The 51,939-nt window shown below is 66.0% G+C and carries 51 protein-coding genes, 2 tRNA genes and 1 pseudogene (2 of these 54 running past the window's edge); 28 read left to right on the forward strand and 26 right to left on the reverse strand.

Annotated features, from left to right (window positions below):
• The 4 genes from exbB to H1S04_RS18195 form a co-directional block, all read left to right on the forward strand.
• Window positions 1-461, forward strand: partial view of a tonB-system energizer ExbB gene (gene exbB, locus H1S04_RS18180; protein ID WP_181746900.1) — the 3' portion only. Its footprint begins 469 nt before the window's first position; 461 of the gene's 930 nt are visible here — the last part of the coding sequence; the start codon falls outside the window, past its left edge; its stop codon occupies window positions 459-461.
• A gap of 1 nt (window position 462) precedes the next feature.
• On the forward strand, window positions 463-930 hold the full coding sequence (gene exbD / locus H1S04_RS18185) for a TonB system transport protein ExbD (protein ID WP_181746901.1): 468 nt from the start codon (window positions 463-465) through the stop codon (window positions 928-930).
• Window positions 927-1,814 carry an energy transducer TonB gene (locus H1S04_RS18190; RefSeq protein WP_181746902.1) on the forward strand — a complete coding sequence of 296 codons (888 nt, stop codon included), beginning with the start codon at window positions 927-929 and terminating at the stop codon, window positions 1,812-1,814. Before exbD ends, H1S04_RS18190 begins: the two co-directional genes overlap by 4 nt.
• Before the next feature lie 83 nt (window positions 1,815-1,897).
• Complete coding sequence (locus H1S04_RS18195) at window positions 1,898-2,911, forward strand: siderophore-interacting protein (RefSeq protein ID WP_181746903.1); 1,014 nt, start codon at window positions 1,898-1,900, stop codon at window positions 2,909-2,911.
• A 378-nt stretch (window positions 2,912-3,289) separates the two neighbouring features.
• Here the strand turns inward: H1S04_RS18195 and H1S04_RS18200 are convergent, their stop codons facing one another.
• The 3 genes from H1S04_RS18200 to H1S04_RS18210 all read right to left on the reverse strand — a co-directional run bounded on the left by H1S04_RS18200 (window position 3,290) and on the right by H1S04_RS18210 (window position 8,961).
• Window positions 3,290-6,640, reverse strand: a complete 3,351-nt coding sequence (locus H1S04_RS18200) for an error-prone DNA polymerase (protein ID WP_181746904.1) — start codon at window positions 6,638-6,640, stop codon at window positions 3,290-3,292.
• A 205-nt stretch (window positions 6,641-6,845) separates the two neighbouring features.
• Window positions 6,846-8,345, reverse strand: a complete 1,500-nt coding sequence (locus H1S04_RS18205) for a DNA polymerase Y family protein (RefSeq protein ID WP_181746905.1) — start codon at window positions 8,343-8,345, stop codon at window positions 6,846-6,848.
• The gene (locus H1S04_RS18210) at window positions 8,275-8,961 is read right to left on the reverse strand and encodes a hypothetical protein (protein WP_181746906.1); all 687 of its coding nucleotides are present in this window, start codon (window positions 8,959-8,961) and stop codon (window positions 8,275-8,277) included. Before H1S04_RS18210 ends, H1S04_RS18205 begins: the two co-directional genes overlap by 71 nt.
• A 1,053-nt stretch (window positions 8,962-10,014) precedes the next feature.
• On the opposite strand from H1S04_RS18210, the gene H1S04_RS18215 reads away from it, so the two are divergent.
• Window positions 10,015-11,181, forward strand: coding sequence for a LysR family transcriptional regulator (locus tag H1S04_RS18215; RefSeq protein WP_181746907.1), 1,167 nt, complete (start codon window positions 10,015-10,017; stop codon window positions 11,179-11,181).
• 96 nt (window positions 11,182-11,277) lie between these two features.
• Here H1S04_RS18215 and H1S04_RS18220 read toward each other — a convergent pair.
• Both H1S04_RS18220 and H1S04_RS18225 read right to left on the reverse strand, forming a co-directional pair.
• Window positions 11,278-11,351 (reverse strand) — tRNA-Gly (locus tag H1S04_RS18220).
• Window positions 11,352-11,393: 42 nt separating this feature from the next.
• A complete protein-coding gene (locus H1S04_RS18225; protein ID WP_181746908.1) occupies window positions 11,394-11,816 on the reverse strand; it encodes a DUF1489 family protein in 423 nt (140 codons plus the stop codon).
• A 44-nt stretch (window positions 11,817-11,860) separates the two neighbouring features.
• Between H1S04_RS18225 and H1S04_RS18230 the strand changes: the two genes are divergently transcribed.
• The 4 genes from H1S04_RS18230 to H1S04_RS18245 all read left to right on the forward strand — a co-directional run bounded on the left by H1S04_RS18230 (window position 11,861) and on the right by H1S04_RS18245 (window position 17,563).
• The gene (locus tag H1S04_RS18230) at window positions 11,861-13,021 is read left to right on the forward strand and encodes an AI-2E family transporter (protein WP_181746909.1); all 1,161 of its coding nucleotides are present in this window, start codon (window positions 11,861-11,863) and stop codon (window positions 13,019-13,021) included.
• A gap of 3 nt (window positions 13,022-13,024) precedes the next feature.
• The gene (locus H1S04_RS18235) at window positions 13,025-13,756 is read left to right on the forward strand and encodes a DnaA/Hda family protein (protein WP_181746910.1); all 732 of its coding nucleotides are present in this window, start codon (window positions 13,025-13,027) and stop codon (window positions 13,754-13,756) included.
• A gap of 64 nt (window positions 13,757-13,820) precedes the next feature.
• Window positions 13,821-15,986, forward strand: a complete 2,166-nt coding sequence (locus tag H1S04_RS18240) for an RNA degradosome polyphosphate kinase (protein ID WP_181746911.1) — start codon at window positions 13,821-13,823, stop codon at window positions 15,984-15,986.
• 50 nt (window positions 15,987-16,036) lie between these two features.
• Window positions 16,037-17,563, forward strand: a complete 1,527-nt coding sequence (locus H1S04_RS18245; protein ID WP_181746959.1) for a Ppx/GppA family phosphatase — start codon at window positions 16,037-16,039, stop codon at window positions 17,561-17,563.
• A gap of 3 nt (window positions 17,564-17,566) precedes the next feature.
• Here the strand turns inward: H1S04_RS18245 and H1S04_RS18250 are convergent, their stop codons facing one another.
• The 4 genes from H1S04_RS18250 to H1S04_RS18265 form a co-directional block, all read right to left on the reverse strand.
• Window positions 17,567-18,436, reverse strand: a complete 870-nt coding sequence (locus tag H1S04_RS18250) for an HNH endonuclease (protein ID WP_181746912.1) — start codon at window positions 18,434-18,436, stop codon at window positions 17,567-17,569.
• A gap of 138 nt (window positions 18,437-18,574) precedes the next feature.
• Window positions 18,575-19,531 (reverse strand): cation transporter, encoded by a 957-nt coding sequence (locus H1S04_RS18255; protein ID WP_181746913.1) that lies wholly within the window; start codon window positions 19,529-19,531, stop codon window positions 18,575-18,577.
• 136 nt (window positions 19,532-19,667) lie between these two features.
• Window positions 19,668-21,311: a chaperonin GroEL gene (gene groL, locus H1S04_RS18260; RefSeq protein ID WP_181746914.1), complete on the reverse strand. Its 1,644-nt coding sequence runs from the start codon at window positions 21,309-21,311 to the stop codon at window positions 19,668-19,670.
• A 54-nt stretch (window positions 21,312-21,365) separates the two neighbouring features.
• Window positions 21,366-21,653 (reverse strand): co-chaperone GroES, encoded by a 288-nt coding sequence (locus H1S04_RS18265; RefSeq protein WP_181746915.1) that lies wholly within the window; start codon window positions 21,651-21,653, stop codon window positions 21,366-21,368.
• A gap of 184 nt (window positions 21,654-21,837) precedes the next feature.
• On the opposite strand from H1S04_RS18265, the gene H1S04_RS18270 reads away from it, so the two are divergent.
• The 9 genes and pseudogenes from H1S04_RS18270 to H1S04_RS18305 all read left to right on the forward strand — a co-directional run bounded on the left by H1S04_RS18270 (window position 21,838) and on the right by H1S04_RS18305 (window position 28,770).
• Window positions 21,838-22,848: a TraB/GumN family protein gene (locus H1S04_RS18270; RefSeq protein WP_181746916.1), complete on the forward strand. Its 1,011-nt coding sequence runs from the start codon at window positions 21,838-21,840 to the stop codon at window positions 22,846-22,848.
• Window positions 22,848-23,177 carry a nuclear transport factor 2 family protein gene (locus tag H1S04_RS18275; RefSeq protein ID WP_181746917.1) on the forward strand — a complete coding sequence of 110 codons (330 nt, stop codon included), beginning with the start codon at window positions 22,848-22,850 and terminating at the stop codon, window positions 23,175-23,177. Before H1S04_RS18270 ends, H1S04_RS18275 begins: the two co-directional genes overlap by 1 nt.
• A gap of 2 nt (window positions 23,178-23,179) precedes the next feature.
• Window positions 23,180-23,818 carry a DUF1345 domain-containing protein gene (locus H1S04_RS18280; protein WP_181746918.1) on the forward strand — a complete coding sequence of 213 codons (639 nt, stop codon included), beginning with the start codon at window positions 23,180-23,182 and terminating at the stop codon, window positions 23,816-23,818.
• A gap of 89 nt (window positions 23,819-23,907) precedes the next feature.
• Window positions 23,908-24,825 carry a manganese-dependent inorganic pyrophosphatase gene (locus tag H1S04_RS18285; protein ID WP_181746919.1) on the forward strand — a complete coding sequence of 306 codons (918 nt, stop codon included), beginning with the start codon at window positions 23,908-23,910 and terminating at the stop codon, window positions 24,823-24,825.
• Window positions 24,826-24,905: 80 nt separating this feature from the next.
• Complete coding sequence (locus H1S04_RS18290; RefSeq protein ID WP_181746920.1) at window positions 24,906-25,772, forward strand: TIGR01459 family HAD-type hydrolase; 867 nt, start codon at window positions 24,906-24,908, stop codon at window positions 25,770-25,772.
• Window positions 25,773-26,168: pseudogene (locus H1S04_RS18860) on the forward strand (gamma-glutamylcyclotransferase family protein); the annotation flags it as partial.
• 192 nt (window positions 26,169-26,360) lie between these two features.
• Window positions 26,361-27,290 (forward strand): bifunctional riboflavin kinase/FAD synthetase, encoded by a 930-nt coding sequence (locus H1S04_RS18865; protein WP_255435700.1) that lies wholly within the window; start codon window positions 26,361-26,363, stop codon window positions 27,288-27,290.
• On the forward strand, window positions 27,290-27,730 hold the full coding sequence (locus tag H1S04_RS18300) for a YcgN family cysteine cluster protein (RefSeq protein ID WP_181746922.1): 441 nt from the start codon (window positions 27,290-27,292) through the stop codon (window positions 27,728-27,730). The genes H1S04_RS18865 and H1S04_RS18300 overlap by 1 nt, the downstream gene beginning before the upstream one ends.
• Complete coding sequence (locus H1S04_RS18305; RefSeq protein WP_181746923.1) at window positions 27,727-28,770, forward strand: low specificity L-threonine aldolase; 1,044 nt, start codon at window positions 27,727-27,729, stop codon at window positions 28,768-28,770. Before H1S04_RS18300 ends, H1S04_RS18305 begins: the two co-directional genes overlap by 4 nt.
• 10 nt (window positions 28,771-28,780) lie before the next feature.
• Here the strand turns inward: H1S04_RS18305 and H1S04_RS18310 are convergent, their stop codons facing one another.
• Window positions 28,781-29,557: an alpha/beta fold hydrolase gene (locus tag H1S04_RS18310; protein WP_181746924.1), complete on the reverse strand. Its 777-nt coding sequence runs from the start codon at window positions 29,555-29,557 to the stop codon at window positions 28,781-28,783.
• Window positions 29,554-30,153, reverse strand: coding sequence for a 2-hydroxychromene-2-carboxylate isomerase (locus tag H1S04_RS18315; protein WP_181746925.1), 600 nt, complete (start codon window positions 30,151-30,153; stop codon window positions 29,554-29,556). The genes H1S04_RS18310 and H1S04_RS18315 overlap by 4 nt, the downstream gene beginning before the upstream one ends.
• Before the next feature lie 107 nt (window positions 30,154-30,260).
• Between H1S04_RS18315 and H1S04_RS18320 the strand changes: the two genes are divergently transcribed.
• Window positions 30,261-31,280, forward strand: coding sequence for a ribose-phosphate pyrophosphokinase (locus H1S04_RS18320; protein ID WP_298948172.1), 1,020 nt, complete (start codon window positions 30,261-30,263; stop codon window positions 31,278-31,280).
• Window positions 31,281-31,346: 66 nt separating this feature from the next.
• Here the strand turns inward: H1S04_RS18320 and trpB are convergent, their stop codons facing one another.
• From trpB to rpmH, 11 genes are all read right to left on the reverse strand, one after another.
• A complete protein-coding gene (gene trpB, locus H1S04_RS18325) occupies window positions 31,347-32,552 on the reverse strand; it encodes a tryptophan synthase subunit beta (protein ID WP_181746926.1) in 1,206 nt (401 codons plus the stop codon).
• A 72-nt stretch (window positions 32,553-32,624) separates the two neighbouring features.
• Window positions 32,625-33,140 carry a histidine phosphatase family protein gene (locus H1S04_RS18330; RefSeq protein ID WP_181746927.1) on the reverse strand — a complete coding sequence of 172 codons (516 nt, stop codon included), beginning with the start codon at window positions 33,138-33,140 and terminating at the stop codon, window positions 32,625-32,627.
• Window positions 33,141-33,283: 143 nt separating this feature from the next.
• Window positions 33,284-34,183 carry an acetylglutamate kinase gene (gene argB / locus H1S04_RS18335; RefSeq protein WP_181746961.1) on the reverse strand — a complete coding sequence of 300 codons (900 nt, stop codon included), beginning with the start codon at window positions 34,181-34,183 and terminating at the stop codon, window positions 33,284-33,286.
• A gap of 53 nt (window positions 34,184-34,236) precedes the next feature.
• Complete coding sequence (yihA, locus tag H1S04_RS18340; RefSeq protein ID WP_181746928.1) at window positions 34,237-34,887, reverse strand: ribosome biogenesis GTP-binding protein YihA/YsxC; 651 nt, start codon at window positions 34,885-34,887, stop codon at window positions 34,237-34,239.
• On the reverse strand, window positions 34,884-35,681 hold the full coding sequence (locus tag H1S04_RS18345) for an MOSC domain-containing protein (RefSeq protein ID WP_181746929.1): 798 nt from the start codon (window positions 35,679-35,681) through the stop codon (window positions 34,884-34,886). The genes yihA and H1S04_RS18345 overlap by 4 nt, the downstream gene beginning before the upstream one ends.
• Complete coding sequence (yidC, locus tag H1S04_RS18350) at window positions 35,678-37,549, reverse strand: membrane protein insertase YidC (RefSeq protein ID WP_181746930.1); 1,872 nt, start codon at window positions 37,547-37,549, stop codon at window positions 35,678-35,680. The genes H1S04_RS18345 and yidC overlap by 4 nt, the downstream gene beginning before the upstream one ends.
• A gap of 444 nt (window positions 37,550-37,993) precedes the next feature.
• On the reverse strand, window positions 37,994-38,683 hold the full coding sequence (locus tag H1S04_RS18355) for an EAL domain-containing protein (protein ID WP_220185292.1): 690 nt from the start codon (window positions 38,681-38,683) through the stop codon (window positions 37,994-37,996).
• Window positions 38,684-38,873: 190 nt separating this feature from the next.
• A complete protein-coding gene (ttcA, locus tag H1S04_RS18360; protein ID WP_181746932.1) occupies window positions 38,874-39,779 on the reverse strand; it encodes a tRNA 2-thiocytidine(32) synthetase TtcA in 906 nt (301 codons plus the stop codon).
• Between the two features lie 36 nt (window positions 39,780-39,815).
• Window positions 39,816-40,055: a membrane protein insertion efficiency factor YidD gene (gene yidD, locus H1S04_RS18365; protein WP_181746933.1), complete on the reverse strand. Its 240-nt coding sequence runs from the start codon at window positions 40,053-40,055 to the stop codon at window positions 39,816-39,818.
• A complete protein-coding gene (gene rnpA / locus H1S04_RS18370; protein WP_370470497.1) occupies window positions 40,052-40,528 on the reverse strand; it encodes a ribonuclease P protein component in 477 nt (158 codons plus the stop codon). The genes yidD and rnpA overlap by 4 nt, the downstream gene beginning before the upstream one ends.
• 44 nt (window positions 40,529-40,572) lie before the next feature.
• Window positions 40,573-40,710 (reverse strand): 50S ribosomal protein L34, encoded by a 138-nt coding sequence (gene rpmH, locus H1S04_RS18375; RefSeq protein ID WP_181746935.1) that lies wholly within the window; start codon window positions 40,708-40,710, stop codon window positions 40,573-40,575.
• Window positions 40,711-40,962: 252 nt separating this feature from the next.
• Here rpmH and H1S04_RS18380 point away from each other — a divergent pair, with 252 nt between their 5' ends.
• The 4 genes from H1S04_RS18380 to H1S04_RS18870 all read left to right on the forward strand — a co-directional run bounded on the left by H1S04_RS18380 (window position 40,963) and on the right by H1S04_RS18870 (window position 44,697).
• Window positions 40,963-42,390 carry a HAMP domain-containing sensor histidine kinase gene (locus tag H1S04_RS18380; RefSeq protein ID WP_181746936.1) on the forward strand — a complete coding sequence of 476 codons (1,428 nt, stop codon included), beginning with the start codon at window positions 40,963-40,965 and terminating at the stop codon, window positions 42,388-42,390.
• Between the two features lie 62 nt (window positions 42,391-42,452).
• Window positions 42,453-42,529, forward strand: a tRNA-Arg gene (locus H1S04_RS18385).
• 187 nt (window positions 42,530-42,716) lie between these two features.
• Window positions 42,717-44,456, forward strand: a complete 1,740-nt coding sequence (gene ggt, locus H1S04_RS18390) for a gamma-glutamyltransferase (protein ID WP_255435695.1) — start codon at window positions 42,717-42,719, stop codon at window positions 44,454-44,456.
• Window positions 44,457-44,568: 112 nt separating this feature from the next.
• Complete coding sequence (locus tag H1S04_RS18870; RefSeq protein WP_255435696.1) at window positions 44,569-44,697, forward strand: hypothetical protein; 129 nt, start codon at window positions 44,569-44,571, stop codon at window positions 44,695-44,697.
• A 210-nt stretch (window positions 44,698-44,907) separates the two neighbouring features.
• Here the strand turns inward: H1S04_RS18870 and trpS are convergent, their stop codons facing one another.
• Window positions 44,908-45,927 carry a tryptophan--tRNA ligase gene (gene trpS, locus H1S04_RS18395; protein ID WP_181746937.1) on the reverse strand — a complete coding sequence of 340 codons (1,020 nt, stop codon included), beginning with the start codon at window positions 45,925-45,927 and terminating at the stop codon, window positions 44,908-44,910.
• An 83-nt stretch (window positions 45,928-46,010) separates the two neighbouring features.
• Here trpS and H1S04_RS18400 point away from each other — a divergent pair, with 83 nt between their 5' ends.
• Window positions 46,011-46,712 carry a rhomboid family intramembrane serine protease gene (locus H1S04_RS18400; RefSeq protein WP_181746938.1) on the forward strand — a complete coding sequence of 234 codons (702 nt, stop codon included), beginning with the start codon at window positions 46,011-46,013 and terminating at the stop codon, window positions 46,710-46,712.
• Between the two features lie 2 nt (window positions 46,713-46,714).
• On the opposite strand, the gene H1S04_RS18405 is transcribed toward H1S04_RS18400, so the two are convergent.
• Entirely contained in the window at window positions 46,715-47,533 is an 819-nt protein-coding gene (locus H1S04_RS18405) for an enoyl-CoA hydratase (protein WP_181746939.1), read from the reverse strand.
• 58 nt (window positions 47,534-47,591) lie between these two features.
• Here H1S04_RS18405 and H1S04_RS18410 point away from each other — a divergent pair, with 58 nt between their 5' ends.
• Entirely contained in the window at window positions 47,592-48,017 is a 426-nt protein-coding gene (locus tag H1S04_RS18410) for a PaaI family thioesterase (RefSeq protein WP_181746940.1), read from the forward strand.
• 109 nt (window positions 48,018-48,126) lie between these two features.
• Window positions 48,127-49,509 carry a glucose/sorbosone family PQQ-dependent dehydrogenase gene (locus tag H1S04_RS18415; protein ID WP_181746941.1) on the forward strand — a complete coding sequence of 461 codons (1,383 nt, stop codon included), beginning with the start codon at window positions 48,127-48,129 and terminating at the stop codon, window positions 49,507-49,509.
• 43 nt (window positions 49,510-49,552) lie between these two features.
• Here the strand turns inward: H1S04_RS18415 and H1S04_RS18420 are convergent, their stop codons facing one another.
• The gene (locus H1S04_RS18420) at window positions 49,553-50,221 is read right to left on the reverse strand and encodes a hypothetical protein (protein ID WP_181746942.1); all 669 of its coding nucleotides are present in this window, start codon (window positions 50,219-50,221) and stop codon (window positions 49,553-49,555) included.
• A 245-nt stretch (window positions 50,222-50,466) separates the two neighbouring features.
• Between H1S04_RS18420 and rplM the strand changes: the two genes are divergently transcribed.
• Window positions 50,467-50,931, forward strand: coding sequence for a 50S ribosomal protein L13 (gene rplM / locus H1S04_RS18425; RefSeq protein WP_181746943.1), 465 nt, complete (start codon window positions 50,467-50,469; stop codon window positions 50,929-50,931).
• A 2-nt stretch (window positions 50,932-50,933) separates the two neighbouring features.
• On the forward strand, window positions 50,934-51,422 hold the full coding sequence (gene rpsI / locus H1S04_RS18430; protein ID WP_181746944.1) for a 30S ribosomal protein S9: 489 nt from the start codon (window positions 50,934-50,936) through the stop codon (window positions 51,420-51,422).
• A gap of 72 nt (window positions 51,423-51,494) precedes the next feature.
• Here the strand turns inward: rpsI and H1S04_RS18435 are convergent, their stop codons facing one another.
• Window positions 51,495-51,939: the 3' end of a DMT family transporter gene (locus H1S04_RS18435; protein ID WP_220185293.1), read on the reverse strand. It continues 455 nt past the right edge of the window; 445 of the gene's 900 nt are visible here — the last part of the coding sequence; its start codon lies off the right edge, out of view; it ends in the stop codon at window positions 51,495-51,497.

Genomic DNA, 51,939 nt, shown 5'->3' on the forward strand with positions numbered 1-51,939 from the left:
CGGCCAGCCGGATGCTGCGCGCCGCCGCCGAGGAGGTCGACCGATCGGCCCCGGCCATCGAAGCGGCCGGCACCGCCGGATTGAAGGAGCGGGTCGCCTCCTACCTGTCGGGCATCGTGTCGATGGCGGGCCGCAAGGCGGGCGTGGGCACCGGGCTGCTGGCCACCATCGGGTCCACCGCGCCTTTCGTGGGGCTGTTCGGCACCGTTTGGGGGATCATGAACAGCTTCATCGGCATCTCGGAAGCGCAGACCACCAACCTCGCCGTGGTGGCGCCGGGCATCGCCGAGGCGTTGCTGGCCACCGCGCTGGGGCTGGTCGCGGCCATTCCCGCCGTGGTCATCTATAACTTCTTCGCCCGCCAGATCACCGGCTATCGCCTGCGACTGTCGGAGGCGGCGGCTGGTGTCGAACGCCTTGTCAGCCGTGATCTGGACTTCCGCCCCCGGGGGAGGGATTGAGATGGCGGGTCGACTGCAGGATGACGATTCCCTGACCGAAAACCACGAAATCAACGTCACGCCCTTCATCGACGTGATGCTGGTGCTGCTGATCATCTTCATGGTCGCGGCGCCGCTGGCGACGGTGGACATCAATGTCGATCTGCCGGCCTCGCGCGGAGCGGCGTCGCAACGGCCCGCGCAGCCGGTCTGGCTGACCATCGCGGCGGATCGCTCGCTGGCGCTGGGGCAGGTTCCGGTCACGCAACAGGCGCTTGCGGCGCAACTGGACGCGGAAACCGGCGGTGACCGAGAAACCCGGATTTTCCTGCGCGCCGACAAGGCGGTCAGCTATGGCGAGGTGATGGAGGTGATGAACCTGCTGCGCGATCACGCCTATACCAAGATCGCCCTGGTCGGTCTGGACGCCACGGCGTTGCCCCCAGCCGGGACACCGGCGGCTGCAGTCCCTGCGGACGCAGCGCCATGAACTGGAGCGGCGCCCTGCGCTGGGGGGGTATCGGCGCGGCGGTGGCCGCGGCCCATGTCGCGGCTGGCATCTGGGTGGAGCGGGCGGCGCAGCGCAATGCTGTCCTGACGCTGCCCGCGCCGGTCTTTGCGGAATTGCTGCCCGAACGCGCCGCCCCCGCGCCGCCCGCCGAGGCTGCCCCGGCCGAGGAAAGCGCGGCTGAAACCGAGCCGCAGCCACTGCCCGAACCCGATCCCAAGCCCGAGCAGGCTGAAGCCCCGGCGCCGGAGCCGGCCGAAGCGCCCGAGCCGGAGTCGGCCCCCGATTTCGAGGTGCCGCCACTGACGGAACTGCCGCCGATCACCGATTTTTCGGAACTTCTGCCCGAATCGGCGCTGGCGCTGACGGCCTCCGAACGGCCCCGAACCCGACCCGAGCGGCGCGCGCCAGAGCCTCGGCAGGTGCGCCGCGATGACAGGCCCGAGCCGCCAAAGGAAGAACCCCGCCGCGCGCGCGCGCCCGCGCAGACCCAAAAGGCCGAGCGCGCCGCGCCGTCCGAAAACGCGACATCGCAGCGCCGCGGCGGCCCGGCGCAGGGTCAGGCACGCGCCGGCACCGGCGCCAGCAAGGCGCAGATGGACAGCTGGACCAGCAGGGTTGGCGGTCGGGTGGCCTCGCATATGAAGCGCACGCGCGTGCCGGGTGGCGGTCGGGGATCGGTGACGATTCAGGTCTCGGTCTCGATTTCGGGGAATGGCGCGGCCTCTGCGCGGGTAACCAGTTCGACCGGAAATGGACAGGTCGATGCCGCCCTGGCGCGGCAAGCGGGGCGGATGCCGCGGATGCCCGCGCCGCCGAACGGGCAGGGTGCGTCCTTCGTGCTGCCGATCAGAGTTGATCTGTAGGGCGTTGGGCCGATGCGCCATAAACTTGGTAATTTCAGTCGGAATTATTATTTCACCCCCGTCCTGACTTGGGAGACGCCCGCATGAGACATACCCCCCTGCCGCAGTTCCAGGCCGAGGCCCCCGTCGCCATCGCCTTCGACGTGCTGGACCAAATGCTGCGCGACCAGGCCGAACAGCACGGCCTGGCGCTGCATTCCGGGCATGGGCGCTCGACCTGGGTCGAGATAGGGCAGGGCGAATATGGCGCGCGGCGTCAGGGGGACGGCGTGATTGTCTTCGCCCGCGCGAACAGCCGCGACTGGCTGTTTACGCTGAAGGAGGCGGCGACGGCCCATGTGGCGGCCTTGGGTTGCGTGACGGCGCAGGCGCTCAATTGGACGGGACCCGAACAGGCGGGCGCCTTTCCGCCGAATTTCAGCCTTGGCCGGGTGGCATGGGTTCGCCCGCTGGGGACGGATTTCCTGCGTATGCGGATCGACGCGGGCGACATCGCCCGGCTCGGCCGCGACATGATCCATTTCCGCATCGTGTTGCCGCAGCCCGATGGCCCGACCGAATGGCCGCGCCTGTCCGAAACCGGGCAGGCGATCTTTCCGCAGGATCTGCACCGGCCGGCCTATACGGTGTCGGCCATCGACGTCGATGCGGGCTGGCTCGAGACGGATATTTTTGTCCATGACGGGGGGCGGATCTGCGATTTCGCCAGCCGGACAGAGGCGGGGACGGAACTGGGCGTGATGGGACCGGGCGGCGGCGGGGTGCCGCTGGCGGGGCGCCTGCTGATCGGCGGGGACGAAACCGCCTATCCGGCACTGGCGCGCATCATCGCCGCGCAGGCGCCCGAGGCGCGGATCGACTGCCACCTGTTCGGGGTAAGCGCGGATTATGCGCTGCCTGCCCATCCCGGTCTGCGCCTGACCCACAGCCCCGCGGGCGAGGCCGATCTGGCCGCGACGCTGACCGAAATCGGTGCCGAAAAAGTCTGGATCGCCACGGAAAAGGGCCGGCTTCAACCACTGAAGCAGGCGGTGCTCCGCCATATCCCGAAGGACCGGTCGCATCTGGCCGCCTATTGGAACGCCTCGGCCGGCTAGCGCGCCGGGCCGATGTCGTGGGTCGCGGGCAGCGCGGCCTCGGCGCCGTTCGTATCGATCCGGGCCGCATTCAACCCTTGGGTCCGGGAGTGTCGCCCGGCTTTCCAAAAGATCATGGTGAGCGTCAGGCCCGTATTCCGTGCGTGACAGGCTGCAGGTCCCCTCCCGTTGCCGCCAGCCACATCCGACCAGACGCCGCATGGCGGTAGGCCGTCGACGAGGAAGGCCGCGGCCAGTGGATAGGCCACTTCTGCAGTTGCGCCGGGATCATGCGGCCGAAACCCAGCCGAAACATGCACATATGGCGGGATGCTTGGCGATTGATGCGCGCGGCGTGGTGCCGCTTCAGCGTGCCCCGGCACGGCCGGGAACGGTCCATCAGTGAAAATCGCGCGAGTTCGGCAGCACCCGCAGGTTGCGCGGATGGCTGCGTCCCGTGGCGCCGGTCGGGGGGGCGGGGCCGGTCAGGCCGGCCAGCCGGGCCAGCACGTCGCTGCGGTCGGTCAGGCTGTGGACGACGACATGGGTAACGCCTTCGGCGCGCTGGATGCCGCCCTCCAACGCGAGGACGCGGGCGGTCATGGCGGGTTTGCGGAAGGCCTCGAACACCTTGGGCCAGAGAACCAGATTGGCGCTGCCGGTCTCGTCTTCGATGGTGACGAAGCACACCCCCTTGGCCGATCCGGGGCGTTGGCGGATCAGCACCAGCCCGGCCAGCTTGACCGAAGCGCCATTGCGCAAACGCCCGAGGTCGCGGACGCTGACATAGCCCTGCGCGCGCAGGCTGGCGCGCAGGAAGCGCATCGGATGGGCCTTCAGCGACAGGCGCAGGGTCTGGTAATCGGCCACCACCTGCTCGCAGGCCGGCATCGCGGGCAGGGTGACGGGCGGATCGGCGCCCTCGTCCACGGCGAACAGCGGCAAGGGTGGCGCGTCCTTCAGCGCGCGGGCGTCCCACAGGGCCGCGCGCCGGTCCAACCCGCAGGACCCGAACGCATCGCCTTCCGCCAGCCGGCGGATCGCGGGGGCAGTCAGCGGGGCGCGGCGCTGAAGATCCTCGGGATCGGTATAGGGCGCATCGCGGGACGCAATCAGACGCGCGGCGTCTTCAATGCGAAAACCGTCGATCTGGCGCAGGCCAAGGCGCAGGGCGAAGGGGTGGGGCGGCGCGCTGTCTTCCGCTGGCGCCGGAAGGTCTGGCGGGTAGGGAAGCGCCCCGTTTCCCGCGGCGGACCGCCCCCGCTGGGGGGAAGAATCGCCCATGACGCAGGGTTCCAACCTATTGTCCCAATCCGAGAAATTCACATCGGCGGGCAGCACCGTCACCCCATGTTCGCGGGCATCGCGGACGATCTGGGCCGGGGCATAGAAGCCCATCGGCTGGCTGTTCAGCAGGGCGGCGGCGAAGACGCCGGGATAATGCAGCTTCAGCCATGCGGACACATAGACCAGATGCGCGAAGGCCGCCGCGTGGCTTTCGGGAAAGCCGTAATCGCCAAACCCCTTGATCTGGTCGAAGCAGCGACGGGCGAATTCGGGATCATAGCCGCGCCCTACCATGCGTCCGACCATCTTCTCCTCCAACTCCCCGATGGTCCCGCGCGAGCGGAAGGTGGCCATGGCCTTGCGCAGCTCATTCGCCTCGCCGTCGGAAAATTCCGCCGCGACCATGGCGATCTTCATCGCCTGTTCCTGAAAAATCGGCACGCCTCTGGTCCGGCTGAGGATGGTGCGCAACTCATCCGGGTCATGACCCGGACCCGGCGAAGGATAATCCTCGACTTCCTTTCCATTGCGGCGGCGCAGATAGGGATGGACCATATCGCCCTGAATGGGGCCGGGGCGGACGATGGCGACCTCGATCACCAGATCATAAAAGCATTGCGGACGCAGGCGCGGCAGCATGTTCATCTGCGCCCGGCTTTCGACCTGAAAGACCCCGACGCTGTCGCCTTCGCACAGCATCTCATAGACCGCAGGATCGTCGGCCGGGACCGAAGCCAGTGTCAGATCCTTCCCGTAATGGGCGGAAATCATGTCGAAAGACTTTCGGATGCAGGTCAGCATCCCCAACGCCAGCACATCCACCTTGAGGATGCCGAGCGCGTCGATATCGTCCTTGTCCCATTCGATGAAACTGCGCTCGGGCATGGCACCGTTGCCGATGGGCACGGTCTCGGTCAGCGGGCCTTCGGTCAGGATGAAGCCGCCGACATGCTGGGACAGATGGCGGGGCATGCCGATCATCTGCTCGGCCAGCCGGATGGTCATTGCCAGCCGCTTGTCGCCCTTGGGCAGACCGGCCTGACCGGCATGTTCCAGCGCCTCGCCCCAGCTGCCCCAGACGGTGTTGGCAAGCGCTGCCGTCACATCCTCGGACAGGCCCATGGCCTTTCCGACCTCGCGGATGGCGCTGCGCGGGCGGTAATGGATCACGGTCGCGCACAGGCCGGCCCGGTCACGGCCATATTTTTCATAGATGTGCTGGATCACCTCCTCGCGGCGTTCATGTTCGAAATCCACGTCGATATCGGGCGGCTCGTCGCGGGATTCGCTGATGAAGCGTTCGAACAGAAGCTCGCTGGTGGCGGGATCGACTGGGGTGATGCCCAGCACGAAGCAGACGGCGCTGTTGGCGGCCGAGCCGCGCCCCTGACAGAGGATGCCTTCGCCGCGCGCGAAATGGACGATGTCATGGACGGTCAGGAAATACTGGGCGATGCGCTTCTTCGCGATCAGGGTCAGTTCATGCTGAAGCTGGGCGCGGACCTTGTCGGGGATGCCTGTGGGATAGCGTTCCGCCGCCCCCGCCCATGTCAGTGCGGCGAGGTGGCTTTCCGGGCTTTCGCCCGCGGGCACGGTTTCGTTCGGATATTCATAGGCGAGATCGGTCAGCCGGAAGGCGCAGGCCTCGGCGACGATGCGGGTCTGCGCCAGCGCATCGGGCCAGCGGGCGAACAGGCGCGCCATCTCGGCCGGGGATTTCAGGTAGCGTTCGGCATTGGGGTTCAGCCGCCGTCCGGCGCGGTCGATGGTCACGCCTTCGCGGATGCAGGTCATCACATCCTGCAAGGGGCGGCGGTCGGGGGCGTGGTAATGCACGTCATTGGTCGCGAGGATCGCCAGCCCCGCCGCCCTCGCCGCCCGGTCCAGCCGGTTGATCCGCGCCACGTCATCGCCGCGATAGAGATAGGAGGCCGCGACATGGCGCAGCCCCGGCAGCCGCGCGGCAAGGCCGGGCAGGGTGGCCAGATCGGCGCGGCTGCAGCGCTCGGGCGGGATCCAGATCAGCTGCAGGCCCTCGGCATGGGCCGCCAGATCGTCGAGGCTGAGATCGCAGGCCCCCTTGGCCTGCCATTTGCCGTCCAGATCATGCCGCCGTCCCTTGGCGATCAGCGTCGACAGCCGCCCGTAAGCGGTCCGGCCGGTCGGATAGGCCAGAAACGCCGTGCCGTCCGCCAGCACGATCCGCGCCCCGATCAGCGGCCGCATCTGCGCCTTCACGGCGGCGACATGCAGCCGCACCACGCCCGCGAGACTGTTCAGATCCGCCACCCCGATCGCGTCATGGCCAAGCGCATGGGCGGTCAGCACCAACTCATCCGCGGTGCTGGCGCCGCGCAGGAAGGAGAAGGGGGTGGTGATGCCCAGCTCGACAAAGCCCGCTGGCGGGTTGGGGGTGAAGTCGCCCGACAGAAGCGGGCGCTGGGGACGTTCATGCTCGGGCATCAGGAGGAGACCTTTGGAAGGTCGGTCCGGCGCGGGAGTGCGTCCCGTTGTGCATCACTCATGATGCCGCCATGAAGGCGGGTCCGGCGCGGTTCCGGTCCTGTCCGGGGCGTCTTCCGGCAGGATCCGGCCCAGCCCCGGCCTACGCGCGATGCGGGCCGGTTGTCCGCAGCATCGGAGCCGCAGAAAGGTTTATGCTTGGGCATCACGCGAAAACCCCCTGCACGAACCAGCGCGGGGCGGGGCCGCGTCCGTCGCCGGCCAGACCCTCGCGATAGAGCCACAACCGCTGGCCGCGCTCGTCCTCGATCTTGTAGTAATCCCGCAGCCGGGTGCCGGGGTGGTCCAGCCACCATTCCGGGGCGATCCGCTCCGGTCCCTGCCAGCGGGTGATGCGGGTCGGCTTGCCGCGCCACTGGAATTGCGCGGGCGGGCCTTCGGGGACGGCGTAGAGGACGCGGACCTCCTCGGGCGGATCGAGCATCCGGGCCGGGCGGTCCTGCGCCTCCGTCGCGATGGGGGGCGGGATGCCGTGCAGGGCGGTCTCGGTGTGGCTGCGCTCGGGGATGTGGCTGTCCAGAAGCGCGGGCCTGCGCAGTCGGTCCGCGCCAAAACGCGCCGCCAGCCGATCGATCAGGCGCGGCAGGTCGCGGCTTTCGTTGGCCGCGCCGCCCAGATCGCGCTGCGTGGGGGCGAAGGCTTCGGTTTCCGGCGCCGCAAGTTCGATCAGGTCGAAGCCGAAACCGGGGTCGATCCGCTCCAGCCGGTCGCGGAACAGAAAGACCATGTGATCGGGGTCGCGGGTGGGAGAGGCCGCGCCCGCCTCGATCCAGCGTATCTCGCCATCGGTGCGCCAGACGGACAGGCGCAACAGGCGCGCGCCCTGCGCGGCGGCCGAGAGGGCGCGGCACAGTGCGGCGGCCAGATCGGGCAGGTGATGGGTGGCGTCCAGCACCGGCTCGGGCAGGCGGGACTCGACCCGGAAGCGGACAGGCGGATCGGGCGGGCTGATCGGTTCGGGCAGCCGGCCCATGGCCTGATCCAGCCGGATCAGCGGGTTGTCGGCCGCGTCATGGCGCGCGAACCGCCGGGCAAGCGCCACGCGCGGCATCGCCGCCAGATCGCCCACCGTCTTCAGCCCCAGCCGGCGCAGAATCAGGGCGGTGGCCTCCGACAGGCGCAGTGCGGCGACCGGCAGCGGATGCAGCGCCGCGCCGTCATAGGCGATGCCCGCCGCGTATCGTGACAGCGCCCAGGCCGCGCCCCATGTCGGCCCAAAGGCGACGGTTGCGGCATGGCCCAGCCCGGCCAGCTGATCGCGGATCGCGGTCAGCATCCCGGCCTCGCCCCGCCAGAGATGGGCGCTGCCGGTCGTGTCCATGACCAGCCCCGGCGCGCCGGGCCCCGAGGCGTCCACCGTCGTCCACGGACAGAAGCGCCGCGCCCACAGCGCAAGCTGCGCCAGGGCGGCGGCATCACCCGCCGGATCGGCCGGGTCGGCGCGCAGATCGGGCAAGATCGCCCGCATGTCGGTCAGCCGCGCGCCGAGGGTGATCCCGGCGGCGCGTGCCACCGGGTTGGCGGCGTGAATGACCGGCCCATGCGTGCCCTCGACCCACAGTGCGAAAGGGGTATTAGCCGGTGGCGCGCTGCCCGCCTGCGGGGCCGCCGCCTGATGCTGCGCTGCCCGTGCCAGTTGCCGCATCCGGCGTTCTACGGGCAGGTTCGGCAGCGAAATGCAGACGATCCGGCGCGCCATCCGATCCGGCTTCATGGCTGACCACCCAGACGCCCGGCCGCTTGTCGCGTGCGCGCAGCAGTTCCACCCGCCACAGCGGCGCGCCGGGAGCGGCGGCATCGTCCGGGTTCGGCGCCGAGGGCAGCGCCGTCACCTGCCAGCGGTCGCGCAGCGCGCTGGGTTCGGGCCGTGCCGCATGGCGGATCAGCCAGAGGGTGACGCCATGCGCCTCGGCCCGCAAGGCAAGCCGGCGGGTGGCGGTAAAGTTCAGCGCCGTGGGGTTGCCGTGGATCTCGGCCACCACGGCCGAAAGCGCCGGACAGGCCAGCCCTTCCTCGGCCGCGATCAGCACGTCGCGCGGATGCGCGGGCCGCATCAGCAGCGCCTGCGGCAGCGCCCCGGCCAGCGAGGGGCGCCCCGCCAGCCGCGCGCTTTGCCGGTCCTGAAGCCACAGCACCGGCCCCTGCAGATGCGCCATGACAAAGCCCTGAAACGCCCCATCGGGGGCGGCAAACACCTCGGCGCTGCGAGCCGGAGGGGGCGCAGTGACAGGGGTGTTGGCGGGCAGGGTGGAGAGGCGCATTCATCTGACATGATTCTAGAAAGTTCTTCATTTGTTCTACCTCTTTCGGTTCGCCCGAGTCAAATGTCCGCACGGGTTTCGCCCAATACAGGCTGGTGAAAATGGCTGCGGCGGCTGTCCTTTCGGGCGCCGCCGCAGCATCTGGTGTCGTAAGGCGAGGGGACCGCAAAATGCGGCGTGGCCGCGATGAGCCGAACAGGGAAGTGGAAATGAAGAAGGCAATCTGTCGGCCCCGGCTGACGAGAATCAGGACCGGACGCCCCCCCCCCCAGCCGGAAGGGGATGACGCCCGGAACACCGGGACCAGAGACACGCCGCCAGCCTGCAGGCCACGAAGACATTCCGGCCCATCGGGAGAGAGCATCCCATCCCGATCCGGATCACGGCGACGCCGCCGAGCCGGATCGAAGCCCAGGCGGTGATGACCGGATACACCACCGGGGCCGATCTTCGACACCGCCGGTTCCGTCCATAGACATCCGGGCACCGCATCGCGGGATCGCGAGGGTCGGGCCCCGGAAGGGCGGAAACCCGGCGGTTGCATCCTTGGCCAGGCATGGCGGGGCTGGGTGGCGGCGGCGAACGGGGTTGGACCATTGGCGCGGATGAAGCTCACCTGCACCCTCGCCGTGATCGTCAGCCTGTCCGTCATCGCCTCGCGCAAACGCGCGCAGCCCAGTCTGCAGCCGAGGAGGATGACCGGGGGCACGCCGAGGCCTTGGGCATCGGCGCCCTGTAACCGATGCGGGACGGCGATGGGAGAGTGGCCGCAGCGTGCAGCCGCTGTCGGCCTCGGCTCGCCCGGCCTCTCCCTCTCCGGTGTGAACTTATGGTCCGGCAGGGGGGACTGCCGGCTGCCGCCAACCGGTCGAAAGGATCGGCGCCAGCCTGCCCGCGCGCCGTTTCCGCGCCGTCGGCCGAACCGGCGCGATACCCGCCGAAAAACCAGTATTGAGAATACAAGTTTTGCATCAGGAAATAAGGACTTATGGCAGCGAATCATGGTTAAGGGCCGCCGCCGGGATTAGGCTCGAGGGTGTTCGGGAGGTTCCGATGCAACCCAGTATCCGCCATCTGCGCATGTTCCAGACGCTGGCCGAAACCCATTCGGTGACGCGCACCGCAGAGCTGTGCGAAGTCTCGCAGCCGGCGGTGACTCAGGCGATAGGCAAGCTGGAACGCGATGGCGGCCAGGCGCTGTTCCGGCGCAGCCCGCAGGGAATCTTCCTGACCCCGGCGGGCGAGGTGATGGCGCGCCGCGCCGCGCGGGCGCTGGCATTCCTGGATACGGCCATGGGGGACATGCCACGCAATATCCGCCTGCATGCGACCCGCGCCCAGCTGGCGGCGCTGATCGCAGTGACCGAACAGGAAAATTTCACCCTCGCCGCGCGGCAATTGGGGCTGGCGCAACCAACGGTGCACCGCTCGGCCAGCATGTTGGAACAGTCGGCGGGGATGCAGTTCTTCGAACGCACCGCGCATGGGCTGATCGCCACCCGCGCTGCGCGCCAGCTGTCGCAGGCCGCCCGGCTGGCCTTCGCCGAGTTGAAGCAGGCCGAGACCGATCTGGCCGCGCTGTCCGGGCGCGAGGTCGGGCGCATCACACTGGGCGCAGGGGCGTTGTCACGCGCCGGCCTGCTGCCTGCGGCGATGCTGCGTTTTCGGACGCTCCGGCCGAATTTTCCCTTTGAAATCATCGAGGGACGCGACGAGGAATTGCTGGCCGGGCTGCGCCGGGGCGAAATAGATATGGTGCTGGGCGCGTTGCACAGCCCGCTGGGGATTCGGGACCTCGCGCAGCTGGGGCTGTTCGACGATTCCATCGCCATCGTGGCGCGACAGCATCACCCCCTGGCACGGCAGGTGCGCGTCACCCGCGAGGATTTGGGCCGTTTTCCCTGGGTGATCGCGCAGCAGGGCGTGCCGATCCGCACCATGCTGGAGGGGTTGCTGCCGCCCGAGACCCTGCGTGGCGCCATCGTCGCCTCCTCGGTGATCCTGCTGCGCGAAATTCTGCGCGGCAGCGACCATTTGGGCGCGTTGTCGCGTAATCAGGCTCTGACGTTGGGCGAGGGGCAGGCGCTGACCGTGCTGCCGGTCGATCTGCCGCCCGCGCCCTGGCCCATCGGCCTCACCACGCGCGCGGGGTGGGAGCCGACCGCCGCGCAGCGCGAATTCATCGACCTGTTGCGCGAGGAGGCCGCGAAGCTGGGCTGAGCGACGCGCCCCGCATGATTCCGGTGTGAGGCGTGGCAGAGCGCTCGAAACTACGCGATATACGCGGCGTAAAATTCTGAAATCAGAGGGAAAATCTGGAGCGGGTGAAGGGAATCGAACCCTCGTATTCAGCTTGGGAAGCTGCTGCTCTACCATTGAGCTACACCCGCGACAGCGCCCGGTTACCGCAGTCAAAGGGGGCGCGTCAAGTCTTAGCGCAGTCCCATCTCCGCCAGCTCGGCAGCGAGGGCGGCGGGCAGCGAGTCGTCATGGGCGCGGTCCCTGGCCAGATCGGGAGGCGCATCCGCAGCGTCCAGATAGCGCCAGCCCTGAAACGGCCGGCGCGGGACCGCCGTGGTGCGAATCAGATCGCGGTCCAGCACCAGCGCGCAGCGGCGGATGCCGTCAGCGCCCAGCCGCTCCTCGAGTCCGATCAGGCGTTGACGGGCCAGCAGAACCCCCTTGAACACCCAATAAATGGAGCCGCCGGCCAGCAGCTCGGCCTCGCGCCGGGGCCACATGCGGGTGACATGCGCCGCCGGGGCGTCGCCGAAGCGCTGGCGCTGCCATTCTTCCAGATCCTCGGGGCCATCCGCCCCGACACAGAGCTTGACCAGATTGACGTGCTTCACCATGGCCCTGATATAGGGGACCGAAACGGCGCGGCAAAGGGTGCATCATGGGGTCGGCAAGACGTAAACAGGCATATTGGTGGACTGGTGCCATTCTGGTCTTCTTGCTGGTGATGTGGCTGCTGGGCCAGGCGATCCTGCCCTTCATCATCGGCGCGGGCGTGGCCTATCTGCTGGACCCGCTGGCCGACCGGCTGGAGCGGGCGGGCCTCAGCCGGACCTGGGCGGTGGTGACCATCACGCTGGCGGCACTGCTGGCGCTGGTGGCTTTTCTGCTGCTGCTGGCGCCCATCGTCCTGCGCCAGACCACCCAGCTGGTCGAGGCGATGCCCGGCATGATCAAGGGGCTGCAGGATTTTCTGATGCAGCGCTTCCCCAATCTGCTGGCCGCAGGCGGCCCCCTGGATTCGTCGCTGCAGAATCTCGCCTCACTCGTCGGCGAGAAGGGAGGGCAGGTGCTGAGTTCGCTGCTGAATTCGATCTCGGGCGTGGTCGGCATGATCGCGCTGCTGGTCATCGTGCCGGTGGTCGCCTTCTATCTGCTGCTCGACTGGGATCACATGGTCGCGCGGATCGACGCGCTGCTGCCGCGCCGGCAGGCCCCGACGATCCGTCGACTCGCCGCCGAGATCGACCGCACCCTGTCGGGTTTCGTGCGCGGGCAGGGCACGGTGATGCTGATCCAGGGCACCTTCTACTCGGTCGCGCTGATGAGCGTCGGGCTGCCCTATGCGGTCTCGATCGGCATGGGGGCGGCGATCCTCGGGATCATTCCCTATGTCGGCACCCTGATCGGCGGGGCCACCGCCATCGGGGTGGCCGTTTTCACCTTCTGGGACCAGCCGCTGTGGATCGCCGTGGTCGCCGGTATCTTCATCCTCGGCCAGATCGTCGAGGGGAACTATCTGCAGCCGAAGATCGTCGGCAACCATGTCGGACTGCATCCGGTCTGGTTGCTGCTGGCCCTGTCGGTCTTCGGGTCGCTGTTCGGTTTCGTCGGCATGATGGTGGCGGTGCCCCTCGCGGCGGCACTCGGCGTTCTGGTCCGCTACTGTGCCGAGCGTTACGTCGACAGCCCGATGTATACCGGTGTCGATCCCGCGCCGGTCACCCCGGAACCTTATCTGGTCGAGATTGTCCCCGAAGGCACCCTGCGCGTCATGCGCACCGATCTGGCCGCGCCCGCCGACAGCGGACCGCACGCCTGATTCATGGCGCGTCAACTGACCCTTGATCTCGGCCATCGCCCGGCGCTTGGCCGGGCGGATTTCCTGGTGACGCCCGCCCATGCACTGGCGATGACGGTGCTGGACGCGCCCGAGACATGGCCGCAGGGGCGGATGCTGCTGCTGGGGCCGGACGGATCGGGCAAGACCCATCTGGCGACGATCTGGGCGGCGGAAACCGGGGCGATGCGGATCGGGGCCGCGGCGTTGCGGCCCGACATGGTCGATCTGCTGGCCAGCGAGGATGGCGCTGTCGTGGTCGAGGACGCCCATCGCGTGGCCTTTTCCGCCGGCGCCGAACAGGCGCTGTTCCACCTGTGGAATCTCTGCGCGGTGCGGGGCTGCTGGCTGTTGCTGACGGCGCGCAGGCCGCCGCGCGACTGGGACCTGTCGCTGCCAGACCTGCGCAGCCGCATGTCGGCGATGCCCGTGACCCGGATCGAGGCCCCGGACGAGGCGCTGCTGGCCGCCGTTCTGGTCAAGCTGCTGGCCGACCGCCAGTTGACCCCGCCCCCCGGCCTGATCGACTGGCTGGTGCCGCGCATGGACCGCGATCTGGGGCTGGCGCGACGCCTTGTCGCGGCGCTCGATACCCAGGCCCTTTCCGAACAGCGCGGCCTGACCCGCAGCATGGCCGCTGATCTGCTGGTGCAGCTGACCGCGCCGGAAAGCGGCCCGGCCGATAAAGCCTTGCCCGGGCGTCAACTTTTTCCGTAGCACGGCTGGACAAGGGCCATCGCCCCGGCGCATGATATGGCCCGATCTTTTCCTGCACCGTCCGATGACCCAAGCCGACTTCCTGAAACATCCGCCGCCCGCGCCGGTTTCCCTGCCGGGGGTCTCGATCACCGGGCCTGACCGCTTCTTCAACCGTGAGTTGAGCTGGCTCAGCTTCAACTGGCGCGTTCTGGATGAAGCCCGCAACAGCCGCGTGCCACTTCTGGAACGGCTGCGCTTTCTGGCGATTTCGGCCACCAATCTTGATGAATTCTACACCGTCCGCGTGGCCGGCCTGCGCGAACTGGCGCGCGAAGGCAACAACACCCCCTCCGAGGATGGTCGCACCCCGGCCGAACAGTTGCAGATCATCAACGCCGATGCGCGCCGGCTGATGGGCGCCCAGCAAGCGGTCTGGAACAGCCTCCGCAAGGAGATGGAGGCCGAGAATATCGCCATCCTCTCGCGCTCGCGGGTGACGCGGGCCGAGGCCGATTACCTGAACCGCCATTTCCGCGAGCAGGTCTTCCCGGTCCTGTCGCCGCTGGCCATCGACCCGGCGCATCCCTTCCCCTTCATTCCGAATACCGGTTTCTCGCTGGCGCTGGAACTGGCGCGCGAATCCGATGGCCGGCGGATGCAGGCGCTGCTGCCGATCCCCGCGCAGTTGCCCCGCTTTGTCCGGCTGCCCGGCACCTCGCGCTTTCTGCGGCTGGAAGACCTGCTGCTGATGAACCTGTCCAGCCTGTTTCCGGGCTATCGCGATACCGGCTCCTGCGCGTTCCGGGTGCTGCGCGACAGCGATCTGGAGGTCGAGGAGGAGGCCGAGGATCTGGTCCGGGAGTTCGAGACCGCCCTGAAGCGCCGCCGCCGGGGCAGCGTGATCCGTCTGAAGATCACCGAGGGCGCCCCCGACGCGTTGCGCCGGACCATTATGGAGGAACTCCACGTTTCGCCCGACGAGGTGATCGAGGTCGCGGGCCTGCTGGGGATGGCCGACCTGAAGGAACTGGTGCTGGACGACCGCCGCGACCTGCAATGGCCGGCCTTCACGCCGCGGGTGCCGGAACGGGTGCAGGACCATGATGGCGACATGTTCGCGGCGATCCGCCAGAAGGACATGCTGCTGCATCATCCTTACGAGACCTTCGACATGGTCATCCGCTATCTGCAACAGGCGGCGCGCGACCCCAATGTGCTGGCGATCAAGCAGACGCTGTATCGCACCAGCCGCGACAGCCCGATCGTCGAGGCGCTGTGCGAAGCCGCCGAATCCGGCAAATCCGTCACCGCGCTGGTGGAGCTGAAAGCGCGCTTCGACGAGGCCGCGAATATCCGTCAGTCCCGGCGGCTGGAACGTGCGGGCGCGCATGTCGTCTATGGCTTCGTGAATTATAAGACCCATGCCAAGATCTCGACCGTGGTGCGGCGCGAAGGCGATGCGCTGGTAACCTATACCCATTACGGCACCGGCAACTATCACCCGATTACCGCGCGCATCTATACCGACCTGTCGCTGTTCACCTGCGACGCGGCGCTGGGGCGCGATGCCACCAAGGTGTTCAATTTCCTGTCCGGCTACGTCCAGCCGGAAGGCCTGGAGAATATCGCGATCTCGCCCATCTCGCTGAAGGAGCGTCTGATCGAACTGATTGGGCGCGAGGCCGAATATGCCCGCGCCGGCCGCCCCGCCGCGATCTGGGCGAAAATGAACTCGGTGATCGAGCCGGATGTGATCGACGCGCTCTACGCCGCCAGTCAGGCCGGGGTGAAAATCGACCTGGTTATTCGCGGTATCTGCGGGCTGCGGCCGGGCATTGCGGGTCTGTCGGACAATATCCGCGTCAAATCCATCGTCGGCCGGTTTCTGGAACATTCGCGCATCGTCTGCTTCGGCGCCGGTTTCGGGCTGCCGTCGCGCAAGGCGCGGGTCTTCATCAGCTCGGCCGACTGGATGGGGCGGAATCTCTCGCGCCGGGTCGAGACGCTGATCGAATGTCTGAACGACACCGTGAAGGCGCAGATCGTCAATCAGATCATGGCCGCCAATATGGCCGACGAGGCGCAAAGCTGGACCCTGCGGCCGGATGGCCGTTATCTGCGCCATCTGCCGGCCGGACGCGACGATCTGTTCAACTGTCACCGTTTCTTCATGGAAAATCCGTCTTTGTCAGGGCGCGGCCGGGCTGGCGCGGGCGACGTGCCCGCCTTGACCCATAGCGCCGATTGAGGAAAAAGCGGACTCATCACGGCGGCGTGACCGGAATCAGGAGCGATGCGATGAACGGCAAGGCGAAGGTTCAGGACCCGTTTGAAGGCCTGTTCGAGGACGCATCCGCCCGCGCCCTGTCGCGGGTCGGGGTGGTTGATGTCGGTTCGAACTCGATCCGTCTGGTAATCTTCGACGGGGCGGCGCGCTCGCCCGCCTATTTCTACAATGAAAAGGTCATGGCGGGCCTTGGCAAGGACATGGCCACGACCGGCAAGCTGAACCCCGATGGGGTCGAGCGCGCGCTTGAGGCACTGCGCCGTTTCGCCGTCATCGCCGACGGGCTGAAGGTGCGCCCGATGACCGTCGTGGCCACCGCCGCCGTGCGCGAGGCCGAGGACGGTCCCGAATTCCGCAAGCGCGTCGAACGCGAAACCGGCCTCAAGCTGACCGTGATCGACGGCGAGGAGGAGGCGCGCCTCTCGGCGCAGGGCGTGCTGCTGGGCTGGCCCGACGCCAAGGGGCTGGTCTGCGACATCGGCGGCAACTCGATGGAACTGGCCGAGGTGGACGGCAAGGGTGGCATCGGCAAGCGCGTGACCTCGCCCCTGGGGCCGTTCCGGTTGCAGCAGGTGCAGGGGGGGGAGGAAGGCCTGCGCGCCCATATCAAGGCGATCATGCAGGGTCTGGCGAAGAAGATGGGTACGGATCACGACCGCATCTATCTGGTCGGCGGTTCTTGGCGCGCCATCGCGCGGCTGGATATGGAACGCAGCAAATACCCGATGACCGTGTTGCACGAATACCGCATGACGCCCGAGGCGGTCGAGGATACGGTGAGATGGATCGGCGATCACGATCTGCAGACGCTGCGTGCGAAGACCGGCATCTCGAATTCCCGGATGGAGCTGGTGCCCCTGGCCAGCATGGTCCTGCGCGAGCTGGTCGAGACCTTCAGGCCCAAGGAGCTTGCCGTTTCCTCCTTCGGCATCCGCGAGGGGCTGCTTTATGAGCATATGTCCGAAAGCCTGCGCGCCCGCGACCCGCTGCTGGAATCGGCGCGCTTCACCGAAAAGCAGATGGCCCGCAGCCCCGGCTTCGGCAAGAAGCTGTATCAGTTCCTGCAGCCCCTGTTCGAGGGCGTCCCCCCCGAGCGCGACCGCCTGATCCGCGCCGCCTGCCTGCTGCACGACACTGCCTGGCGCACCCATCCCGACTACCGCGCCGAGGCCTGTTTCGACAACGTCACCCGCGCCAATATGGCCGCGCTGTCGCATCCCGAACGGGTGTTTCTGGGCGTCGCGCTTCTGCACCGCTACCGAAACTCGCGCGCAGGTTCAGCGATGGCGCCGCTGTTCGCGATGCTGTCCGAGGACGAATTGCAGGCCGCCGAAGTGCTGGGCAAGGCGATGCGCTTCGGCGCCATGTTCTCGATCCGCGACCCGTCCGAGGCGGGGTCGCTGAAATTGTCCCCCAAGAAGAACACGCTGACCCTGACCCTGACCAAAACCGGCCGCGCCCTGTTCGGCGAGGTGGCGCTGGCGCGGTTCCAGTCGCTGTGCAAGTCGCTGGGGGTGGAGGGGGTTGTGAAGGGGTAGGGGCTAGCCCTTGAAGCAATGCTCGCGATGCCAGCGCAGATAATCCGGGTGTGGTTTAAGGGCTGGATCCTGCGGCAGGATAAGGCGACCTGCGGGGTTGAAAAGTCGGCCGGAAACCTCGTCGGCAATACTGTCGCGCGCCGTCAGCAACGACATATCGTCATCGACCGCGATAAGTCCGCGATCAAACATCCAGTGAATCGTCCCGCTCAGCGCCAGTCCGTTGCGGATTGTATCGGGGCCATCAGCGGTGATCGGTCGAATATGGGCGGCTTCTACTTCGGCTCTGCCCCCACCGTTGCGCAGTTCAAGCCCCGAAATGGCGCAGCGCCCGGAATAGGCGCGGCGCACATTTCTCGCGAAGGATGCGTCGCGCAATGCGCGGGTGGTCAGAATTTTCGGGCGCTGTTGAAAGTCGAATGCTGGTGCAGCTTCCGAAAATCCATCGGGTTGTCTGGGCAGGGTATCGGGTGTGACTGTGGTAGTGAAAGCTGCACGCAGCATGGCATCAAAATCTTGATCGGAGAGCGGGCGAACCGATGAGGTATTGTTTCCCCCCATGAAGGCCAACTTGGATTCCCAAAGGGTTCCGTCAGGCTTCTGTCGTGAAAGACGGGTCTCGAAGTCAATTTCGGAAGCCCGATCCATGATAGCGAAACTATGCGTGGGATCGGTTGGATCTGGCGCGATACTGCTTACCCTTTGGACGCGGTGATAGCCTTTCGCGTCACCGCGCCGGCCCTCGTAGAAAATGACCCAATCGCCCAGGGTTTTCTCGACCCGCGACAAATAGCTGTTTGGAAAATGGTAAAGTTCGCCCGGTTTATCGGCATAGGTGGAATGGGAGGATTCGATAAAAACGGCTTTAGTCATAGCCCAAGATTGCGTGAACGCGATTGCTTCGTCCAGGGGAATAAAAGCTGGAAAGGTCCCCCATTCGGGATGGCCTTTGCGGTTTTTATCTATAGAGGGGGATGGTTGCAGCAGCCCTTCTGCCCCCGCGCGCCGCGCTTACGCCGGCCAAAGCTCGTCCGGCCAGCGGCGCGGGTGTTCGGTCACCAGCAGCGTGACCTCCGCCCCCGGCAGCGACTGGTGCAGATCGCCCTGCATCCGCAGGTTCAGCCGGTCGATCTCGGCTGCGCTCAACGGACGGCCGGGATCGTAATAGACCATCACGACATGGCTGCGCCCGATCTTGGTGATCGACAGGTCGATCAGCCGGCCGCCATCCTCGGCGATGGCGCGGCGCAGGGCGCGGCGGGCAAGCGCCACGCTGTCGGGGGATGCGGTGACGCCCGCAAGCTCTTCCAGTCCGCCGCGCACCTCGCGGAAATACCCCCCGACCGCGAACAGGCACAGCAGCAGCACGATGATCGAATCGCCGACTGGGGCGATGGGGGCCAGCGGCCCCTTGCCGAAGAAATAGATCGCGGCAAGGCCGATGCCGCTCGCCACCGTGATGGCCCCGTCAAAGGCCGCCGCCCGGCTTTCCAGGTTCAGCATGTCGCTTGATCTTCCGGTCCTGATCCAGGCGCGGCGATGCATCCACCACAGACCGAAACAGGTCGCGGTGATGATCGCATAGTAATAGGGCATGATACCGAAATTCAGCGGCGGCGGCATGGTCCCGAGCGCATAGCTGTAGATGCGCTGAAACGCGCTTGTCGAAGCCGCGAGGATCAGGCCGAGCACCGAGAGCGCGCGGAAGGTCACGAAGATCGCCTCGTCCGCGGCATAGCCGAAGGGGCGCTGCCGGTCGGGCCCGGCGCCGACGCGCCGGCTGATGCGGCGGGCGAGGAACAGCGACACGAACCCGACCATCGAGAACAGGCCGTCCATGATGATCGCGTTGGAATTGCTGAGAAAGCCGGCCACGACCCCACAGGCCGCCATGAACAGGTTGCCCCACATCGCGACGATCAGCGAGCGCGCCTCGATCGCCTGATACTCCGCTCTGCTCTCCGCCATCCGCGCCTCCTGATCGGTTCAGGCCGACTATCGGGGATATTTCCGGCCGAGTCACGCCGCCGGGGGCGTGCAATGCGCTCAGCAAAAAGGCCGCCCCGAAGGACGGCCTTTCGTTTCTGCCACGAAGGGCAGGGGATTACATCATCCCCATGCCGCCCATGCCGCCCATGTCGGGCATGCCGCCGCCGGCCGCTTTCGGCTCGGGCTTTTCGGCGACCATGGCTTCGGTGGTGATCAGCAGACCGGCAACCGAGGCCGCGTCTTCCAGCGCCGTGCGCACGACCTTGGCCGGGTCGATGACGCCGAACTTGAACATGTCGCCATATTCTTCGGTCTGGGCGTTGAAGCCGAAGGCCTTGTCCGAGGACTCGCGGACCTTGCCGGCCACGACAGCGCCGTCGACGCCGGCGTTTTCGGCGATCTGGCGCATCGGGGCTTCCAGCGCGCGGCGCACGATGGCGATGCCGGCTTCCTGATCGGCATTGGCGCCTTTCACGCCGTCCAGAGCCTTGCCGCCCTGAACCAGCGCCACGCCACCACCGACGACAACGCCTTCCTGAACGGCCGCGCGGGTCGCGTTCAGCGCGTCATCGACGCGGTCCTTGCGCTCTTTCACTTCGACTTCGGTCATGCCGCCGACGCGGATGACGGCAACACCGCCGGCCAGTTTGGCCACGCGTTCCTGCAGCTTTTCCTTGTCGTAGTCCGAGGTGGTTTCCTCGATCTGCTGACGGATCTGGGCCACGCGGGCTTCGATCTCGGCTTTGTCGCCGGCGCCGTCAACAATGGTCGTGGTGTCCTTGTTGATGGTGATCTTCTTGGCGCGGCCCAGCATGTCGATGGTGACGTTTTCCAGCTTCATGCCCAGATCTTCGCTGATGACCTGACCGCCGGTCAGGATCGCGATGTCCTGCAGCATGGCCTTGCGGCGATCACCGAAGCCCGGAGCTTTCACAGCCGCGATCTTCAGACCGCCGCGCAGCTTGTTGACGACCAGCGTGGCCAGAGCCTCGCCTTCAACGTCCTCAGCGATGATCAGCAGCGGCTTGCCCGACTGGATCACGGCTTCCAGCAGCGGGACCATCGGCTGCAGCGACGAGAGCTTCTTCTCGTGCAGCAGGATATAGGCGTCTTCCAGATCGGCGACCATCTTGTCGGGGTTGGTCACGAAATAGGGCGACAGGTAGCCACGGTCGAACTGCATGCCTTCGACGACTTCGACGTCGGTTTCCATGCCCTTGTTCTCTTCGACGGTGATGACACCTTCGTTGCCGACCTTCTGCATGGCTTCGGCGATCATCTTGCCGATGCCTTCTTCGCCATTGGCCGAGATGGTGCCGACCTGCGCGACTTCAGCCGAATCCTCGACCGGACGCGAAGCAGCCTTGATCGATTCGACGACTTTCGAGGTCGCGAGGTCGATGCCGCGCTTCAGGTCCATCGGGTTCATGCCGGCGGCAACCGCCTTCATGCCTTCCTTGACGATGGCCTGGGCCAGAACCGTCGCGGTGGTGGTGCCGTCGCCGGCCTCGTCATTGGTGCGCGAAGCGACTTCGCGGACCATCTGGGCGCCCATGTTCTCGAACTTGTCGGTCAGTTCGATTTCCTTGGCGACCGAAACACCGTCCTTGGTGATGCGGGGCGCGCCGAAGGAGCGGTCGATGACCACGTTGCGGCCTTTCGGGCCCAGGGTGACCTTGACCGCATCCGCCAGAATATTGACGCCCTTCAGCATCGAATCGCGCGCGGTGGTGCCGAACTTAACGTCCTTGCCAGCCATGTGTACTCTCCTAGAATGTCTTGTGAATTGAAGCGTTTACAAAGGGACCGGCGATCAGCCGATGATCCCCATGATGTCGCCTTCCTTCATGATCAGCAGCTCTTCGCCGTCCAGCGTCACTTCGGTGCCCGACCATTTGCCGAACAGGACGCGGTCGCCGGCCTTGACGGAAGGCGCGATCAGCTCGCCCGAATCCTTGCGGGCGCCTTCGCCGACGGCGACGACTTCACCTTCAGCGGGTTTTTCCTTGGCGGAATCGGGGATGATCAGGCCGCCCTTGGTCTTCTCGTCCGATTGGACGCGCTTGACCAGAACGCGGTCGTGTAGCGGTTTGAAAGCCATAGTGAACACTCCGGTGTTTCAGGTTGCAGTGTCGGTTGGCACTCACTGGTTGCGAGTGCCAGTGACGCCGATCTAGGCTCCGGTCACGCGGCTGTCAACGGGATGGTCCGCGAAAATTCTCAATGCCGGCTGGTCTTTGCTGGCCGGCTGTGGAAGCCTGCATCCGACAGTGACGGAGCCTGCCATGAAACGCCTTATCGCCGCCCTTCTGATCGGCCTTGCAGCCCCTGCCGCGCATGCTGCCGAATGTGCGGGCAGCAACCTTCTGGCGGCGCTGCCCGCGGCCGACCGCGCCGCCATCCGCAGCGCCACCGACGCCGTGCCCTTTCATCAGGGAATCCTGTGGCAGGCGCGCAAGGGCAAGGCGCGGATCACCATGGTCGGCACCTATCATTTCGACGACCCCCGCCATGCGGCCATGCGCGCCAGGCTGGCGCCGGTGATCGCCGAAGCCGATGCGCTGCTGGTCGAACTTGGCCCCAAGGAAGAAGAACAGCTGAAATCCGCCATGCTGGCCGATCCGGCGCTGATGATGGACCCGACCGGGCCGACCCTGCCCGAACGGCTGCAGCCGGAGGAATGGAAAGCCATCTCGGCCGCGCTGGCGGATCGGGGGATTCCGGCGATCGTCGCCTCGAAGATGCGGCCCTGGTATGTCGCGATGATGATGGGCATGTCGCCCTGCATGCTGCAGCAGGTCGCGGCAACCGGCGCGGCGAACGGCCTCGACTGGCAGCTGATGGCCGAGGCCGAAGGCGCGGGCATCCCGGTGGTGGCGCTGGAGCCGTGGGATACGGTGCTGAAGCTGTTTGGCGGCCTGACCCCGCAGCAGGAGCTCGACATGATCGTCTATACACTGCCGGCGGCCCAGCACGCGGATGATTACGCGACCACGATGACGGATGCCTATTTCGCCGGCGATGTCTGGCAGATCTGGGAATTCGGTCGTATCGATGCCTATCGCAATTCCGGCCTGCCGAAGGCCGAGGTCGACCGGCTGACGGATGAGGCGCAGGTGCTGCTGATGGATGCGCGCAACCGAAGCTGGATCGCGCCGCTGACGGCGGCGGCGGATGCGGCGGCCGCCAGGGACAAGGGCGTTGTCGCGGCTTTCGGGGCGCTGCATCTGCCGGGCGAAAACGGCGTCCTGCGGCTGCTGGAAAAGGCTGGCTGGACAATCGAAAAGGGCGAGTGATGCCGGACGGACTCTGGAAGCTGGAAGAAGCCTGGTGGCTGCGCGGTGCGGCCGAGGCGGCCCGTCATATGGCGCCGAACTGCATCATGGTCTTTCCCGAAGGCCTCCTTCAGGGGCAGGAGATCATCGACGGGCTGGCACAGGCGACGCGATGGGACGGGGTGACCATGACCGACCGTCGGGTCGCGGAAAGCGATGATGTCGTCGTGCTCGCCTACCGGGCCGAGGCGCTGCGCACGGGCACCCCGCCGCGCCGGGTGTTGTGCAGTTCCGCCTGGGTCCGTCTGGGCGGCTGGCGGCTGATCGCGCATCAGCAGACATTGGCCTGACGATGATCGGGGATCTGCGGCGACATCTGCATTTCCTGATCTCGGCCGCCATCGGTCTGCTGGTCGGGTTCGCCGCCGTATCGCTGCCCGGCCCCGACCGCATCCTGCTGGGCGCTGATCTGTTTTCGGCGATCTTTCTGTGCTGGAGCATGCTCACTCTGCCGCGCATCGATCGCGCCGCGCTGCTGCGCCGCGGCGATACCGAGGATGAGGGGATGCCGATCATCATGCTGATCGCGCTCGGGGCGATCCTGCTCAGCCTTTACGGGATCGGGCAGACCCTGCGTGCCGCGGATGGTATCTCGGCGCTCCGGGTCTGGCTGGCGCTGATGTCGATCCCGCTCGGCTGGGCGATGCTGCATTCGGTGATGGCCTTTCACTATGCCAGCATGTGGTATGCGCGCGATGGCGACGGCAAGGATGCGCGCGGGCTGGATTTCGGGCCGGGTCAACCCGACCCGGATATCTGGGATTTCCTGTATTACAGCTTCACCATCGGGGTCGCCGCCCAGACCGCCGATGTCAGCCTGCGCAGCCGCCGCTTTCGCAGGGTCACGCTGGCCCATTCAGTGCTGGCCTTCTTCTTCAACACGGTGATCGTGGCGCTTGCGGTCGGCGCGGCATCAAGTCTCGGCCAGTGAGGGCCGCGCCCTCCCTCGTCGCCCCCGCGATGATGGACTTTGCGCCCGTGCCGGGGTAGGGATCGCCAAATTCTGCCGAGGAGCATGTGATGATTACCGTTCTCGCCCATAAATCGCCCGATACCGATGCCACCGGCTCGCCCATCATCTGGGCGTGGTATCTGAACGAGATCCGCAAGACGCCCGCGCGCGCCATCCTGCAGGGCGCGCCCAATACCGAAGCGGCCTGGATGCTGACCCGCTGGGGCCAGCCCATGCCCGAGATCGTGACCGATCTGGCCGCCGGCGATCAGGTCGTCGTGGTCGATACCAACAACCCGGCCGAGCTGCCCGCCCAGATCAACGAGACCGAGATCCTGGAGATCATCGACCATCACATGCTGGTCGGCGGCCTGAAGACCCGCACGCCGATCAATATCACCATCCGCCCGCTGGCCTGCACCGCCACCATCATGCACGACCTGATCGGTGACGATCTGGCCGCCGCGCCCGATTGGGTGAAAGGCGTCATGCTGACCTGCATCCTGTCGGACACGCTGGAGTTCCGTAGCCCGACGCTGACCCCGCATGACCGCGCCGTGGCGGAAAAGCTGGCCAATGGTCTGGGCATCAACATTTCCGAATTCGCAGCCGAGATGTTCGCGGCGAAATCGGATGTGTCGGCCTTCGCCGATGCCGATCTGCTGCGCATGGACAGCAAGGAATTCGAACTGGACGGCAAGAAGCTGCGCGTCTCGGTTCTGGAAACCACCTCGCCCGCGGTGCTGCTGGCGCGCAAGGACGCGCTGATGGCGGCGATGCCCGGCGTGGCCGCGGCCGATGGCGCCGACGAGGTGCTGCTGTTCGTCGTCGACATCCTGAACGAGGAGGCGACGCTGCTGGTGCCGAACGCTTACGTCAAGCAGGTGGCCGAAGCGTCCTTCGGGGTGCCGGTTGCGGGCGATACGGTCGTGCTGCCGGGCATCATGTCGCGCAAGAAGCAGATCATCCCGTCGCTGAAACTGTGATCTGACACAGCGATCAGAGACGTGAGGCCGGGGGCTGTCTGCCCCCGGACCCCCGAGGATATTTTGACCAGGGTGAATGAATGACGCGGATCATCGGATCGCTTGCCGAGATTGCCACCGATTACGACGTGCTGTTTTGCGACCTCTGGGGCTGTGTGCATAACGGGATTACCGCATATCCCGCGGCTATTGCGGCCTTGCAGGAATTTCGACGCGGCGGTGGCCAGGTCTGTCTGATGACCAATGCGCCGCGCCCGGCGGCGCAGGTCGAGGCCTCGTTCGGGCGGCTGGGGATTCCGCGCGACGCCTGGGATGTGATCGTGACCTCGGGCGATGCGGCGCAGGACGCAATGTTCGCGGGCGCGGTGGGCCACAAGGTCTGGCATCTCGGGCCGGCGAAGGACGACGCGTTTTTTGACGTGCCTCCCGAATGGAAGGACGCACCGCCCATCGAACGCGTGCCGCTGGCAGAGGCCGAGGGCATCGTCTGCACCGGACCTTTCGACGAGGACACCGAGACGCCCGAGGATTATCGCACCCGCCTGATGCTGGCGCGTGTCGAGGGGCTGAAGCTGCTATGTGCCAATCCCGATATCGTCGTCGATCTGGGCGAGCGGCGGATCTACTGCGCCGGAGCCATCGCCGAATTTTATACCGATATGGGCGGCGATTCGCTCTATTTCGGCAAGCCGCATCCGCCGATCTATGATCTGGCGCGGCGCAAGCTGAACCTCAGGGACGGCGCGCGCGTGCTGTGCATCGGCGACGGAATCAGGACCGACATCGCCGGCGCGGTGGGCGAGGGGCTGGATTCACTCTTCATCACCGGCGGTCTGGCGGCCGAACATATGGGCGCGGATGTCGAAGCCCCCGAGGCGCCGCTGCTGGAGGAATGGCTGCGTCCGCAGATGATCATGCCCACCTTTGCAATGGGCCGGCTGCGCTGAGTGGCGCTTTATTTCGCCTATGGCTCGAACATGCTGGCGGCGCGGCTTCGGGCGCGCTGCGCTTCGGCCCGGATGGTCGGGCGGGTCGTAGCCGCGGGCTTTGATCTGGCGTTCGACAAGATCGGGCAGGACGGATCGGGAAAGGCCACGCTGATCGCGGGCGGTCCCGGCGTGCAGGGGGTTCTGTTCGATCTGGCCGCTGCGGATCTGGCGCTTCTGGACGAGATCGAGGGGCTTGGCCGTGGCTATGACCGGGTGATGCTGGATCTGGATGGCCAGCGGGCAATGGCCTATCTGGCCCCGCCGCAGTTCCGCGCCCCCGGCATGCTTCCCTTCGACTGGTATCTGGGGCTGGTTCTGGCTGGTGCGCGGCAGGCCGTCCTGCCCGCGGATTGGATTGCCCGGCTGGCCGCGCAGCCCTTCATCACGGACCCGCAGCCGGACCGTCCCCGGCGCGCCGAGGCGCTGGCGCTGCTGGCCGGGTTGCCCGCGCGGCTTGCAACCGGACCACGCCTGCGCGATATGCAGGGAACGGCGGCCCGTCCGCCACAGACTGACCATGCCGGGCCGGCCCCGGAAGGGGGCGCATTGCATATCCATCAGCATTGGACCGGATTGCCGGCATCGGCGCGGGGCGCCTCGGTGGCGATGGGCAATTTCGACGGGGTACATCGCGGCCATCGTGCGGTCATCGATGCGGCGCGCGCCGCCTGCGATGCGCCGCTCGGGGTGATCACCTTTGAGCCCCATCCGCGCGAATTTTTCGCCCCCGAGGCGCCCCCCTTCCGGCTGATGAACGCCGAGGCCCGCGCCAACCGCCTGCGCCGTCTGGGGGTGGATCACCTGTATCAGCTGCCCTTTGGCGCGGTGCTGGCCGGGCTGACGCCCGAAGCCTTCGCCCGCGATGTGCTGGTCGAGGGGTTGGGCGTCGCCCATGTCACCGTCGGGCAGGATTTCTTCTTCGGTCACGGCCGGGCAGGCGATTGCGATACGCTCTGCGATCTGGGCCAGCGGTTCGGCTTCGGCGTCACCGTGGCGCCGCTGGTGGGCGAGGACGGCCGCGACTTCTCATCGACCGCGATCCGGCAGGCGCTGGCGGAAGGCCGGACCCGCGATGCCGAGCGGATGCTGGGTCACTGGCACCGGATCGAGGGCGAGGTCCTGCATGGCGAGAAGCGCGGCCGCGAGCTGGGCTATCCGACCGCCAACATGTCGGTGGACGGGCTGCACCTGCCGAAGCTCGGCGTTTATGCGGTGCTGGCGGATGTGCTGGGCGGCCCGCACAAGGGCTGTTGGCCGGGCGTGGCCAGCCTTGGGGTGCGGCCGATGTTCGGCGAAAATCGTCCCAACCTTGAAGTCCACCTGTTTGATTTCGATGGCGATCTTTATGGCGAGCACCTGTCGGTCGCGCTGGTCGAATATCTGCGGCCCGAGATGAAATTCGACGGGCTTCCCGCGCTGATCGAGCAGATGGACCGCGACAGCGCCGAAGCCCGCGCCATCCTGTCGGCCCCCTGATGCGGCCCGGTTTCTGGGAATTGCCGCTGCGTGATCTCGATGCGCAGGAATGGGAGGCACTGTGCGACGGCTGCGGCAAATGCTGCCTGAACAAGCTGGAATTCGAGGACACCGACGAACTGGCCTTCACCCGCATCGCCTGCCGCTTGCTGGACGGGCAGACCTGCCGATGCACCCGCTATGAGACGCGGCACCACTATGTTCCCGAATGCGTCACCCTCACCCCCGACAAGATCAAGGATATCAGCTATTGGCTGCCGGCGACCTGCGCCTATAGGCTGCGGCACGAGGGGCGGCCGCTGCCGGACTGGCATTACCTGATCAGCGGCGATCGCGAGGCGGTGCACAGGGCAGGCGCCTCGGTCCGGGGCTGGACGCTGTCCGAGGCCGAGATCCCCGAGGAAGACTGGGAAGATCACATCATCGAGGATCTGTCATGAATTTCGCATCCGACAACTGCTCCGGCGTCCATCGGGCGGTGATGGCGGCACTTGCGTCGGCGAATGATGGCCATGTCGCGTCCTACGGCAATGACGCGCTGACCCGCGCGGCCGAGGAGCGCGTCCGCGAGGTGCTGGAGGCGCCCGATGCGGCGGTGTTGTTCACCGCGACGGGAACGGCGGCGAATGCGATTTCGCTGGGGGCAGCGGTCCACCCGTGGGAGCGAATCTTCTGCAACGAGGATGCGCATATCGAGACTTCGGAATGCGCCGCGCCCGAAATGTTCACCGGCGGGGCCAAGCTGACCCTGATCCCCGGCGAGGGCGGCCTGATCGACGCCGATGCGCTGGATCGGGCCGCCGGCTTCTGGGCGGGCGAGGGGTTGGGCGGCGGCAAGCCGGGGGCGATTTCCATCACCAATGCGACCGAATGGGGCCGGGTCTGGATGCCCGACATGGTGGCAGAAATCGCCGCCATCGCGCAGCAGCACAAGCTGGTGCTGCACATGGACGGGGCGCGCTTTGCCAATGCGGTCGCGGCCAGCGGGGCCGCGCCCGCCGATCTGACGCATCGCGCGGGCGTCGATCTTCTGTCCTTCGGCGGCACCAAGAACGGCGCCATGGGGGTCGAGGCGGTGGTCGCCTTCGATCCCGAATTTGCCGACCGGCTGGCATTCACGCGCAAGCGCAGCGGGCATCTGTTGTCCAAGCACCGCTATCTGGCGGCACAGTTCTTCGGGCTGCTGGAAGGCGGCCTGTGGCTGGAGCTGGCACGTCAGGCCAATGACATGGCCGCCCAGCTGGCCGCCGGGCTGGAAGAGGTCGAGGGCGCGCGCCTGGCTCATCCGACCGAGGCGAACATGGTCTTTGCCGTCTTGCCGGTCGATGCCCATGACCGGGCGCGGGCGGCGGGGGCCACCTATTTCAAATGGTCCTCGTTGGATGAGGCCGATCAGGACGAGGTGACCGTCCGCTTCGTGTGCAGCTGGAACACCACCGGGGCCGAGGTCGACGCCCTGCTGGCCGCGTTGCGCGGTTGACGCCTGCGCCTCAGGCGCGGGCGAGGTTTATCCGGGTCAGATCGGCGACCGCCTGCGCATGGGTCAGCGGCAGCATATGACCCGCGCCCGGCACGGTGGCGCGACCGACATCGGGCAGGCGTGCGGCAAGGGCCTCGGCGATTTCGTGGATGATCGGCGGGGATTCCGCGCCCGAGATCAGCATCACCGGGGCCTCGATCCCCTCGAGGCCGCCCTCGCGCAGGATATCGGCGCGGTCCTCCATCAGGAAAGCGTTGGTTTCCATGACCAGCCGCATCTGCTTGCGCAAGCGGTCGGCACGGGCCGGATCGTCGGGAATGGCGCCCGCGCCCGGTGCACCCCAGTCGGACATGAACTGACCGATCATGCCGTCAATGTCGTTCGCGGCTGCAAAGGGCGCGAGGCGCGCATCCTCGGCCTGACGCGAGGGGGCAGGCGCGGCGGCGAACAGCACCGGCTCGATCAGCGTCAGCGAGCGGACGGCCTCGGGCGCGCCCACGGCGATGCGCAGGGCGATGGTCGCGCCGAAGCTGTGGCCGATCAGGTCAAGCGGGCGGTCGATCTTGCCCGCCGCATGACGGGTGACGAAGGTATGCAGGTCGATGCCGCCTTCGGGCTGCCAGTCGGGACTTCGGCCATGGCCGGGATTGTCGAAGGCGCGCAGATCGACCTGCCCGTCCAGATGGCCGGCCATCGGCGTCCAGGCATTGCTGCTGCCCATCATGCAATGCAGCGCCAGCGCCGGGCGGTCAGGGGCGCCGGGGAAATGGCGTTCGAACAGGGTCATATCGTCGCCAGATGGTCGGCCAGGAAGTTCAGCCGGTCCTGACCCCAGAATTTCTGCCCGGTCTCGCGCACGATATAGAAGGGGGCGCCGAAGGCCCCCGCCGCCACGGCGTCCTCCAGGTTGCGGCCATATTGCTCGGCCCCGATGAACAGGCCCTTGTCGGCAATCGCCGGGTCAAAACCGTTCGCGGCCAGCACATCGCGGATCACCGCGTCGTCGGCAATATCGCGATTCTCGGCCCAGACGGCGCGCAGGAAGCCGCGCACCAGGGCGCCCACATTGCCTGCCCCGCTCGCCTGCGCCGCGATCACCGCATAGGAGGACGGCGCCATATTCGTCGGAAAATGCGCCGGATGCAGGTTGAACGGCAGCTTCAGATAGGCGGCCCAGCGGGTGAGTTCCTGCAGACGATAATCCTTGCGGCTGTCATGGCGATCGGCGAGTTTCTGCCCCCCGGTGCGGGCGAACAGCTGCATGAGGTCCACTGGCTTGTAGGTGATGGTGGCCTTGTGCTCACGCGCGATTCGCTCCAGCCGGTCGCCTGCGAGGTAGCACCATGGGCTGATCGTCCCGAGATAGTAGTCGATATGGGCCATTTTGCTTTCCCGAGCTGGTGAACTGGTCTGTTGATGTTTGCGGGCAGGCTAACGCGGTGGTAAGCCCCCTGCAATCGCCCGAATCCCGCCGCTCGAAGGACCGCCCCATGCCCGCGATGACCGAACCCAAGCTGATTTCCGGCAATGCCAACAAACCTTTGGCGCAGGCCATCGCAAGGCGCATGTCGATGCATCGGGGCATGAATGTGGCCCTTGTCGATGCCCGGGTCGAACGCTTCAACGATCAGGAGATCTTCGTCGAGGTGTTCGACAACGTGCGCGGCGAGGATATGTATATCATCCAGTCGACCTCGAACCCGGCCAATGACAACCTGATGGAGTTGCTGATCATGACCGACGCGCTGAAACGCTCGTCGGCCAACCGGATCACCGCCGTCATCCCCTATTTCGGCTATGCCCGGCAGGATCGCCGCGCCAAGGCGCGCACGCCGATCAGCGCCAAGCTGGTTGCCAACCTGCTGACCGAGGCCGGCGTCGACCGGGTGCTGACGCTGGATCTGCACGCGGCCCAGATTCAGGGCTTCTTCGATATTCCGGTGGATAACCTTTACGCCGCGCCGATCTTCGCGCTGGATATCCGCCACCATTTCAAGGGCCGAATGGATGACCTGATGGTGGTCTCGCCCGATGTCGGCGGCGTGGCCCGCGCGCGCGAGATCGCGCAGCGCATCGACGTGCCCATGGCCATCGTCGACAAGCGCCGCGAAAAGGCGGGCGAGATCGCCGACATGACCGTCATCGGTGACGTGAAGGGCAAGACCTGCATCATCGTCGACGACATCTGCGACACGGCCGGCACGCTGGTGAAGGCGGCGCAACTGCTGGTCGATCACGGCGCGACCGAGGTGCATGCCTATATTACCCATGGCGTGCTGTCCGGCCCGGCGGTCGAGCGGGTGTCGAATTCGGTGATGAAATCGCTGGTCATCACCGATTCCATCGACCAGCCCGAGGCGGTGAAGACCTGCCCCAATATCCGCATCGTGCCGACCGCGCCGATGTTCGCGCAGGCGATCATCAATATCTGGAACGGCACCTCGGTCAGTTCGCTGTTCGAGCTGGATACGCTCGGCCCCATCTATGAGGGCCTGTATTCGGGCAGCTGATCTGCCGGAATTGCAGAACGCCGCGCCGGGTCGTGATGACCGGCGCGGCGTTGTCATATCCGGGCCTCAGGCGGTATCGCCGAATCCGTAGGTTTCCGTCACATAGTCGATATCCTTGTCGCCCCGCCCCGACAGGTTGATCAGGATCGTCTTGCCCGGATGTTTCGGCGCCTCGCGCAGGGCGAAGGCGACAGCATGGGCGCTTTCCAGCGCCGGAATGATCCCCTCGCGCCGGGACAGGCGATAGAAGGCATCCAGCGCCTCCTTGTCATCCGCCGCGACATAGGTCGCGCGGCCGGTCTTGTGCAGATAGGCATGTTCAGGCCCGACCCCCGGATAATCCAGCCCCGAGGCGACAGTATGGACCGGGGCCGGGTTGCCCTCGGCATCCTTCAGCACCAGCGTCCGGAACCCGTGGATGTCGCCATCCTCGCCAAAGGTGATGGTGGCGGCGTGATCGCCCAGATTGGACGAGGTGCCGAGCGGTTCCACCCCATACAGCGCCACGTCCTGATCGTCGATGAAGCCCGCGAACATCCCCATCGCGTTCGAGCCGCCGCCGACACAGGCCGCGACCATGTCGGGCAGCCGGCCGGTCATGTCCAGAAACTGCTCGCGCGATTCAATGCCGACGACATGCTGGAAATCCCGCACCATCATCGGGAAGGGATGGGGGCCGACGACGCTGCCGATGGCAAACAGCGCGGTGTCGGCCTGCGCGACATAGGACTGGAACGCACTGTCCACGGCCTCCTTCAGCGACCGCCCGCCAAAGCCCACCGGCACGACCGTCGCCCCCAGCAGCTTCATCCGGGTGACGTTCGGGGCTTCCTTGGCGATGTCGATCTCGCCCATGTGGATTTCGCATTCCATGCCGAAATAGGCCGCCGCCGTCGCCAGTGCCACGCCGTGCTGGCCGGCGCCGGTTTCGGCCATCACCTTGGTCTTGCCCATATGCTTGGCCAGCAGCGCCTCGGCCATGCAATGGTTCAGCTTGTGGGCGCCGGTATGGTTCAGATCCTCGCGCTTGGCATAGATCTGCGCGCCGCCGCAATCGGCGGACAGATTGCCCAGATAGCTGATCGGCGTCGGGCGGCCCTGAAAATGCTTGCGGATGAAGCGCAGCTCGCTGATGAAATCGGCCGAGCGCGACAGCCGCAGATAGGCCGCCTCGATGGCCTTGAACTGTTCGACCAGAACCGGCGGCAGGTCGGCGCCGCCATAAGGCCCGAAGAAGCCCTTCGCATCGGGATGCGAATTCAGATAGCCCATGTATTGTCCCCCTGTCGCCGGCCTGTTTCCCGGCCTGTTTCCCGGCCTGTTTTATGGTGCCGCTTTCGGGCCTTACCGGCCGTCGAGACGCACGAAATCCATCACGCTGCCCTGGCCCGGTTGCACATCGGCCCAGTCCTCGATCTGGAAGTCGACAACCAGTGTGGCCGCGGTCGGATAGCTGCGGAATTCCGGGTCCAGCGGCGCCCGCGCGGGCAGGCTGGCGGCGAATTCGGCGATTCCGGGGTTATGGCCGACGATCATCACCGTGGATTCGGTCGCGCCGCGCAGCACCTCCAACAGGGTGGCGGGGGTGGCGTGGAACAGGCGATCATCGAGACGCAGCTCGGGGCGAACCTCCAGCCCGGCGCCGGCGACCTGGTCCCAGGTCTCGCGCGTGCGCTTCGAAGGCGAGCAGATAACCTCCTCGGGTTCATAGCCGCGCGAGGCCATGAAATCGCCCAGAAGCCGGGCCGAGCGGCGGCCGCGATCATTGAGGGGGCGGTCGAAATCCTCCAGCGAGGGATCATCCCAGGCCGACTTGGCATGGCGGGTCAGGATCAGGCGACGATGTCCGGAAGGGGTCATTGGAAAAACGGCCTCTCATGCCACGCGAATGAGCCCGAGCCTGCCATAGGTTGTGCAGGCAGGGCAAGCGCCAGAAAGGACGTTTTCTGTCGGAAATTCCGGCTGCGATTCAACACTCTGTGCGCAGCCGGATTTGCCAGCGCTTACAGTCCGCTGTCGCCCTGACGCAGGCCCCGCGGCTTGACCCGTGGTTCGGTTGAACGGATCAGGCTGCCCGCGCCATGTTCGGTGAACAGCTCCAGCAGGGTGGCATTGGGCACGCGCCCGTCCAGAATCACCACCGCGCGCACACCGTCTTCCAGCGCCTTCAGCGCGGTCTCGGTCTTGGGGATCATGCCGCCGGCAATGGTGCCGTCGTCGATCATCTGGCGGACCTGACCGGGGGTCATCGCGGTCAGCACCTCGCCCGCGGCATTCTTCACCCCCGAGACATCGGTCAGCAGCAGCAGCCGATCGGCCCTGAGCGCGCCGGCGATGGCGCCGGCGGCGGTGTCGCCGTTGACGTTGAAGGTCTCGTTATCCTCCATACCGGTGGCCACGGGGGCGATGACCGGGATCAGCCCGGCCAGATACAGGTCGCGGATGATCTGGACATTCATCTCGACCGGTTTGCCGACAAAGCCCAGTTCGGGATCGTCGGGCTCGCAGACCATCAGGTCGTCGTCCTTGCCGGAAATCCCGATGGCGCGGCCGCCGGCATCGTTGATGGCCTGAACGATTCGCTTGTTCACCAGACCGGACAGCACCATTTCGACGACCTCGACGGTTTCCTTGGTGGTGACGCGCTTGCCGCGCACGAATCGGCTTTCGATGCCCAGTTTGCCCAGCAGGTCGTTGATCATCGGGCCGCCGCCATGGACCACGACCGGGTGAATGCCAACCTGTTTCATCAGCACGATGTCCGAGGCGAATTTCGCCATTTCGGCGTCGTCGCCCATGGCGTTACCGCCGAATTTCACCACCACGACCGCGCCGGAATAGCGCTGCATATAGGGCAGGGCTTCGGACAGGGTAGCGGCGGCAGAAGCGAAATCTCGGGTCATGTCTTGCTGTCTCATCTTGCGGTCCCTTGGGCGGGCGAGGTTGAGGGCAGGGGCTAGTCCAGCCCGGCGATAATGGTGCGCAGGGTGGCGATCCCCTCGCCCTTCTCGGAGGAGGTGATGACCAGTTCGGGATAGGCGGCCGGGTGCTTCTGCAGCTCCTCCCCGACCTGCGCGATGACGGGTTTCAGGGCGTTGGGCCCCAGCTTGTCGGTCTTGGTCAGCACGACCTGAAACGGCACGGCCGAGCGGTCGAGCAGCGTCATGATCTCGTGATCCACCGGCTTGATACCGTGGCGGGCGTCGATCAGGCAGAAGGCCCGGCGCAGCGTGGGCCGTCCGGCCAGATAGTTCTTCAGCAGCGCCTGCCACTTCGCCACCACCGCCACCGGCGCCTTGGCGAAACCATATCCCGGCAGGTCGACCAGATAGGCCTGATCGCCAAGCGCGAAATAGTTGATTTCCTGCGTGCGTCCCGGCGTGTTCGAAGCCCGCGCCAGCGATTTGCGCCCGGTCAGCGCGTTGATGAGGCTGGACTTGCCGACATTGGACCGCCCGGCAAAGCAGACCTCGGCACGGTCGGCGGGGGGTAGGCCGTCCATGGCGACCACGCCCTTGACGAAATCGACCGGCCCGGCGAACAGCTGACGCGCGGCCTCGGCGACCTCGGCCTCGGGTTCGGGGGCGAGGGGGAAGGCGACTTTCATGGCGTGACCTCGGCAGGGGTGTCGGTCAGGAAGACCTCGTTCAACTCGGCGATTTCGGCGCCGTGAATGACCTCGGCATAGACGCCGAAATTGGCATGGCCATAGGCGTCGGTCAGGGCGCGGACCATGTCGGTATCGGGCTGGCCGGTCTGCGTATCGACCGAGGTCGCGGCGCAGCGCCCGATGGCTTCGCGCACGATCAGCAGGGCCTCGCCGATGCGGATCGTCCGGCCGATCCAGTCGGCCTCGGCAAAGGCGTCAAAGCCCTCCACCCACAGATTGCCGCGCCAGCGTTCCAACCCCAGACGCTGCCCCAGCAGCGTTTCGATGGCGTGAAGGCTGTCCAGCGAATTGATCGAGACGAAGGGTTTGCGGGTGTCGGTCAACGCCTCCGGGGCCGAGACCAGCCGTGCGGGCGGGGCCTTGTCGGCCGGCCAGATCGGGCGCAGCCAGGCGATCAGGCGGTCGCGGTCCTGCGGGTGGCGGGGATCGACGGTGATCTCGCCCTGATCGGGATGAGAGAGCGCAAGGCTGCCATTGCTGATCCCGCCGCTGATGCCCTGAAGACCGGGACCCGCGGCGCCGCGCAGGAAGGCGGATTTAGGCATCCAGCCAGCGATCCGGTCACCGTCGCCCAGTTCCGCCGCCAGCCTTTGCAGCGTGGCTTCGTGCAGCACCGCCCAGTGGCGGTCGAAGGGCAATTTCTCGCCCTTCGTCAGGCACACGCGGTCCAGCCGCTCGCGCCCGATGGATTTCAGCGGATAGCGCCAGATCTGCTCCAGCCGCCCGGTCACTTGCTTTTCCGCACGCGCACGCTGTCGCGGATATTGCCGAACAGGTTCGGCGGATGGCCGTGCATCGACATGATCGCGTATTGCTGGATGATGGTGATGGTGTTGTTGGTGATCCAGTACAGCACCAGACCCGAGGCAAAGCCGCCGAGCATGAACATGAAGATCCACGGCATCCAGGCGAAGATCATCTTCTGCGCCGGGTCGGTGGGGGCCGGGTTCAGCTTCTGCTGCATCCACATCGAGATCCCCAGCACGATCGCCATCAGCGACAGCGAGAGGATGCCCAGCATGCTGTCACGCGCCGGGACGTCCCAAGGCAGCAGGCCGAACAGGTTCAGGATCGAGGACGGATCGGGCGCGGACAGGTCGCGGATCCAGCCGAGCCACGGGGCCTGACGCAGTTCCAGGGTGACGAAGATCACCTTGTAGAGGCTGAAGAAGATCGGGATCTGGATCAGGATCGGCAGACAGCCGGCGGCCGGGTTGACCTTCTCGCGCTTGTACAGCGCCATGACCTCCTGCTGATATTTCGCGCGGTCCTCGCCGGTGCGTTCCTTGATCTCCTCCATCTGCGGCTGCAATTCGCGCATCCGCGCCATTGAGACATAGGATTTGCGCGCCAGCGGGAAGACGATGGCCTTGAGGATGAAGGTCAGCGCGATGATCGACCAGCCCATGTTGCCGATATGGCCGTTCAGCCAGTGCAGCACGCGGAAGATCGGCTTGGTCAGGAAATAGAACCAGCCCCAGTCGATCGAATCGACGAAGCGCTGGATGCCGGGGGAGTTCTCGTATTCACGAATGGTTTCCCATTCCTTCGCGCCGGCGAACAGATAGCTTTCGCTGGCAGCGGTGGCGCCAGGCGCCACGGTCACGACCGGGAAACGGGTCTCGGTCTGATAGATGTCGGCGCCGTCGGTGTATTTTGCGACTGCGGTGAAGGGCTGCCCCGGCTTCGGCGCCAGCGTCGTCATCCAGTATTTGTCGGTAAAGCCGATCCAGCCGTTATCGGCCACGTCGACGATCTCGGCCCGGCCTTCGCGGGCGACCGGGTCCAGCTTGGTCAGGTTCTTGTATTTCGATTCGAACAGTTCGCCATCGGTCATGGCGACCGCACCTTCATGCAGCACGAAGTAATTCTGCGTATCCGGCTGGCCGTGACGGGCGATGATGCCGTAAGGCGCGGCCGCGAAGGGGGTGTCGGCGGTGTTTTCGAGCGATTGGGTGACGGTGAACAGATATTTGTCATCCATCGCGAAAGTGCGGCGGAAGATCTGCCCCTGGCCGTTGTCCCAGCGCAGCGTGATCGGGGTCGAAGGGGTCAGCGTCTCGCCCGATTCCAGTTGCCAGACGGTGCTGGCATTGGGAACGGCAGCAGGGTCGGTGCCGGCGGCCGGGCTCCACCCATAGACGGCGTAATAGGGCTTGCGGACCACGGTTTCCAGCGTGCCGCCGGGGGCAATCGGGGTGCCGGTCTCGAATGTGTCGACGAAATCGCTGTCGGTGGGGGTCAGCAGGCGGACATAGGGCGAATTCGCCTCCAGCGTCTCACGGTATTTGGTCAGCAGCAGGTCGTCGACGCGACCGCCGGCCAGCGAGATCGACCCCGAGAGCGAGTCGCTTTTGATCTTCACGCGCGGCGCGGTGGCCGAAGGATCCTGCGGCCCGGTCTGCACCGCTGCGGTCCCTGCGGGGGCGGCGGTGGTCGCATCGCTGACCGCGGCGGGTGTGCCGGGTTGGGTCTGCGTGGCGGCTTCGGGCTGCGGGGCCGGCGGTGGCGGCTCGGGCGCGAAGAAGGTGAACCAGACCAGCACCACCAGCATGGATAGCACCATGGCCAGGATCAAGTTGCGGTTATTGTCTTCCATGCGGTTTCCGAGCCCTCTGTTGTCAGGGGAGGGTTCAACAGAAGGGCCGTGCAAAGGTCAAGGTAAAACACGAGGAACGACAGCGCGCGCAGGACGGAAAGGCGGGAGAAGTCCCCGCCGACACTACCCTTCAGTGGCCAATCCCGCATTGGTGCGCAGGCGCGGCGGGCATGTCGCGGGCCCGGTGCTGCTGATCGTGGTCGGCGGAGGTTGCCTGCGGAACCGAACGCGCGGCGTGGATCGGATCCGAAAGCCGCCCCTGCGCCCGGCGCATCTTGCGGGTGCCAGATCCATGCTTGGGGTATCGCGCTGGTGCCGCAACAGCGCTGACGAAGGTTTTTCCGGGCAGTCTCAACGACCTTCACGTAAACGCGGCGCACAGGTGGTGTCCGCAGTGCCGCATATCGACCCGACTGCCCCGGCCAGCGGGCGACAGGCCGCCGCTCAGGCCGCGGGGCGCGGCTGGAGCAGGTGGCGGAACTGCGGCTTTGCATGCTCGCGCAGGAAGTTTGTCGCGCCATCGACATCGAGAAGGGGCGCGACCGCGTCACCCTGCACCACCGAACAGCCGAGCTGGGCTAGAAAACCGTGCTCGTCCCGCGAGCGAACGCCAAGCGCGATGGTCGGGAGGTCGTGACGTTCCGCCAGCGCCAGCAGCGATAACACCACCTGGCCCCGGCCGGGATCGAGATGGCAGTCGCGCAACGCGCCCTGCGGGATGCGCAGACGGGCGACGACGGGCTGATCGTCGAGAAGATTCAGCCCGTCCGGGTCCAGACAGGAAAGCTCCACCCCGCAGCCATGACGCCCAAGCAGGGTCAGGCCGCCGAGTCCATGGTCCCGGCGCCGGTCGTCAGGCGCGGTAAAGATCACCCGCCGCGCCTCGACCCCCTGCCGGTCGATTTCCCAGATCAGGGGCAGGGCCAAGGGTGCGCTGCACGCGACGTCAAGCGGTAGCTGGATGGCGATGCAGGGCACATTCAGCCCCGCATCGTCCCAGCGCTTCAACTGCCGGAGGCCCAGCCGCAGCAGGGCGTCTGCGTCGCCGCCGAGATGGTCGGGCGCGAAGATCTGGACCGAGGCGACCTGCCCGGTATGACAGCAGATCTGCGGTCGGAACTGTGGCCCCGGCACCCGTCGTGCGGGATGGGTGGGGTCAGCCGCGGGCAGTATCGCGACGGGCGGCACCGACGGTTGTGCGGGCCGGTGGCGGCCTGCGGCCAGCCGGGAAAAAACAGCAATGATTATCTCAAACGGCCGCATCCTGTGTCCCGATTCGCGTTTCGTTCACAGTGCAGCATAGGAAGAACAGGTTTTCGGACGGTTAATGCCCGCGCAGATTCGGCACGTCTTCCGCGATGTCACGCGCCGGTCCCGGCCACAGCCCGGCGAAATCGAAAAGTTTCGGGTCCGCCAGATGCGAGGGTCGCGTGTTCATCAGCGCCCGGAACATCACCTGCCGCCTGCCGGGCGCCCGCGCTTCCCATTCATCCAGCAGCCGCTTGACCTGCGCGCGCTGCAACCCTTCCTGCGAACCGCAGAGATCGCAGGGAATGATGGGATAGTTCATGTCGCGGGCGAATTTCTCGCAATCGGCCTCGGCGACATAGGCGAGGGGGCGCAGGACCAGAAGATCGCCTTCTTCATTCAACAGCTTGGGTGGCATTGTTGCCAAACGGCCGCCATGGAAGAGATTCATGAAGAAGGTCTCGAGGATGTCGTCGCGATGATGTCCCAGCACCACCGCGGAGCATCCCTCCTCGCGGGCGATCCGATACAGATTGCCGCGGCGCAGGCGCGAGCACAGGCTGCACATCGTCCCGCCCGGTTTGATCTTTTCGGTAACGATGGAATAGGTGTCCTGATATTCGATTCGGTGCAGAACCTCGCGATCGGTCAGGAATTCGGGCAGCACGGTGGCCGGAAAACCCGGCTGGCCCTGGTCGAGATTGCAGGCCAGTAGGTCCACCGGCAGCAAACCGCGCCACTTCAACTCGTGCAGAATCGCCAGCAGCGTATAGCTGTCCTTGCCGCCCGACAGGCAGATCAGCCACCGGTCGCCGGGGCGGACCATGCCGAAATCCTCGATCGCGGCGCGGGTTTCGCGCACCAGCCGCTTGCGCAGCTTGCGAAAGGCGGTGGTCGACGGGGCGCCGTGGAACAGGGCGTGAATCTCCTCGGCCCCGCTGTCGAGCGGCTCCTGATCGTCGATCCCGGCGTGTTCGTTCATGGCGGTGTTCCTTGATGCGGGCGTGCGGCTGCGAAATCAGTGGTCGTGCGGACGGGGCGGGGGCACCGGGTCATAGCCTTCGCCGCCCCAGGGGTGGCAGCGCGCGACGCGGCGCGCGGCCAGCCAGCTGCCGCGAAAGGCGCCGTGACGCTCCAACGCTTCCAAGGCATAGGCGGAGCAGGTGGGCTGAAAGCGGCAGCCATGCCCGACCCAGGGGCTGAGCAGCAGCCGATAGGCCCGCACCGGCACGGCGGCGAGATGGGCGAGCGGGCTCATTTCGCGGGCCTGCCATCGGGGCGCGAAGGTGCGTTCTTGGGGGATTGGGGCGCATGGACGCGGCGCAGGGCGCCTTGAAGATCGTCGCGCAGTGCGTTGAAATCACGAGACACCGTCTCGGATGGTCGTCCGATCAGGACATAGTCCCAGCCCGGCTGCGCGGCGCGCGGCATCACCTCGCGCGCCAAGGCCCGCAGGCGCCGCTTGGCCCGGTTGCGGGCGACCGCGTTGCCGATCTTCTTCGAGCAGGTGAACCCCACGCGGATGGGCGCTTCGGACGGCTCCTCCGGGTGGCGGGGGCGGGCCTGCAGCAGAAATCCCGTCGTTCCGGCCCGGCGCGCCTGCGCAGCCTTGAGGAAATCCGCCCGCTTGCGCAGAACCGCGAAGCTGCCCGGTTCAACGACGAAAGCCGTCGCATCATTTCCCGCAAGGCTGACATCAGCGCGTGAGGAAGGATGCGGCGGCATCGTCATATCCTGACTGACGCGCCTGGGCGCGTCCGGCAAGGCCCGTCAGATCAGGCCGACAGGCGCTTGCGGCCCTTGGCGCGGCGGCGGTTCAGCACCAGACGCCCGCCTTTGGTCGCCATGCGGGCGCGAAAGCCGTGACGGCGGGTGCGAACCAGGTTCGACGGCTGGAACGTGCGCTTCGACATCTTCTATACTCCATCTCGGGCGCGGAGGGTCTGGGCTTGCGGATGACTTGACCCGCCCCACGCGACCGCGTCGGTTATTCGAAGCCCGCGCAATAGGCCATGCCCGCACCCGAGTCAACGTCGCTTTTGCCCGTCAGCCGCTAAAACTGCCCGGACCGTCCCGATCGGAACACAATCGTTTGAATTTGTCCCGTCCCGAGGCTAGGTGTTCAGCCGGCTGGCCGAATGTCGCCGCCGCAACGAGATCTGCAGATGAGGTCGATCGACACACTGACTGGACGTTTCGCCGCGCTGACGCTGCTTTTCGTGGCGCTGGCTGAGCTTTTCGTGCTGATCCCCGCCATGTCGAATTTCCGCATCGACTATCTGCAGACCCGGCTGGAGAAGGCGCAGATCGCCTCGCTGGCGCTGCTGGCGGCGCCGGAAGACGAGAATATCACCACCGATCTCGAATCAGAGCTGCTGGACAATGCCGGCGTCTATAACGTCGTGCTGCGCCGGGACGATGTGCGGCAACTGGTGCTGTCCTCGCCGCTGCCGGGGCCGATCGTGGCGACCTATGATCTGCGCAGCAACTCGACACTGGCCATGGCCGCCGACGCCCTGCGCCAGCTTTTCGATCGCAAGGACGAGGTGGTTCGGGTCATTGGCGCCCCGGTCAACCATGCCGGCCAGCTGATCGAGATCACGCTGTCCACCGCACCGCTGCGCAAGGCCATGGTCGATTTCGGGCTGCCGGTGCTGGTCTGGTCGGCGGTGCTGATCCTGCTGACGGCGGCGCTGCTGAACCTCGCGGCGCAGCGCCTGATCCTGAAGCCGATCCGGCGCGTCATCAGCCATATGGCCAGCTATTCCGCCGCGCCCGAAGACACACGGCTGATCATTACCCCGGACGCCCGCATCGTCGAGGTGCGCGAAGCCGAATCGGCGCTCGCCTCCATGCAGACGACGCTGACCCAGGCGCTGAAGCAGAAGGAACGGCTGGCCGGGCTGGGGCAGGCGGTGGCCAAGATCAGCCATGACCTGCGCAATATCCTGACCACCAGCCAGATATTCGCGGACCGGCTGGAAGACAGCGCCGATCCGGCCGTGCGCAAGGCCGCGCCGAAGCTGGTCAATTCGATCACCCGCGCGGTCAATCTTTGCGAAACCACGCTGGCCTTCGGCAAGGCCGAGGAGCCGGCCCCGACGCTGTCACGTTTCGACCTGCGCGCCCTGGTGGATGAGATCGCCGAGGCCGAGGCGCTGCTCGCGGAAGCGCCGAACGGCACGCCGCTTGTTGATTTCGTCATCGATATCAGCCCCAATCTGGTCATCCGCGCGGACCGCGATCAGTTGCACCGGGTGTTGTCGAACCTGATCCGCAACGGCCGCCAGGCGATCGAGGCCGCAGGCCGGCCCGGCACGATCGAGATTGCCGGCGCCGAGACCGATCACGACTGGCAGATCCGCGTGGGCGATAATGGACCGGGCTTGCCGCAGAAGGCGCAGGACTATCTGTTCAAGCCCTTCACCGGCACCACGCGCAAGGGGGGCACTGGCCTTGGCCTCGCCATCGCGGCCGACCTGATCCGCGGCCACGGCGGCAAGCTGGAGCTTCAGCGCACCGATGAAAACGGCACCTGCTTCACGATTACACTGCCGCGCGGCGCCCTGATCGAGAATTTTGAAGCCGAGTGAATTTTGTGCCATTTTGGGGGTTGTGCCCCCCATCCGGCATCGCTAAATCACCGTCCTACAGCGGACCCGTAGCTCAGCTGGATAGAGCACCAGACTACGAATCTGGGGGTCGGGCGTTCGAATCGCTCCGGGTCCGCCAATAAGTTTCCAGACATTTCTGTGTTGAAACATCCTTCCGCTTGCGGGGGCCTTGCGGTGACGCATTTGGCCTGCAAGCCTGCCAAGGGCCGCTGAGCCGGGCTGTTATCGGGACAATTTCCCTTGACGCACCGCGTCATCGCCCTTCGACTGAGCGCGTTGTTCATGGCATTGAAGGAGGGAAGGGCATGTTGTCCGTGATGGATTTCCGGCGGGTGGGCGCGGCGGCATTGGCGCTGGCGGTTCTGGCTGCGCCTGCCAGCGCGCAGGAGGCGGCGATTTATTCCGGCATGGACCGGATGCATCCGGTCTGGGCGGCCAATGGAATGGTCTCGGCGCAGGAACAGGTCGCTGCCGAGGTCGGGCGCGACATTCTGGCCCAGGGCGGCAATGCGGTGGATGCGGGCGTGGCGGTGGCCTTCGCGCTGGCGGTGACGCTGCCGCGCGCGGGCAACCTCGGCGGCGGCGGCTTCATGCTGGTGCATGATGCCAAAACCGGCGAGACGCACGCCATCGACTATCGCGAGATGGCCCCCGCAGGCGCAAGCCGCGACATGTTCCTGGATGCCGAAGGCAATGCCGACAGCGAACTGTCACGCTATAGCGGCGCGGCGTCGGGCGTGCCGGGGACAGTCGCCGGGATGAAGATGGTTCTGGACCAATTTGGCAGCATGAACTGGGCCGATGTGATCGCGCCGTCGATACGACTGGCCGAGGAGGGGATCACCGTTACCCCCGACCTTGCCGACAGCCTGGAGGCGATGAAGGAACGGCTGACGAAATATCCGTCTGCCGCGAAGATCTTCTACAAGGAAGGCGGCGCGCTGTATCGGCCGGGCGATACGCTGGTGCAGGCCGATCTCGCCAAGACCCTGAAAACCATTGCCGCCGAAGGCCCGGATGGTTTCTACAAGGGGCCGATGGCCGAGGCGATCGCCAGATCCGTGACCGAGGCGGGCGGCAACATGACCGCCGAGGACATGGCCGCCTACAAGGCCGTTGCGCGCGAACCGGTGCGCGGCACCTATCGTGGATATGAGGTGGTCTCGATGCCACCACCGTCATCGGGCGGGGTGCACCTGATCCAGATCCTGAACACGCTGGAAGGCTATCCCATCGGCGCGCTTGGGCAGAACTCGTCTGAAACGCTGCATCTGATGGCCGAGGCGATGAAGCTGGCCTATGCCGACCGATCCGAATATCTGGGCGATCCCGATTTCGTCGATGTCCCCATCGACGCGTTGATGAGCAAGGAATACGCCGCCGACATGCGTGACAAGATCAGCGCCAGTTTCGCGACTCCGTCCGAGCAGATCAGGCCTGCCGGCCTCGCGCCCTATGAATCGGACCAGACCACGCATTACTCCATCATCGACAAGGACGGGAATGCGATTTCAAATACTTATACGATCAATTTCTCCTATGGTTCGGGGCTGGTGGCGGACGGGACCGGCGTGCTGATGAACAATGAGATGGACGATTTTTCGGCCAAGCCGGGCGTGCCCAACGCTTACGGCCTTATCGGCGGCGACGCCAATGCCGTTCAGGCGGGTAAGCGGCCGCTGTCGTCGATGACGCCCACCATCGTCAACAAGGATGGCGAGGTCTGGCTGGTCACTGGCTCGCCCGGCGGGGCGCGGATCATTACCACAGTCCTGCAGGTGGTCATGAACATGATCGACCATGACATGAATGTGGCCGAAGCCAGCGCGGCCCCGCGCATCCATCATCAATGGCTGCCAGATCAGCTGCGCATCGAGGAGGGCATCAGCCTCGATACCCAGCGCGCGCTGCAGGCAAAGGGACATGTCCTGTCGCTGGAGGAGGTGATGGGATCCACGCAATCGGTGATGCGTGACCCGGAATCTGGGTTCCTTCTGGGCGCATCGGACCCCCGCCGGGCGGGGGCCGCGACGGTCGGCTATTGACCGCGCGCCATGGCGAACAAGGCGCAGGGGCCGGAAAGCAGGGGCCGGAGAACCGGCCTTTGCCTGACTCGGGTGTCCGTGCCATGCTGAACTGCGGATAAGGTGCGGCGGAATGGCGATTTTCGTCCATGGCAAACGCCTGTCTGCGAAGGGCTTTGCCGCTCATGATGTCTTCGCTGCGGGGCCGATCCGGTGCGAACGCTGGACCGGCCGCGGGCCGGGCACCGCACCCATGAAGTGACGCGTGATCGGGGCGACGATCAGCCCGCGGCTGGCGGACGTTGTCGCTGGCGGCCGAGAACAGCCGGAATGGATCGTCTCGCGGTCCCGGCCGACGGCGGACACAAAGGCGGCGGTTTCCGGCGATGACGTGGTCCCGAGCCGCGCCCTGACGGCCTGGTTGACGGCGAGGACGTCATTGCCGACCGGAAATGGCGCAGAGCCGACAGGCTTAGCGCGACAGGATCATGCCCATGATTTCGCGGGTTTTGGCGACAATCGGGGCCGAGATCGCCTCGGCCTTCACCGCGCCCTGACCGAGGATGCGGTCGATTTCGCCTGGATCGGCGAGGAACTCCGCCATTCGGGTCGAGATCGGCGCCAGCACCGACACCGCCACATCCGCCAGCGCCGGCTTGAAGGTGCCGAAGCCCTGGCCTTCGAAGCGGGACAGAACGGCGTCCTGCGTCTCGCCCGAGAGGGCCGCGTAGATATTGACCAGATTGCGCGCCTCGGGGCGGTCCTTCAGGCCTTCGGTGCTGCCGGGCAGGGGCTCGGCATCGGTGCGGGCCTTGCGGAATTTCTGCGCGATGGTGTCGGCATCGTCGGTCAGGTTGATCCGGCTGGCATCCGAAGGGTCGGATTTCGACATCTTCTTCGACCCGTCCCGCAGCGACATGACGCGGGTGGCCGGACCTTCGATCACCGGTTCCGGCAGCGGGAAGAAGTCGACGCCGTAATCGTGGTTGAACTTGGTGGCAATATCGCGCGTCAGTTCGACATGCTGCTTCTGGTCGTCGCCGACCGGCACATGGGTGGCGTGATAGGCCAGAATGTCGGCGGCCATCAGCGCCGGGTAGGCGTAAAGACCGAGGCTGACATTTTCGCTGTTCTTGCCGGCCTTGTCCTTGAACTGGGTCATCCGGTTCATCCAGCCAAGCCGCGCCACGCAATTCATCAGCCAGCCAAGCTCGGCATGGGCGGGAACCTGGCTCTGGTTGAACAGGATCGACCGGGCCGGATCGATGCCGGCAGCCATGAAGGCGGCGGCGGCTTCGCGGGTCTGCTGGCGCAGGGCCTTGGGGTCCTGCCAGACGGTGACGGCATGCAGGTCGACCAGACAGTAGATCGTCTCGATCCCCTCGTCCTGACGCTCGACAAAGCGCTTGAGCGCGCCCAGATAATTGCCCAGCGTCAGGTGCCCCGAAGGCTGGATGCCGGAAAAGATGCGTTGGTTGGATGCGTCAGTCATGGCGGCCTGCTTGGAAAATCGTTGAAGGTGGCTTAACCCTGCGCGTGACGCGGTGCAACCGCCCCTGAAAAACGGAGATGGCCATGCGCCCCGGATATGACGAATCGCCGATCAACAGCCTGCCGCCGGTGGTCTGGGCCCTGGCCCTTCCGATGATCGCTTCCGAAGTGGTTTTCGGGCTGGGGCAGATGGGCTTCATCGGCGGCAGCGCCGGCGTCGGGCTGCGCCTGAACGCGATCGAAATGGCGGCCTATTTTCCGCAGATTCCCGCGCGGATGTGGGAGCTGGGGATCTTCAGTCCCCGTCAGGCGGCGCGGATTCTGACCTATCCCTTCATCCACGGCTCGATCACCCATGCGCTGTTCGTAATCGTCTTCACGCTGGCGCTCGGCAAGATGGTGGCCGAGCAGTTCCGCCCCTGGGCGCTGCTGGCGCTGTTCTTCGGCGCGGCGGTGGGCGGTGCGGCGATCTATACGCTGTTCGGCCTGCTGGCCGGCGTCGATCTGGCGCCGCTTTATGGCGGCTATCCCGCCGTCTACGGGCTGGTCGGGGCCTTTACCTTCCTGCTCTGGGTGCGGCTGGGGATGGAGCACGCCAACCGGCTGCGCGCCTTCACGCTGATCGGCATGCTGCTGCTGTTCCAGCTGGTCTTCGGGCTGCTGTTCGGCAATGCGGGCTATAGCTGGATTGCCGAAGTCGGGGGCTTCTGCGTGGGCTTTCTGTTGTGTTTCGTGCTGGTGCCCGGCGGCATGTCGCGTGCCATGGCCGCGCTGCGCCGCCGCTGAGATCAGGCCTCGGTTCTGGTGTGCGCCTCTGGCACCAAGGCCCAGGCGGGCAGGCGTTTTTCCAGGAAGGCGTTGATGCCTTCGTCGGTGTCGGGCAGCATCATGTTGGCGACCATGGTGTCGGCCGCGGCCTCGTAAGCGTCGGCGGTTTCGTGGCCGAGCTGTTCATAGAAGCTGCGTTTGCCCATGGCCATCGCGGCGGGCAGCTTGGATGCGACCTTCTGCGCCAGCGCCATGGTCGCGGCTTCCAACTCGGCCGCGGCCACGGCGCGGTTGATGAGGCCGAGGCGCTGCGCCTCGGCGGCGGTGATGAAATCGCCGGTCGCCAGCATTTCGAAGGCGGCCTTGCGTGGCACCACGCGCGACAGCGCCACCGCAGGCGTGGAGCAGAACAGCCCCACGTCGATTCCGTTGACGCCGAAACGCGCCCCTTCCGCTGCCACCGCGAGATCGCAGGAGGCGACCAACTGGCAACCGGCGGCGGTGGCGATGCCCTGCACCTCGGCGATGACGGGCTGGGGCAGGGTGGCGATCAGCTGCATCAGCTGGCTGCAGCCTTCGAACAGGGCCGCATAACCGGCGCGGCCGCCGTCGCGATTTGCCCGTGCGGCCTGCATCTGGCGCAGGTCATGGCCGGCGCAGAAAGCCTTGCCATTGGCGGCGAGGATGATGACGCGCACCTCCGGCTCGGCGCTGACCGAGGCGAGCGTGGTGTACAGCGTCGCGATCATCTCAGCCGAGAGGGCGTTGTAATTCTGCGGGCTGTTCAGCACCAGCCGGGCCACATGGCCGGTATCGTGGCGTAAGATCAGGTCCGACATGTTGCTTTCCTCCCAAGGCTCGGGCCAGCATAGCCGCAAAGCGAAACGGGGGGGAAGTATGGCATTGCAGATGGATGCGGCGGCGTTGAACGTCTTTCTGGCGCGCGAGTTTCCGCAGCTTGGCGGCGCGTTCACCGTGCTGGAGGCGGGTGAGGCCGGATTGATCGCGCGCCTGAGCGTGACTGAGGCGCACCTGCGCCCCGGCGGCACCGTGTCCGGGCCGAGCATGTTTGCGCTGGCGGATGTCGCGGTTTATTGCGCGCTGCTGTCGCGGATCGGGCCGGTGGCGCTGGCGGTGACGACGAATGCCTCGATCGACTTCATGCGCAAGCCGTTGGCCGGGCGCGATCTGCATGCGGAATGCCGGCTGCTGAAGCTGGGGCGCCTTCTGGCCGTGGCCGAGGCGCTGATCTTTTCCGATGGCCAGCCCGATCCGGTGGCGCGCTGCTCGATGACCTATGCCATCCCGCCCGCACGGGGCTGAGCCCGCAGAAGCCAATTGCGAGTGCGGGGGAGGGATCGTAAGCTTTTCTCTCTGCACATAATCTTTTTCCCTGCACATCATTCTGTCTGCCCATACAAGGAGAATAGCCATGCTGTCCAACGGGCGCCTGATTGCCTGCCTTCTTTGTTCTGCCGCCCTCGGGTCGGGAGGTGCCTTCGCCCAGGATGTCGAGATCGTCGCCGACGGGTTCGAAGCGCGGGTGGTCGCAGCCGATCTCGCCTCGCCCTGGGAGGTGACTTACGGCGACGACGGCCATCTGTGGGTGACCGAACGCAAGGCCGCGCAGATAACCCGGATCAACCCGGACAGCGGCGAGAAACAGGTGCTGTATACGTTCGACGACGCCTATACTGGCGAAACTGCGCATGAGGGGCTGCTGGGCCTGGCGCTGGATCTGGCGCAGAATCAGGTTTACGCCGCCTATGTCTATGATGCCGATGCGGGCGACGGTGTAGACTGCCGGATGCGGCTGGTGCGGCTGACCTATGACGCCGCAGCCGGGACGCTGGGGCAGCCCGAGACCGTGATCGAGGGGCTGATCGCCGGTGATGACCACAATGCCGGCCGGCTGAAGATCGGGCCGGACGGAATGCTGTATCTGACCCAGGGCGATCATGGCGCCAACCAGTTCGGCAATTTCTGCAAGCCGGTGCTGGCGCAAGACCTGCCGACGGCCGAGCAGGTCGCGGCGAAGGATTATGTGAATTATCAGGGCAAGGTGCTGCGGATCGCGCCCGACGGTTCGGTCCCCGACGACAACCCCGAGATCGGCGGCGTGCGCAGCCATGTCTATACTTACGGCCACCGCAATCCGCAGGGCATCGTCTTCGGCCCGGACGGGGCGCTGTTCCAGTCCGAGCAGGGGCCGAAGACCGATGACGAGGTGAATCTGCTGCAGGCGGGCGGCAATTACGGCTGGCCCTTCATCGCCGGCTTTCGCGACGATCAGGCCTATGTGTATGGGGCCTGGGCGCAGGCCCCCGATTGCGCCAGCCTGACCTTCAGCGATTACGAATTCCCCGAGTCGGTGCCACAATATGTCGAAACCGACTGGACCGAGGAATTCATCGAGCCGATGAAGACCTTCTTCACCGTCTGGAACGGCTATACCTTCCGTGACGAGAAATGTGGCGACATGGCCTTCATCTGCTGGCCCACCATCGCGCCCTCCAGCATCGACTATTACGCCGGCGAAGCGGTGCCGGGCTGGAAGGATTCACTGCTGGTGACCAGCCTGAAGAACGGGGCCATCTATCGGCTGGGCATGAATGCCGACGACAAGTCGGTGCAGGGCGATATCGAAAAGCTGTTCGTCAGCCAGAACCGCTATCGCGATCTGGCGATCAGTGCGGATGGCAAGACGATCTTCGTCGCCACCGATGCAGGCGGCGTCACTCGCGCGACCGATGGCGGCGCCTCGACCGAGATGGCCAATCCCGGCGCGATCCTCGCCTTCACCTACGGCGGGTAAGCGAAACGGCGCGGCCTTCGAGCGAGGGTCGCGCCGCTGGGGTTCAGTGCGAGGCGGGAACCACGCGCAGCGCGGCGGCGGCATAGACAAACCAATGCGTCGCCCAGAAGGTGATGCCGGTGAATTTGGCCATATCCTCGATCATCAGGGCAGTCCCGGTGTCGAAGCGGACGATGATGTCGATCAGCAACGAGGCGGCGAAGCCCGCCAGCGCCACCGCCAGCAGCGGCTGCTTCCCCCGCAGCAGCGCCGGCAGGAAGGGCCAGACCGCCCGCAGGCACAGCAGGCCCTCGGCGATCAGCATCAGCTTTTCGGGGATGCCAAAGCGGGGTAGCACGGCATCGTGCAGCATGAACTGGTCATCCAGCGCCAGCAGCGCCGATAGCAGGCAGACCGGCAGCATCAACCTGCGCAGCAGTGGCTGGGTGAGGGCGGCAAGCCCGGTCGCGGCGGCGGCGATGATCCAGCCCGCGAAGCCGAGGGTCGAGACGAAGCCGCCGTATAGCGGCGTGCCGAACTGGGCCGAGGGATCGCGTGAAATTTCGGCAAAGGTCCATTTGCCGGCGGCCATGCCGGCGAATACCAGCACAGCCACGCCCAGCGAAAGGCCGAGAGCAAGGGCGAAGGGCAGCAGGACGTGGCGCGGGCCGGAGGCCTGCGGACGGGCTTCATGGGAGAGCGAAAGCGGACGGTTTGGCCCGGAATGGCGCATTTGACGGGTTACTCGTTGATTTGTAAGCGAAACAGGAAGTTATGCGGTTTTCCACCATACCGGCCAAGGCGGCCGGCGAACAGAGGGGACGCCGCCAGATAGGCTCTGTTTTTTGCGGTATTTTAATACCTATTTGGCAATGAATTGATTTTAAAGAGAAAATTTGCAGAAACTTGACTTGACCCGTGCCGGCCAATCGTCGATACACCGCCATCTCGAATTTGAATCCCCAAAAGGGCAGCGATATGAAAACCTACACCGCAAAACCGGCGGAGATCGAGAAGAAGTGGATCCTGATCGACGCCGAGGGCGTCGTTCTGGGCCGTCTGGCCTCGATCGTTGCCATGCGCCTGCGCGGCAAGCACAAGCCGACCTTCACCCCGCACATGGACATGGGCGACAACGTCATCATCATCAACGCCGACAAGGTGCAGATGACCGGCGCCAAGCGTGATGACAAACGTTACTACTGGCACACCGGCCATCCGGGCGGCATCAAGTTCCGCACCGCGCGTCAGGTGCTGGAAGGCGCCCATCCCGAGCGCGTCGTGACCAAAGCGGTCGAGCGCATGATCTCGCGCAACAAGCTGGGCAAGCAGCAGATGTCGAACCTGCGCGTCTATGCCGGCGCCGAGCATCCGCATGAAGCTCAGCAGCCCGAAGTCCTCGACGTCAAGACGTTGAACAAGAAGAACACCCGGAGCGCGTAATCATGGCCGAAGACATCAAATCCCTTGACCAGCTCAAGGACGCGGTTGTCGAAACCGCTTCGCCTGCCGCTGAAGCTGCGCCCCGTGTGGCCGTCCGCGACGCCCAGGGCCGTTCCTACGCCACCGGCAAGCGCAAAGACGCTGTCGCCCGCGTCTGGGTGAAACCCGGTTCGGGCAAGATCACCGTGAACGGCAAGGACATGAGCGAATATTTCGCCCGTCCGGTGCTGCAGATGATCCTGCGCCAGCCCTTCGACGTGGCCGGCGTGGCCGGTCAGTATGACGTGATGGCCACCGTGGCCGGCGGCGGTCTGTCGGGGCAGGCCGGTGCGGTCAAGCACGGCATCTCGAAAGCGCTGCAACTGCACGAGCCGAGCCTGCGCGCCGCGCTGAAAGCTGCCGGCTTCCTGACCCGCGACTCGCGCGTTGTGGAACGGAAGAAATACGGTAAGGCCAAGGCCCGCCGCAGCTTCCAGTTCTCGAAGCGCTGATCCGGTTTCGGATTACCGGAATGCGAACGCGGCCTCTTGGGGCCGCGTTTTTCGTTGGTTGCGCCGGCGGCCTCAGGTCCGGGCGTCGCTGGCCGCTCTCCGCGCCCGCCTGCTTTCGGCCCGAAGCGCGTAATGGTTGCTGGTCAGGATCATGGCGACGCCAAGCGCCAGCCAGGCGCTGACCGTCTCGCCATAAAGCAGATAGCCGATCAGCGCGATCAGCGGCATGCGCAGGAAGTCGATCGGTATCGCCACCGAGGCATCGAGGATCTTCAACGCCCGCGCCATGGTGTAATGCGCGCTGAGCCCGGTCAGCCCGGCCAGCAGGATCCAGGGCAGGTTGCCTGTCACGACCGGCCGCCAGTCGGTGAGCGCCAGCGCCATTCCCATCGGCAACTGCATCAGAATCATCCAGGCCAGGATCACCCCGGCAGAATTGCTGCGCGTCAGCAGTTTCACCAGCACCGCCGACATGCCGTAACCCGCCGCCGCGATCAGCACGACGAAAGAGGCCGGG

Source organism: Paracoccus sp. S1E-3 (genome assembly GCF_013868135.1).
GTDB lineage: Bacteria > Pseudomonadota > Alphaproteobacteria > Rhodobacterales > Rhodobacteraceae > Paracoccus.

Coding starts and splice junctions, on each gene's coding strand:
- H1S04_RS18195 (WP_181746903.1), top strand. CDS start 1,898: ATGAGACATACCCCCCTGCCGCAGTTCCAGGCCGAGGCCCCCGTCGCC.
- rnpA (WP_370470497.1), bottom strand. CDS start 40,528: ATGACGATGCCGCCGCATCCTTCCTCACGCGCTGATGTCAGCCTTGCG.
- exbD (WP_181746901.1), top strand. CDS start 463: ATGGCGGGTCGACTGCAGGATGACGATTCCCTGACCGAAAACCACGAA.
- H1S04_RS18265 (WP_181746915.1), bottom strand. CDS start 21,653: ATGGCTTTCAAACCGCTACACGACCGCGTTCTGGTCAAGCGCGTCCAA.
- yidC (WP_181746930.1), bottom strand. CDS start 37,549: ATGGAAGACAATAACCGCAACTTGATCCTGGCCATGGTGCTATCCATG.
- rpsI (WP_181746944.1), top strand. CDS start 50,934: ATGGCCGAAGACATCAAATCCCTTGACCAGCTCAAGGACGCGGTTGTC.
- rplM (WP_181746943.1), top strand. CDS start 50,467: ATGAAAACCTACACCGCAAAACCGGCGGAGATCGAGAAGAAGTGGATC.
- H1S04_RS18400 (WP_181746938.1), top strand. CDS start 46,011: ATGCGCCCCGGATATGACGAATCGCCGATCAACAGCCTGCCGCCGGTG.
- H1S04_RS18280 (WP_181746918.1), top strand. CDS start 23,180: ATGATCGGGGATCTGCGGCGACATCTGCATTTCCTGATCTCGGCCGCC.
- H1S04_RS18270 (WP_181746916.1), top strand. CDS start 21,838: ATGAAACGCCTTATCGCCGCCCTTCTGATCGGCCTTGCAGCCCCTGCC.
- H1S04_RS18240 (WP_181746911.1), top strand. CDS start 13,821: ATGACCCAAGCCGACTTCCTGAAACATCCGCCGCCCGCGCCGGTTTCC.
- H1S04_RS18275 (WP_181746917.1), top strand. CDS start 22,848: ATGCCGGACGGACTCTGGAAGCTGGAAGAAGCCTGGTGGCTGCGCGGT.
- H1S04_RS18290 (WP_181746920.1), top strand. CDS start 24,906: ATGACGCGGATCATCGGATCGCTTGCCGAGATTGCCACCGATTACGAC.
- H1S04_RS18215 (WP_181746907.1), top strand. CDS start 10,015: ATGCAACCCAGTATCCGCCATCTGCGCATGTTCCAGACGCTGGCCGAA.
- H1S04_RS18245 (WP_181746959.1), top strand. CDS start 16,037: ATGAACGGCAAGGCGAAGGTTCAGGACCCGTTTGAAGGCCTGTTCGAG.
- H1S04_RS18250 (WP_181746912.1), bottom strand. CDS start 18,436: ATGACTAAAGCCGTTTTTATCGAATCCTCCCATTCCACCTATGCCGAT.
- H1S04_RS18305 (WP_181746923.1), top strand. CDS start 27,727: ATGAATTTCGCATCCGACAACTGCTCCGGCGTCCATCGGGCGGTGATG.
- H1S04_RS18870 (WP_255435696.1), top strand. CDS start 44,569: ATGGCGATTTTCGTCCATGGCAAACGCCTGTCTGCGAAGGGCTTTGCC.
- H1S04_RS18210 (WP_181746906.1), bottom strand. CDS start 8,961: ATGCGCCTCTCCACCCTGCCCGCCAACACCCCTGTCACTGCGCCCCCT.
- H1S04_RS18205 (WP_181746905.1), bottom strand. CDS start 8,345: ATGCGGCAACTGGCACGGGCAGCGCAGCATCAGGCGGCGGCCCCGCAG.
- yihA (WP_181746928.1), bottom strand. CDS start 34,887: ATGAAAGTCGCCTTCCCCCTCGCCCCCGAACCCGAGGCCGAGGTCGCC.
- H1S04_RS18420 (WP_181746942.1), bottom strand. CDS start 50,221: ATGCGCCATTCCGGGCCAAACCGTCCGCTTTCGCTCTCCCATGAAGCC.
- H1S04_RS18255 (WP_181746913.1), bottom strand. CDS start 19,531: ATGGCGGAGAGCAGAGCGGAGTATCAGGCGATCGAGGCGCGCTCGCTG.
- ttcA (WP_181746932.1), bottom strand. CDS start 39,779: ATGAACGAACACGCCGGGATCGACGATCAGGAGCCGCTCGACAGCGGG.
- H1S04_RS18235 (WP_181746910.1), top strand. CDS start 13,025: ATGGCGCGTCAACTGACCCTTGATCTCGGCCATCGCCCGGCGCTTGGC.
- trpS (WP_181746937.1), bottom strand. CDS start 45,927: ATGACTGACGCATCCAACCAACGCATCTTTTCCGGCATCCAGCCTTCG.
- H1S04_RS18315 (WP_181746925.1), bottom strand. CDS start 30,153: ATGGCCCATATCGACTACTATCTCGGGACGATCAGCCCATGGTGCTAC.
- H1S04_RS18285 (WP_181746919.1), top strand. CDS start 23,908: ATGATTACCGTTCTCGCCCATAAATCGCCCGATACCGATGCCACCGGC.
- H1S04_RS18230 (WP_181746909.1), top strand. CDS start 11,861: ATGGGGTCGGCAAGACGTAAACAGGCATATTGGTGGACTGGTGCCATT.
- H1S04_RS18410 (WP_181746940.1), top strand. CDS start 47,592: ATGGCATTGCAGATGGATGCGGCGGCGTTGAACGTCTTTCTGGCGCGC.
- groL (WP_181746914.1), bottom strand. CDS start 21,311: ATGGCTGGCAAGGACGTTAAGTTCGGCACCACCGCGCGCGATTCGATG.
- yidD (WP_181746933.1), bottom strand. CDS start 40,055: ATGAGCCCGCTCGCCCATCTCGCCGCCGTGCCGGTGCGGGCCTATCGG.
- H1S04_RS18405 (WP_181746939.1), bottom strand. CDS start 47,533: ATGTCGGACCTGATCTTACGCCACGATACCGGCCATGTGGCCCGGCTG.
- ggt (WP_255435695.1), top strand. CDS start 42,717: ATGTTGTCCGTGATGGATTTCCGGCGGGTGGGCGCGGCGGCATTGGCG.
- H1S04_RS18310 (WP_181746924.1), bottom strand. CDS start 29,557: ATGACCCTGTTCGAACGCCATTTCCCCGGCGCCCCTGACCGCCCGGCG.
- H1S04_RS18380 (WP_181746936.1), top strand. CDS start 40,963: ATGAGGTCGATCGACACACTGACTGGACGTTTCGCCGCGCTGACGCTG.
- H1S04_RS18415 (WP_181746941.1), top strand. CDS start 48,127: ATGCTGTCCAACGGGCGCCTGATTGCCTGCCTTCTTTGTTCTGCCGCC.
- H1S04_RS18190 (WP_181746902.1), top strand. CDS start 927: ATGAACTGGAGCGGCGCCCTGCGCTGGGGGGGTATCGGCGCGGCGGTG.
- H1S04_RS18225 (WP_181746908.1), bottom strand. CDS start 11,816: ATGGTGAAGCACGTCAATCTGGTCAAGCTCTGTGTCGGGGCGGATGGC.
- trpB (WP_181746926.1), bottom strand. CDS start 32,552: ATGGGCTATCTGAATTCGCATCCCGATGCGAAGGGCTTCTTCGGGCCT.
- rpmH (WP_181746935.1), bottom strand. CDS start 40,710: ATGTCGAAGCGCACGTTCCAGCCGTCGAACCTGGTTCGCACCCGCCGT.
- H1S04_RS18300 (WP_181746922.1), top strand. CDS start 27,290: ATGCGGCCCGGTTTCTGGGAATTGCCGCTGCGTGATCTCGATGCGCAG.
- H1S04_RS18330 (WP_181746927.1), bottom strand. CDS start 33,140: ATGACCCCTTCCGGACATCGTCGCCTGATCCTGACCCGCCATGCCAAG.
- H1S04_RS18320 (WP_298948172.1), top strand. CDS start 30,261: ATGCCCGCGATGACCGAACCCAAGCTGATTTCCGGCAATGCCAACAAA.
- H1S04_RS18200 (WP_181746904.1), bottom strand. CDS start 6,640: ATGCCCGAGCATGAACGTCCCCAGCGCCCGCTTCTGTCGGGCGACTTC.
- argB (WP_181746961.1), bottom strand. CDS start 34,183: ATGACCCGAGATTTCGCTTCTGCCGCCGCTACCCTGTCCGAAGCCCTG.